We start from the raw sequence: 57,671 nt of genomic DNA, 5'->3' as shown, positions 1-57,671 counted from the left end.
ACAGGCTCATGGCGAAGGTGGAGAATATTCATGAATATAAGCTGCGGGAGCTTGATAGTGCTGTGTCAGCTGGTGAACCGCTAAATCGCGAAGTAATAGATACATTTAAAAAGCACTTTAATGTGAATGTGCGTGATGGCTATGGCCAAACGGAAAACACCCTGTTGGTCGGCATCACGAAAGATATGGAGCTCAAAGCAGGCTCTATGGGTAAACCGACTCCAGGCAACAGGGTTGAAATTATCAATGAAGACGGAGAAATTTGCGAGGTGGGCGAAGTTGGCGATATTGCCGTTCATGTTGAAACTCCTGCGTTATTTAAGAACTACTATAAGGACCCTGAAAGAACGGCAATGCAATTCCGCGGTGATTTCTATATTACGGGCGATAAAGCCAAAAAAGATGAAGATGGCTATTTTTGGTTTGAAGGACGCAGCGATGATATCATCATCAGTTCCGGCTATACGATTGGGCCATTTGAAGTTGAAGACGCCCTTGTAAAGCACCCTTATGTAGCTGAATGTGCTGTTGTCGGAAGCCCGGATGAGGTTCGCGGAAGTATTGTCAAAGCTTTTGTTATATTAAGGGAAGGTGTTGACCAGAGCGATCCAAACCTCGTTTTTGACCTGCAGGAGCATGTGAAAAAACTTACAGCACCCTATAAATATCCGCGCAAAATTGAATTTCTATCTGAGCTTCCAAAAACGACATCAGGTAAAATCATGCGTGTGGAATTAAGAAAGAAAGAAGCAACAGCTTCAGCTCAAAACTAAATTGCCATAAAGAATGCAGGCGGGAATTCCGCCTGTATTTTTGTTACTATATAGGAAAGTAAAATATTTTAACTTTGATAACTGTCTAGCTCCATGAGGAAAACTTCGTCAGCATAAGCATCGCACGTCTAAAAGCGTTAGCTTTTGGGAGGATGCGGGTCATGCAGACGTTGCCACAGGACGTGGCGCTTTTAGTCTGCGTTCCTTGAATGGGCAGTCGCCTCCACATTTCGGGCAAGCCGCCCAAAAAGGCAAAGGACGCCTTTCCGAGAGGCTCGTCTTGTGCTTGTCGGGGGTGGACAAGGCGCACTGCGCTTTTCTAATATTTTAGGATGGTAAAGGAGAAAAGATTTATGGGAACGCTATGGTACGGGGGAAGGATTTATACCCTTCAGCATGAAAATCATCAGGCAGAAGCTGTCTTAACAAAGGGAAACAAAATAATTGAAATTGGCTGCAGCCAATATTTAAAAAAGAAGTATAAAAATGAAATCCAGCAAAAAATAGATTTGGAGGGCAGAACAATGCTTCCTGGTTTTGTTGATAGCCATATGCATTTGATCGGCCACGGAGAAAGGCTGATACGGCTCGACTTATCAAAATACACATCAAAGCAGGAGGTTCTCTTAGCTGTAAAGCGTTTTGCAGAAACAGTTGAAGAAGGGGACTGGGTAATTGGAGAAGGATGGAATGAGAACTTATGGGATCTGCCTGAACCGATATATGCCCATGAGCTTGATCAATATGTTCCTAATCACCCTGTGATGCTCAAACGTGTGTGCAGGCACGCATTGGCAGTCAACTCTCTTGGGTTAATAAAGGCCAATATTTCCGAAAATACTGAGTGTCCTCCTGGGGGAGTGATCGATAAGGATAAACAGGGGAAACTTAATGGCCTATTAAAGGACCAGGCACAGGAGCTTCTGTTCAATGTGCTTCCCGCTGTTTCGGACAATTACCTTAAGAAGGCTCTTCGTGCAGCGATAAAAGACGCCTATAAGCTCGGGCTGACAGGAGGTCATACCGAGGATCTCAATTATTATGGAGGTTTCGGACATACTTATCAGGCTTTCAAACAAGTAATTGAGGAAGAAGATATGCTGTTTCGTGCACACCTTCTTGTTCATCATGAGGTCATTGAGGATATGGCTGAGGCAGGTGGAAGCTTTTTGGGCGGAGGTGAATATATAGAGTTTGGGGCCATGAAGATTTTTGCCGATGGAGCTCTTGGGGGAAGAACCGCATTATTAAGCCACCCTTACGCAGACGATCCAACCACATCGGGAGTTGCTATTTACTCACAGGAACAGCTTGATGGCCTTGTGGAAAAAGCTCGTCAGCATGATATGCCAGTAGCCGTTCATACCATAGGAGATCAGGCTTTTGAAATGGCATTGAATGCAATCGAAAAGCATCCTTTGAAAGGTGTGGGAAGAGACAGGCTGATCCATGCCCAAATCTTAAGAAAGGATCTTATCGGCAGAGCGAAGCAATTGCCTTTGATCCTGGATATCCAGCCAAGGTTCACAGCTTCTGATTTTCCTTGGGTGATTGATCGCATTGGTGAAGAGAACATGGAGTATTGCTACGCATGGAAAACTCTTTTAGAGGAAGGAGTGCCATGTGCAGGCGGTTCAGATGCCCCGATTGAACCGGCCAATCCTTTTCTTGGCATTCATGCAGCAGTGACAAGAACCAATATTGATGATCCGAACAAGACCGTTTATTATCCAAGTGAAGCGCTATCGGTATATGAAGCTGTCAGTTTATTTACAAAAGGAAGCGCCTATGCGGCATCCCATGAAAATGATAGGGGCGTTATTAAAGAAGGATATTACGCAGACTTCACCATACTAAAAGACGATATCTTCTCCATGCCAAAGCAGCAGATTGCGGGCATAACAGTAGACAAAACCGTCATCAGCGGCAAACTCGTATACGAAGCAGCAAATTAATTAAGGGCCAGGTACCTATGCCTTTTGATCCAATTGGCACAGGTGCCTGGCACCTCTTTTGGAAAAAATTAATTGCCAACATTTTTCTGTTCATCTTATAATATAAATATTTCGATACTAGAAAGAATTGAGGCAATGACAATGAAAAAGAATGAAGTGCAAATGGGAGCTCTATATGCAGGGGTTGCTTATTTTTTGTGGGGAATTCTGCCGATTTACTGGAAGTATTTGAGTCCTGTCAGTGCAGATGAAATTTTGGCGAACCGGGTTTTCTGGTCTTTTTTCTTTATGCTGTTCATTTTGATGGCCACAAGGAAGTGGAACTCTTTTGTGACGATTCTAAAAGGGTTCAGAACAAATAGGAAGCAGCTATATGCCCTTATTATAGCATCTCTGCTCATTAGCACGAACTGGTTTTTATACATTTGGGCGGTTAATACGGATCAAATGATTGAGGCAAGCCTTGGCTATTATATTAACCCGCTTGTAAGCGTCCTGTTGGGCATGATGGTCTTTAATGAAAAGCTTTCACCGGCACAATACGCATCCTTTGGATTGGCGTTTGTCGGGGTGATGATCTTAACGATTAGCTACGGCCGCTTTCCGTGGATTGCTATTGTCCTGGCTCTGTCCTTTGGCCTTTATGGGTTAGCCAAAAAGCTCATTAAAGTGGATTCTGCCATTGGCCTTACGCTGGAAACTCTTATGGTAACACCGATCGCATTTATTTACATGGTTATTCTCTTTGTTAGAGAAAAGCAGGCCTTCCTGCATGTTTCAGCAAGCATCGATTTCCTTCTTATAGGAGCTGGTGCGGCTACCGCCATACCGCTCTTGTACTTTGCGAAAGGAGCCCAAAAGATACCGATGTCCATGCTCGGATTTTTGCAGTATATTGCCCCGACTTTAACGTTAATTCTGGGTGTGTTTGTATACAGTGAGCATTTTACAAAGCTTCACTTGCTTTCATTTATGTTCATTTGGCTGGCTTTGACTATCTACTCCATTTCAAGGACAAAGCTTTTCGTCCATTGGGAAGCAAAGTGGAAGCGCTCAAGGGGCATCGGGATATAAAAAAAGGAGTTTCGAGTGAGTGCGAAACTCCTTTTCATGATTTAGAGAAATGTTCTTCTAACTTTTTCCCAGAAAGAGTTGTCCTTCAGCTTAACCGTTTTGATTATTTTCTCGCTAAGCCTTACATCAATCTTTTCTACATGCTGGATGCTTAAGGCTTCATTGTCCATCCCCATAGTAGGATGGTCATTTCCATCCTGCACGACTTTTAAGGTCAGCTTCCGGCTGCCGCTTAGGATAAAGGAAGAGCCCAGCGTGCGGTAGCGGTTATTATTGAGGGACGCCAGCTCGCTCACCTGCATGCATGGAAGCATGGGGTCAACAACGGATCCGTTAACAGACTTGTTATAGGCAGTGCTTCCGGTAGGAGTGGCCACAATCATTCCGTCCCCCCTGAAGGTTTCGAATTGAAGGTCATCTATTAAGACATCGATCACAAAGGTTTTGATAATGGCAGAGCGGATGCTGAACTCATTCAAGCACTGAAAGGATGTCTGGTCATCAATGGTTACCTCAATAGTTGGATATCGTCTGACTTCGACTTGCTCATACGTCATTGCTTCCACCATTTTTGCCGTGTCATCCAAATGGAAATCACAGTAAAGGCTAAGGCTGCCTGTCGTTGAGATTCCGGCATATAGGCAATCATCCCTAAAGCCTGTTTTGCGGACTGCCTGCAAAAAGGTTCCATCTCCTCCAACACTTACAATGATATTTGCTTTCCTATAGTCAGTAACGATATTAAAGTCATGCTCTTTAGCGAGATTGTACAGAGGACTGACCTTTTCCATCATTTCTTCGTCTCTTTTATGGTAAAAATAAATGTTGCGGCGTGTAGGCATATTCATTCCTCCAAACAATAGGTATGATAAAAATGGATTATCTTTCCTAAATAATTCATATTTTGCTATGATTATGGTTGTTGAATTCAGTTTACCTTTTTTTGAAACATTTTTAAAGTTTATACGTATGAAGAATATGTGACTGTATGGCTCAAAATCCATCCCAGAGATCAAAAGTGTTTCTGTCGGGGGCTATCACGAAAAGGAGGATTTGCAATGAATGGAAAACGGTGGGCTGCACTCGGCATAGCAGCCGGATTATTTGTCTTTTCAGTCGTGCTGAATTTTGTTACGGCATTTGCTTTTACGGATATCGAAAGTTCGGTAACCGATTTATTTGCCGTTGATGAGACCTTTGTGGAAGAGGTAATTGAAGAAGGAAATGCAATGGAGAAAATAGCTGTACTGGATGTTAATGGGGTAATCCAAGACACAGGAGATGCAGTATCCTTGTTTGCGAGTCCGGGATATAACCATAAAGGTTTCATGGAAAATCTCGATTATGTGAAAGATGACGATGCAGTAAAGGCAATTGTCATCCGGGTTAACTCACCCGGCGGAGGGGTAGTAGAAAGCGCTGAAATTCATGATAAGATTGTCGAAATACAAAAAGAAACGAAAAAACCAATCTACATATCAATGGGTTCCATGGCTGCTTCAGGAGGCTATTATATTTCCGCACCCGCCGATAAAATATTTGCCAGTCCGGAAACATTGACAGGTTCACTGGGCGTTATTATGCAAGGCTATAATTATACAGGGCTTGCTGAAAAATATGGTGTAGAATTTGTTACCATAAAGAGCGGGCCTTACAAAGATATCATGAGCCCGACAAGGGATATGACGGATGAAGAAAGAAAAATCCTTCAATCCATGATCGACAATTCATATGAGGGATTTGTCAAAGTGATCTCTGAAGGGAGGGGCTTATCTGAACAAGAAGTGAAAGAAATTGCTGATGGGCGAATCTATGATGGACGCCAGGCAAAAGACCTAAATTTGATTGATGGCTTCGGCTATGATGATGATGTGATTGAACAAGTAAAGAAGGATCATAAGTTAAAGGGTGCGCAGGTTGTTAAATATACAGAAAACCTTGGATTTGGTTCCATGTTCAGCATGGGTGCCCGCAAGATCATGGGCGAGGATCTTGAAATGGCAGGTTTAATGAAAATGCTGTCCCAGCCAAATTCACCGCGATTAATGTATCTTTATGCTGAATAGGGGGTGCGAATAAATGACTTCGAATGACCGGAATGATAATGAGCTTATACAGCCAGAACTGCTGCAGAAGGGTGAAGAAGCAGATAGATCTGCGGGTCAATATGAAGAAACCCCGGCAGGTTCCCTTGATGGTGCCGAGGTAAGCCCTGCCCCTGAGCTGAAAGTAGCGGAATCCATCAAATATGCCGGATTCTGGATGAGGTTTTGGGCTTATCTATTCGATTTAGTTGTGATCGGCAGCGTAGATAGGATATTGATTAATCCGCTTTTCCGTGCTATGGATATTCCTTTGCATGAAAGCAGCATATTTGCACCGGTTACGATTGCAACAGCCCTAACCTTTTATACTTATTTTGTGCTAATGACAAAATTCTTTGGCCAGACGCTTGGCAAAATGGTGTTTGGATTAAAGGTGGTCGGTCTTGAAGGTAAAAAGCTTACATGGGGGACCATTCTATTTCGTGAATGGATTGGCCGTTTCATTTCAGTGACTGTTTTTATCGGCTATGTGATCGTGGCCTTCCTCCCCAAAAAACAAGGCCTTCATGATCTTTTCGCAGATACTTCCGTAGTACATGAAAATAAATAAAAAACAGATAACCTATCATTTCCCATGAAACCTGTCACCCTTTGGTGGCGGGTTTATTTTTTGCCATTTGGGCATAATACATGGCTGAAAGGGTGTGATAAAAGTGAAGTGGCTGCTTATCGCCGTAATTGCCCTCATTCTTTTTTTTATTCTCATTATGGCTACGAAACTGAAGGTTTTATTCTCTTTCTATCACGGAAATGATAATGACCATTTAAAAATTCAATTCAAAGCCTGGTTTGGTCTGATCCGGTACAAAATCGAAGTTCCGCTTATAAAAGTGGATGATAACTCACCAACACTTGTTGTTAAAGAAAAGACTGCAGCAGGGCCGCAGGAGGACACTGCCAATAAGGATACTAAACAATTCTCCGCGAAAGATCTGATCAATAGCATGCATGATACAAAAGAAGTATTCAATCATATTGTTTCTCTTCATAAGATTATTCGTAACTTCCTAAGCCATGTGACTATCAGGAAACTTGAATGGCATACCTTCGCTGGAATCGGAGATGCAGCACATACAGGGATGCTGACCGGTGCTCTTTGGGCAGTAAAGGGCAGCATTATTGGACTAGTCAGCCATTATATGAAGCTAAAAGCTCCACCAAGTATCACAATCACCCCACATTTTCAATTTGCTGTATCACAAACAGCTATTTCATGTATGATTCATTTTCGTGTCGGGCATGCTATGTTAGCAGGAATTAAACTGATTAAATTCTGGAAAGGCGGGCGGCCTGATTTTAAATCTAAGCCGCTTTCTGCCTTATCTGATGATGGCACACAATCTGTTTAAAAAAGGAGGAGCAGTTTATGCCTGACCATCCAATTCAAGGGCTAATGACTACTGCCATGGAAAATCTGAAAGAAATGATTGACGTAAACACTATTATTGGAGATCCTGTTGAAACTCCTGATGGCAGTGTGATATTGACGGTTTCAAAGGTAGGCTTTGGATTTGCAGCTGGAGGAAGCGAGTTCATGCTTGATGGACCATCTGGCGAGCAGCAGGGGCATCCATTCGGGGGAGGAAGCGGTGGCGGTGTTTCCATTACCCCAATCGCATTTTTAATTGTCAACTCCCATGGCGTTAAGATGGTTCATCTTGACGAAAGCACTCATTTATATGAGAAAATTCTTGATCTGGCTCCCCAGGCTGTTGATAAAATCCAGCAAATGTTCAATAAGAATAGCGATAACAGCAGTGGAAACCAGCAAAGCCAAAATCAAAATCAAAATGGCCAGGACTATAATGGCCCTAAAAAAGATCTTGATCTTTAACAGAAGGAAGTTAACTTTCCTAGCGGGAGTTAACTTTTTTCTTAGATTTCACCCATAATAATTGCAAAAAAGACTCTGAAAAGATATGATTTACACTGTACATAAGTGATTAAGGAGGATGATTCATATGGCATCTATTACATTTAAAGGTAATCCGGTAACTTTGCTTGGAAACGAAATAAAAGTGGGAGACAAAGCCCCTGATTTCAAGGTGTTGGCGAACGATCTATCAGAAGTAACACTTGCTGATTCCAAAGGCCAGGTGCGTTTAATCAGTGTGGTTCCTTCCATCGACACAGGGGTTTGTGATGCACAAACACGCCGTTTTAACGAAGAAGCTGCTAAGCTAGACAACGTTAAGATTCTTACAGTAAGTGTAGACCTTCCGTTTGCTCAAAAGCGCTGGTGTGCAGCTGCTGGCATCGAAAACGTACAGACTGTATCCGATCACCGAGACCTTTCATTCGGAGAAGCATACGGAGTTGCAATCCAGGAACTTCGCCTGCTGGCCCGTGCTGTTTTTGTGGTTGACTCAAATGATGCGGTTACTTATGTAGAATATGTGAGCGAAGCAACAGATCATCCGAACTATGAAGCAGCAGTAGAAGCTGCAAAACAAGCGAAATAACAAAGTGACAAAGCCCCGGGATTTAAGATTCCGGGGTTTTTATTTTTGGGTTCCATCAGGAAAAGTGGGGGATTCCCGAATGAAAATGACCGTATAGCGGTAATATTTTATCGCTCGCAGATAGATCTGAATTTTCGCGGGTATAGATAAGATTTATCACGGATAAAATGATTTTTTCAGGGATAACTAGAGGCTGATCTCAGCAACAAACTTGTGAATGGCACAAAAGCCCGTTAAAATAGGAAAATAGAATAAGGACGGGAGGAATCTCTTTGAAAATAACTCCGGTTGAGGATTTATTTACAATTTTTAATGAAACGGCAACCATCATGCAGGAAGAACTGCAGTGTACATACCTGGAAGCACTTGCTGAAACAGGGGAAAATCTTTTCCATGTGAGCATTCTCCAGGAGGAGCTCAGCGAATTAACTGTAAAAAGGCTTAGAAAGAGCTATGAATCCATTAACTTAAGCAGCTTTACTAAAGAGGAAGTCAGAAAGTCTTTTCAGCTTGCCATTTTAAAAGGGATGAAAGAAAATGTACAGCCTAATCATCAAATGACTCCTGATGCTGTGGGCATGCTGGTAGGATACCTGGTTGATAAGTTTATTCTGGATAAAAATTTCCGCCTTCTCGATCCTGCGGTGGGAACAGGAAATTTACTGACAACCGTAATAAACCACCAGAAAGATAAGAGCGTTGAGGCAACAGGTATTGAGGTGGATGATCTTTTAATTAAGCTGGCTTATATCAATGCCAATTTGCAGGAGCACCCAATCCAGTTTTTTAATCAGGACAGCCTAGAGCCGCTGTTTATCGAAGCTGCGGATGCAGTCGTAAGCGATTTGCCTATTGGCTATTATCCTAATGATGTAAGGGCCGCCGAATATAAGCTTAAAGCAGATGAAGGACATTCCTATTCCCATCACCTGTTTATTGAGCAAAGCATGAACCATATTAAGGCTGGCGGCTATTTATTCCTCATTATTCCCAATGGCATGTTTGAAAGCGACCAGGCGCCAAAGCTTCATGAATTTATAAAGGAACATGCTTATATCCAAGGGTTAATGCAGCTACCGCTGACCATGTTCAAAAATGAAAAAGCAGCAAAAAGCATATTCATTCTTCAAAAGAAAGGGGAGGGGATTACTCCTCCCAAACAGGCTCTCCTGGTTAATTTACCCAGCCTGTCAAAAACACCAGAAGTAGAAAAAATCCTTAAAAAAATTGATGTGTGGTATAAAGAAAGCAAATAATCTAAGTGAAAAGAAGCCGTTTTCTCAAACGGCTTCTTTTATGATATCAGCATTTATCCAGAATATATCCCTTTGAACTTAGAGAACTTTTTAACACAAGCAGTCTGCCCCTCGGTCACAAGCTTATCTTGTTATTATGTTTAAATTTAGAGAAGTATCAGAAAGTCAGAAAATATTTAATTTAACATGAAAACGATACCATTGCAAGGTATTTCTTGAAATGTGCGGCTTACAATGTTTAAATGGGGAATTGAGAGATATTAATGATGTCCGATGAACAAAATAAGATTGTACGATTTTGACATTTCATCGATATAGAAGATGTTAGATAAAAGTATGTTCAAAGTTGGGAAAACCGGACACTATGGACATTTTGAAGGAGCGGTTACTTTATGGCAAAAATTATAGCAATTAATGCCGGCAGTTCTTCGTTAAAATTTCAGCTTTTTGAAATGCCGAGCGAAGAGGTTATCACCAAAGGTTTAATTGAGCGTATTGGATTGGATCATGCAGTTTTTAACATTTCCGTAAATGGCGAAAAAATCAAGGAAGTCATAGATATTCCTGATCATGGAGTAGCTGTAAAGATTTTACTTGGTAAATTAACAAATCTAGGAATCATTCAGTCGTTGGATGAAATTGAAGGCATTGGCCACCGTGTCGTACACGGAGGAGAAGCTTTTAATGACTCTGTTGTCATAACGGATGAAGTCCTAGCAAAAATCGATGAACTTTCGGAGCTTGCTCCTCTTCATAATCCGGCCAACATAACAGGAATAAAAGCTTTCCAGCAAGTACTTCCAAATGTTCCGGCTGTTGCAGTGTTTGATACGGCATTCCATCAAACCATGCCTGAAAGCTCATTCTTATATAGCTTGCCATATGAGTATTATGAGAAATACGGTATTCGTAAATATGGATTCCATGGAACATCACATAAATATGTATCAGAACGTGCTGCCGAAATGCTTGGCCGCCCGCTTGAGCAGCTTCGCCTCATCTCCTGCCACTTGGGAAATGGAGCAAGTATTACAGCTATTGAAGGCGGAAAGTCAATTGATACTTCAATGGGATTCACTCCTCTTGCAGGTGTAACAATGGGAACGCGTTCCGGTAATATTGACCCTGCCCTTATTCCATTCATAATGGAAAAGACAGGAAAAAACGCAGATGAAGTTCTTGACGTACTTAATAAAAAGAGTGGTATGCTTGGCGTTTCTGGATTTTCTAGTGATCTTCGCGATATTGAAATCAAGGCGGTTGAAGGAAATGAAAGAGCAGAATTGGCTCTTGAAGTATTCGCAAACAGAATCCACAAATATATCGGTTCTTATGCATCACGCATGTATGGTGTTGATGCCATAATCTTCACGGCAGGAATCGGCGAAAACAGTGATGTTATCCGTGAGCGTGTCCTTCAAGGTCTTGAGTTCATGGGCGTCTACTGGGATCCGGCGTTGAACAAGGTACGCGGTGAAGAAGCGTTCATCAACTATCCTCATTCGCCAGTAAAAGTCATGATCATCCCAACAAATGAGGAAGTCATGATTGCACGAGATGTTATTAGATTATCTAAATAATCAACCAAGGCAGGGGCTGAATGCTCTTGCTTTTTTTGTATAAAAAAATGCAATCTATAAAAAAATGCAATCAGGCGCAAGGAGAATTTACCATCATACTTATGCTATACTGAGATCAATAATACGTTTGGGAGGAACTGCGATGCCATTAAGCGAACGGGAAAATAGTGTTTTGGCCGGGATTCGTGATTGGGAAAGTATATTGTACAGCTATGAGCCCAATGATTTGGAAAAGGTATATGACAAGGCATTGGAAAGGTCGTTTTCAATGCTGCCTGAAGAGGTGCAGCTGCAGGTTTTTTCATCGCTTGACAGCTGGCTGTTTCACCTCCATGCACTGATCCAGGGATCACAGCTGCAAATGGATGCAAAAGAACGTATTTTGACCGCAGGCAGAATCTTTCATTCCGACATTGAGTCAATCGAAGATCTTAAAACATTAAACATTGATCAGCTTCAATACATAGCGCAGCAGCAGATTGCCCGCCATCGGCTTTATTCATTTGCACAGGGAGGCATTGCCGGTACAGGAAGTTCATTAATGCTTGGTGCGGATATTCCTGCGATGGCTGTTATTAACCTCCGTGCGGTACAGCTGATTGCCATGACTTATGGATTTGAAGTGAATACTCCATATGAAATGATGAGCTCCCTAAAAGTCTTCCATGCAGCCACCCTTCCGCCGCGCATGCGAGGCAGTGCCTGGGAAGAGCTGATGCTTGAACTCCGGGATCAGAAAGAGTTTTATTTTTATGAAGGAAAAGAAGAATTGACCGATGTTACTTGGATTGAGCAGCCAATGAAGCAATTATTCAAGGCAATGGCCATTTTCTTCTTTCGAAAAAAATCAATCCAGGGGATTCCATTTATCAGCATGGCAATCGGAGCAGGAGCCAATTACCAGCTGACGCGAAATGTCACAGATTTTGCCCATAAGTATTATCAAATGAGGTATCTGCACAAAAAGGAATAGAATGCCAAGAATTATTTTTAGTTTAAATACAAGAATGACAATCAAAGGTGATGCTAAGTGAGTACATTGGAGCATAAAAAAGAAGCGCCAAAAGAAATAAGATGCAAAGTGGTGACAGTCAGCGACACCAGAGATAAAGAAACGGATAAGAGCGGCAAGCAGATGATTCAGCTATTGGAAGAAGCAGGACACAGGATTGCCGATTACGTAATTGTGAAAGATGAAGCTGGCCCGATCCGCGAAGCAGTTAAAAAAGGCTGTGAAGATCCTACTATCGATGCTGTCCTTACCAATGGAGGTACTGGAATTGCTTTGCGGGATGTTACGATCGAAACGGTGAGAGAATTATTTGATAAAGAAATGGACGGTTTCGGTGAATTATTCCGGATGCTCAGCTACAGGGAGGATATCGGTTCTGCCGCCATCCTGTCAAGAGCAGCTGCTGGTGCTGCCAATCATACAGCCATTTTCTCCACACCTGGGTCCTCCGGTGCAGTCCGGCTCGCCATGAATAAACTGATTCTTCCTGAACTTGGACATGTCGTCAGAGAGTTGAAGAAAGACTTATAATAAAGAAAATCCTTTCCGGCTGGAAAGGAATTTTTTACTGTTTAGGAAATACAAAATGGGCAAAGTGTTGATAACTTGTTAAATAGTTTATCTGCGTCTAGCGCAGCAGCCCTGCCCCCTCGAGATCACAAGCCCTGTCTAGCTAACCGTCCTCCGAAAAAGGGTGGGCGTTTTTTCCTTCTGAAAGGGATTGGCTAGTCCTTCAACCCTAAAAGCCACGTCCCTTTTCCTTTCATGCTGTTTACTTTCATAATTTTTCTGACTGGCAGTTCCTGCTCGAGGAGGATGGGCTGTCTGACAATCCGCATTCCTAAGAATGCATTTTTCCTGTAATATCCTGATTTGTTCTATACCAAAGCCATAAATCATTAATAATGGATGCTAAATCAGATATTTCATTATTCAATTTGCACGATCTTTCGAAATTTCCTTCATCAGATAGCTCAGCCTGTTTCCTGTTGATATCTGCCTCAAGCTCAGAAATCCGATCTGGAATTCTGCCCCGAATATTTTCCCATTGAAACAAAATCATCTGCTGCGTTTTCTGTGAAAATTCATCCCATTCGCGGTCGAAATCTGGAATAGGGATGCCAAGCCGGTTATCTTGTAAAAAATGCTCCTCCATTTTTAAGCCCCCAAAGAATAATCTTGCCTTTATTTTACTATAAAGATAGCGATGCTTCTATGAATTAGTATAAATGCCCGCATATCAAACGCCTATATCTTAGGAAATGGTTCATTTTTTTACTGATTTTTATACAATTTTAAGAATAACTATTGATTTTTTAAAAAAAGGTTGGTAAAGTAAGAGAATAATAAATGAATAAAAATATAATTTGATTGTATATTTATACAAATAAATATGAGGAGGAAATATAAATGTTACAAAATAAAGTTGTTCTTGCTTATTCAGGCGGTTTGGATACATCAGTTGCTGTTAAATGGCTTCAGGATCAAGGCTATGCAGTCGTTGCCTGCTGCCTGGATGTGGGGGAAGGTAAAGACCTGAACTTTATCCAGAAAAAAGCTTTATCTGTCGGAGCGGTACAGTCTTATGTAATCGATGCGAAAGAAGAATTTGCTAATGAATATGCATTAATTGCCCTTCAGGCTCATGCGCTTTATGAAAATAAATATCCTTTAATCTCTGCTCTTTCACGTCCGCTGATCGCCAAAAAGCTTGTTGAAGTAGCAGAAAAAGAAGGGGCAACGGCAGTAGCACATGGCTGTACGGGAAAAGGAAACGACCAAGTTCGTTTCGAAGTAGCCATTCAGTCATTAAATCCTGAGCTCCAGGTCTTAGCTCCTGTTCGTGAGTGGAGCTGGTCACGTGAAGAAGAAATCGAATATGCTAAACAAAATGATATTCCAATTCCAATCAACCTTGATTCTCCATACAGCATTGACCAAAATTTATGGGGAAGAAGCAATGAATGCGGAGTGCTTGAAGATCCATGGGCAGCTCCTCCGGAAGATGCTTACGATCTAACCGTTTCACTTGAAAAAGCTCCTAATACATCTGATACGGTGGAAATCGGCTTTGAAAAAGGCGTTCCTGTCAGCTTGAATGGGAAAGCAATGAAGCTTTCAGAGCTTATTGCCGAATTGAATGAGCTTGGAGGCAAACATGGTGTTGGACGTATTGACCATGTGGAAAACCGCCTTGTCGGCATTAAATCACGTGAGGTCTATGAATGTCCGGGTGCAATGACATTATTAAAAGCCCATAAAGAGCTTGAAGACTTAACACTTGTAAAAGAAGTGGCACATTTTAAACCGGTTATTGAGAAAAAGATTGCTGAACTGATCTATGAAGGATTATGGTTTTCTCAGCTTAATAATGCATTGGCCGCATTCCTTAAGGAAACACAGAGCTTTGTTACAGGTACCGTAAGAGTCAAGCTGTTTAAAGGGCATGCAATCGTAGAAGGCAGAAAATCTCCGTATTCATTATATGATGAAAAACTGGCTACTTATACGTCAGAGGATGAATTTGACCATAACGCAGCAGTTGGTTTTATCAAGTTATGGGGCTTGCCGACTAAAGTTCAAAGCATCGTTCAAAACAACAAGAAGGTGACAGTGTGAAAAAATTATGGGGAGGCAGATTTACAAAATCTGCTGAGGAATGGGTAGATGAATTTGGAGCGTCGATTTCATTCGACCAGGAGTTAGTTATGGAAGATCTGGAGGGAAGCATGGCCCATGTTGCTATGCTTTCCAAAACTGGCATTATAACAGAGGAAGAAGCAGCAAAGATTAAAACCGGTCTTCAGCAGCTGAAGGAGAAAGCTTCCAAAGATAAACTTTCTTACTCTGTGAAGCTGGAAGATATCCATTTAAATCTTGAAAGCTATCTGACTGAATTGGCCGGCCCTGTGGGAGGAAAACTTCATACTGCAAGAAGCCGCAATGATCAGGTGGCAACAGATATGCATTTATACTTGCGCAAACAGGTTAAGCTGATGATTGATTTAATTCATGAGATGCAAGAAGAATTGGTAGGACAGGCTGAAAAAAATGTGGAAACCGTTATGCCAGGTTATACACATTTGCAAAGAGCACAGCCGATTTCTTTTGCACATCATTTGATGGCTTACTTCTGGATGCTTGAGCGAGATAAAGAGCGTTTCATTGAAAGCTTGAAGAGAATCAACCTTTCTCCCCTGGGGGCAGGAGCTCTGGCAGGGACCACGTTCCCAATTGACCGACAGTATTCAGCTGGCCTGCTCGGATTTGAAGGTATTTATGAAAACAGCCTTGATGCTGTCAGTGACCGGGATTTTATTCTTGAGTTCTTATCTTCAAGCTCTATCCTGATGATGCATCTTTCCCGCTTAAGCGAAGAGTTCATTCTTTGGTCAAGCCAGGAATTCCAGTTCATTGAGCTGGATGACAGCTTTGCAACTGGCAGCAGCATTATGCCACAGAAGAAGAACCCTGATATGGCAGAGCTCATCCGCGGCAAAACAGGCCGTGTTTACGGGAATTTAATGGGCTTGCTTACTGTCTTAAAGGGGCTTCCGCTTGCCTATAATAAGGATATGCAGGAAGACAAGGAAGGAATGTTTGACACGGTAAAAACCGTTACAGGTTCACTGAAAATTTTTGCGGGTATGATCCGTACGATGAAGGTGAAAACACAGCAAATGAAAGAAGCAACTAAGAATGATTTTTCCAATGCCACTGAACTGGCAGATTACCTATCTGACAAAGGAATTCCATTCAGGGAAGCCCACGAGATTGTGGGAAAACTTGTGCTAGAATGTGTTCAAAAAGGATGCTTTCTTGCAGAATTGCCGCTTGATGAATATAAGAAGGCCCATTCGTCATTTGAAGAAGATATCTATGAAGTCCTGGATCCTTATACGGCTGTAAAAAGAAGAAACAGTGCAGGGGGAACAGGTTTTAAACAAGTAAATATTGCGATTGAAAAAGCCAAAAAATCTCTTGAGGCAAAAGAGCAGGTTATGAATTAAAACAGGTTATTAGTGAAGGATAGCTGCTTATTAATTGCTAATAAATCTAATCAAATGGCAGCACTTATAAGCAAACAACATTAGAAATGAGCTAATTAAGAGCATGTTCAAAAAGGGCGCTGTAAACAAAACAGCGCCCTTTATTTATATTGCTACTCATCTGCTTTATCTGTTCTTACAACGAGGACATCACAACGGGCATAGCGGGTTATGTGTTCAGATACACTGCCAATTAAGAATCGTTCAACTGCATTCATGCCTGTAGCACCGCAAATGATTAAGTCCACATTATGTTTCCAAGCAATATCTTTTGGAATCTTCACTTTTGGAGAACCGTAATCGACTTCATACTTAACATTCGCAATGCCTGCATCCATTGCGGTTCTTTTGTATTTTCCCAATAATTCGGTTGCAAAGCGGTCGGCTCTTTCTGCAATTGTGCGGTCATAAGCTTCTACAGTGGCAAAAGTCCTGGTATCGATAATATGTGCCAATACCATATTTGAATGATTCCTTTTAGCTATTTCAATTGCTTTTTTAAACGCCCATTCCGCTTCAGTTGAACCATCTACAGCGACTAAGATGTTCTTATACTTCATGCCCATTTTCATCTCCTCCTTTACCTATATTATACAGCTTCAAAATTTGAATATCTGTAACAAAAAATCGAACAATAATAAAGCTGATAAAAATTTTAAAAAGGAGCAGATGATGATGGAAAAGAGAGAACCGAAAGCACAAGCCGCATATTTCTTTGATGAACAGGGTGCAAATGAAGTAAGTGCCCAAATTATGAATGCTTATAACAGCGGTGTCATAGACCAGTCAAATGCACAGTTTGACATGGAAGCCCAGGAGCGTACTGAAAGAATGCAATAAAAAGTATTCAAAAAAGCTGTCAATGCGATGCCAGCTCTTTTCAGATTAAGATAGCATAAACATCCAACGACTAAAAGCGGAAGCTTTTGGGAGGATGGGGGTCATGCAGTTGTTGCCACAGGACGCGGCGGCCTTAGTCTGCGTTCCTTTGTGGTCAAGGCGCTGTGTGCTGTTCTTAATAACCTGTTAAATGTCTTCCAGTCTTAAAGCGGGAGTCAATTGCTTTGGTTTTGAATTTATACAAATAGGTAAACCATTATATAAAGAACTAAATGGACAACCTTCCCAATGGTGATAGATGGCATAGGATACTGTAGATTAAATCATATCGCTCCGAGGGTCATTAACGGGAATGGGTTTGATGCTGAACGGGTATAAGATTGAAAAAATAACCGAATAATTATATAACAAATTTTATTTATTAAAGGAGATATGCTGAATGCGCATCGGTGTACCTAAAGAAGTAAAAAACAATGAAAATAGAGTAGCCATGACGCCGGCTGGTCTAGCAAATCTAATTCAATTTGGTCATGAAGTATACATTGAAGCCGGAGCAGGCGCAGGATCAGGATTTCTTGATGAAGATTATGTAAATGCTGGTGGAAAAATTGTTCAAACTGCAGAGGAAGCATGGTCAATGGAAATGGTCATGAAGGTAAAAGAGCCGCTCCCAAGTGAATATGTGTATTTCCGAGAAGGTTTAATTCTGTTTACATATTTACATTTGGCAGCAGAACCTGAACTGACCAGGGCTTTGATCGAGAAAAAAGTGGCAGGCATTGCGTATGAAACTGTACAGCTTCCAAACCGCAGCCTGCCATTGCTGACACCAATGAGTGAAGTGGCAGGCAGGATGGCTGCCCAAGTGGGAGCCCAATTTTTAGAAAAGGTATATGGAGGAAAGGGTATTCTTCTATCCGGGGTGCCGGGTGTCCATCGCGGGAAAGTGACGATTATTGGTGGCGGGGTAGCGGGAACCAATGCCGCTAAAATGGCCATAGGCCTTGGCGCTAAAGTTACAATCATTGACTTGAACCCTGAACGCCTTCGCCAGCTTGATGATATATTCGGAAAAGAAGCGGCAACATTAATGTCCAATCCTTACAATATTGCAGAAGCTGTAAAGGAGTCTGACCTGGTGATTGGTGCCGTCCTCATTCCGGGGGCAAAAGCACCGAAGCTTGTAACAGAGGAAATGATCAAAACGATGAGCTCAGGCTCTGTTGTTGTCGATATTGCCATTGATCAAGGAGGAATCTTTGAGACAACTGACAGAATTACGACACATGCTAATCCGACTTATGAAAAACATGGTGTCGTACATTATGCAGTTGCCAATATGCCTGGGGCTGTTCCGCGGACGTCTACTCTCGCATTAACCAATGTAACAGTCCCGTATGCGATCCAAATTGCCAATAAAGGCTATAAAAAAGCATGCTTTGAAAATGAAGCTCTGATGAAGGGCATCAATACATTGAATGGCTATGTGACATATCAAGCTGTAGCCGAAGCGCATCATCTTGATTATTCAGATACCAGGACATTGCTTGAACAGCAATAAAACATGCTGAAAACCAGAGGGGATAGATATATTCATCATGATAACGCTGAAATGCTGATAGAGGAGAAAGTGACCGATATAATGAGAAAGTGACCGATAAAATGAAAATCTGACCGATAAATGCAGCGAAGTATTCGATAAAATGAAAATTGGCCGATAAAATGAATGAGCATCGACCGATAATTATAGCCAGAAAGCGCAAAAAGTCCAAAACCCTACCCTAAATATAGTCAATAGACCTTTACACCTTATAAAATCCAAATAAAAAATCCGGAGTCCTAAAACTCCGGATTTTTATATAGGTTTCTCTGGACGGCCTGAGCAGTAATCACAATCCCGATCGCTGCATGCACTTTCTTTCCATTCATTGCATGCAGGGCAAAAAACGGCGTCATAGTGATCCGAATACACGAGCGGCCCTTTGCATGCGGGGCATCCCGATGGTCCTGTAATATCCCCATCGTATGGTTTGCCTTCTACAAAAAGAATCCCTTTTTCAAATTTGAATTTGATTTTTTTCATTACTTAATGATTTGAAGTTCTTTAGGGAACTTGGTTAGGATTTCAACTCCATCTGCTGTAACGGCAAGATCGTCCTCAATCCTTACTCCGGCTGCGCCGGGAACATAGATGCCCGGTTCAATGGTGAAAACCATCCCTTCTTCAAGCAGCAGTGAATTGGTTTCGGTCAATGAAGGGTATTCATGGACGCTGACGCCAAGTCCGTGTCCCAATCGGTGCGGAAAATATCCGCCATAACCGGCATCTGCAATCAGATTTCTAGCTGTCAGATCTATTTCAGAGCAAGGTACTCCCGGTTTGCTTTTTTCTACAGCAGCCAGCTGGGCTTTTAGTACTGTGTCATAGATTTCCTTTTGTTTATCGTTAATATCACCGTAGGCAACGGTTCTGGTAATATCTGAGCAGTAGCCGTTCCAGACCACACCCAGGTCAAAAAGAACCAAGTCCCCTTTTTGAATTTTTGTCATTCCAGGCGTTCCGTGCGGGGAAGCCCCGTTTGATCCTGTAAGCACCATCGTGGAAAACGACATTTCGTTAACGCCCTTTTTCTTTAAGGCATACTCAACAGCTGCCAAAACATCCAGCTCTGTTTTACCTTCCTGGATTTCTGCACAGCCTGTTTGAATGGCAAAATCCGCCAGTTCACACGCTTCGCGAAGGATCTCCAATTCTTTTTCATCTTTGACCATCCGAAGCTTCCTCAGCTTTTCTTCTGCGGAAACAAATTCAGCTCCGTTGAAAAGTTTCATGATGGCTTCATACCGTTCCACATTCATATGTTCTTTTTCAATCGCAGCTTTTCCAATTTTCCCTATTCTGTTATGTATGGACTTTTCAATGAATTCCCATGGATTTTGGATATCGCTGTATCCGATGATTTCATGGACCCAGCCGGCATTTTTTGCATCTTCCTTTTCCATTGCCGGGCATACAAGGAACGGCTCTTCGTCCTGAAATACGGCAAGTCCAAGCAAGCGCTCATGAGGATCGCTAAAGAAACCGCTTAGATAAAATACATTTTCAGTCGATGTCACAAAGCTGACTTGTATATCATGGTCCTTCATCCACTGTGACAGTTTTTGCAATCTATTATTCATAATTATCCTCCTTATATGCTGTTACCATGAGCGTAGCAATTAAATTAGGAAAAGTAAACTTTTTAAAGATTAAAAATCTGGGTAAATAGTAAAAAGGAAGGCAGGAAAAAACTGTTTTTCGTTGAAGTAAATTACATAGCATGTTTATTGAAAGGAGCTAAAAAATTGAAAGTATCTTATCACGGCCATTCGGTTGTAAAAATTGAGTCACAGGAGAAAACCATCTTAATTGATCCATTTATTACCGGTAATGGCTTGACGGACTTAAATGCAGACGAACAGACCCCTGATGTTATTATTGTGACACATGGACATGGAGACCACCTGGGAGACACGATTGAATTGGCAAAGCGAAATGACTCACTTGTCATTGCTAATTTTGAACTTGCCACTTATTTGGGCTGGCAGGGAGTGAATGCCCATGGTATGTCCATTGGCGGAGGATATGATTTTGATTTTGGGCGAGTTAAACTGACGCCAGCCTTCCATGGAACAGGTCTGGAAACTGAAAATAAAGAGATAATCTACTTGGGAATGCCAGCAGGCGTGCTTATTACTTTAGAGGGGAAAACACTTTTCCATGCAGGAGATACTGGACTTTTCTCCGATATGAAGCTGATCGGTGACCGCCATCCCATTGATTTGGCATTTTTGCCTATCGGAGATAACTTTACAATGGGTCCGGAGGATGCGGTCTATGCGGCACGGCTGCTTGGAGCGAAGAAAGTAGTGCCGGTTCACTTCAATACTTTCCCTCCTATCAAGCAGGACCCGCATAAATTCACAAGTATGCTGGATAATGGTGTTGGCCAAGTGCTGGAAGTCGGAGAATCCATCGAATTATGATTTTGAACGCAGCTTCGGAATAGGGAGCTGCGTTTTTAGTTGATTGGATATTCATTTATCAATAAAAAAAGAAGATATAAATTAAACTTCCGATTATATCAACGAAAAATTTTATATATCAACATAAAGTCCACAAGAATCAACGATTGAAAGATTCCGGCAAAATGGCAGCCCATAACCTGCAGTTCTATAAAAACAACTCATTTTCCTGGCCTGTCCGCATACATTTTAGAGAGGATGCAATAAAGGAGGAAGCTGTAAAATGAACAAAAATCGATATTTGCTTTGTCTACTGCTATGCGGGTTCATGCTTTATTATGCAGCACCAAGGCTTGGAGTTTTTAATGGGGGTACGGAAGGGATTTTTGCAATCAGCTGGCTGGCCTGTGCTCTGTTTGTCATTGCGGGGAATTTGACTGCATTGCTTTATACACCGAAAAGGGCAGCGGCTGAACAAAAGCGCACTCGCCAAATGATTGCTAAAAAGAGAGTTCGCTCGTTCGGCAGATAAGCGGAGCCGGCTCCCCCAGTGGATACTGATAACGCGGCAAGTTTGCCAAAGCCAATTGTATCAAGGCCTTTTTACCCTTATAATGAAAATATAGGAATAATTTGTAGAGGGTGAAAGTCTTGGCTACTAAGCATGAGCAGATTTTACAATACATTGATGAATTGCCGGTAGGGGAAAAGATATCAGTCAGACAGATTGCCAAGGCGCTTGCAGTCAGTGAGGGAACTGCTTACAGGGCGATTAAGGATGCTGAAAATAAAGGCTATGTCAGCACGATTGAACGTGTTGGCACAATCAGGATTGAACGGAAAAAGAAAGAAAATATTGAGAAGCTGACTTTTGCGGAGGTTGTTAATATCGTTGATGGCCAAGTGCTCGGCGGAAGAGCCGGCCTCCATAAAACTCTGAACAAGTTTGTGATTGGGGCGATGAAGCTAGAGGCAATGATGCGATACACCGATGCAGGAAATCTGCTGATTGTCGGAAACAGAACGCAGGCACATGAGCTGGCATTGAAGGCAGGAGCGGCGGTGTTAATAACAGGCGGCTTTGATACGGAGGAGCAGGTTAAAAAGCTGGCTGATGATCTGCAGCTGCCAGTCATCTCGAGCAGCTATGATACATTCACGGTTGCAACAATGATTAACCGTGCTATTTATGATCAATTAATCAAAAAAGAGATTGTGCTTGTAGAGGATATTTTGACATCCCTGGAGGACTCGATCTTCTTGAAAACAACCGACACGATTGCTGATTGGCTCAATTACAACCGTAAAACCAACCATAGCCGTTTTCCGGTTGTCGATCATAACCTGAAGGTGCAGGGAGTAGTTACATCCAAGGATATTATGGGCCATGATCCAAAAACGCCTATTGATAAGGTCATGACTAAAAATCCTATGAAAGTTGGCGGCAAAACAAGTGTAGCCTCTTCTTCCCATATGATGGTCTGGGAAGGCATTGAACTGCTCCCTGTCGTCGATGATTCGAATAAGCTTCAAGGAATCGTAAGCAGGCAGGATGTGCTGAAAGCCCTGCAGATGATTCAGCGTCAGCCGCAAGTGGGTGAAACCATTGATGATATTGTTACAAACCAGCTCGTGCTGACAAGAGGCAAGACCAAAGGCGAGGATGTCTACCGCTGTGAAGTGACTCCGCAGATGACCAACCACCTTGGAACAATGTCTTACGGTGTATTTACGACGATAGTCTCAGAAGCTGCTAACAGAGTGTTAAGGAGCTATAAAAAAGGTGACCTTGTAGTGGAAAATATGACAATCTACTTTATAAAGCCTGTGCAAATAGACAGTATGCTGGAAATCTATCCAAAGGTGCTGGAAGTTGGGCGGAAGTTCGGGAAAGTGGATGTGGAAGTCTTTAATGAAGGGGTTCTTGTAGGAAAAGCCATGATGATGTGCCAGCTGATCGACAGGCACTAATTAATGAATATAAGAGTGTTAAGCCGGTCCCTAATGGAAACGGCTTTTTTTATATAGTTTTGTTAGGCAGGAGCATCTAGTTTTTCCTTGCTTCTTCGGCTTCTTTAACTGCATGAGGTATGTGAAATTTGTAAGCTTTTATTCCGCCCCAAATACTTAATCCCCCAACCAGGATGAAAAGGATGCCGATAATAAGTGAAGCGGTTGTATCATATAAGAAGAGCTGATTTAATCCGAAAAATGCAACGAACGCACCGAGAGCTGTTCTGGACTTGGCTGATATCCATTGTCTTTCAGCAGGCTGCTTGCTTCTGAAGAACTTTACTTTATAGAAAATGTAAAAGGAAAAAGAGAGAACAATCAGGATAACAAGGATAGGCATTTCATTTACCTCCAAATTTCGACAATCTCTTATTATTCTACCTGCAATATTGAAAAAATGCTATAAGCGGACTGTGTTTTCTTTTTCTTTTTCCTCCCTAATGTGGTAAAAATAAAGTGAAACTTCAATCAGAGGGGGGCATTATCCCCGCTGATTGTTAGTTGAACCAATCGGGCCTTTACGGGCAGTTGGGCTCCTGATAATACTCCCAATGATTTTTCTGAGTCTCGAAGTGGGAGTCTTACTGCCCGTTAGACAGCGATAAAGTATTCCGAATAAAAAGGAGCGCGCCATGAAACAAAAGATACTTGATGAAATCAAAGAATATGAAACAATTATTATCCATAGGCATGTACGTCCCGATCCGGATGCATACGGGTCCCAGGGAGGGCTGGCTGAAATCCTGAAAGCTTCCTTTCCTGAGAAGAATATCTATACGGTTGGAAAAGAAGAAGAAACGCTGCATTATATGAGACGGCTTGATGAAATATCTGATGATACATACACTGGGGCATTGGTGATAGTCTGTGATACGGCAAATGCTGAGCGGATATGTGACAGCAGGTACAGCAGGGGGAATAAGCTAATAAAAATTGACCATCATCCAAATACAGATCCATATGGGGATATGAGGTGGGTCGATACAGATGCAAGCTCAACCAGCGAAATGATCTATGAGTTTTATTTGTTCGGAAAGAAGCAGGGCTTAAAGTTGAATGATGAGGCTGCAAGATTATTGTTTGCAGGGATTGTAGGGGATACAGGCCGGTTTCTTTATCCAAGCACTACGGAAAAGACGTTTGCATATGCTGGCGAGTTGATTCATTATGATTTCTCAAGGCCCGAACTTTTTAATAAGATGTACGAATTAAAAGCCAATATTGTAAAGCTAAAGGGGTATCTCCTGCAAAATTTTGAAATGAAAAGGCATGGGGCCGCAATAATGATTCTAAAAAAAGAGCTTCTTGAAGAGTTTCAGGCAGTACCATCCGAAGCTTCCCTTCTTGTCAGCACGCTTGGAGATGTGCAGGGAATTAAAGCGTGGGTTTTCTTCATTGAAGAAAGTGATCAAATCCGAGTCCGTTTCCGTTCCAAAGGACCAATTATCAATGAAATTGCGAGAAAATACAAAGGCGGGGGACATCCTCTTGCAGCCGGGGCATCCATCTATTCCTGGGATGACGTGGATTCGGTCATAAGAGACTTGGAGGAAGCCTGCAAAGAGCATTGATTGTATGCCGGGCTTAGGCCCGGGCATCAATCCAGCATAATAGTCAGTTCAATTGAAACCGTTGTATAAATAACCAACTCTTTTACTTCAACCCGATATCTTTTTTCATTCACTCGGTAGGTTTTATTCTCTATTATCTTTTTTATTAGTTCTCTGCTTTTATAAACTGTATCAATATCCTTGGCACGCATCATGTTGATATCCTCTTTAATTTCATCTTCCAGCTGAAATACGCTAAAGGAATCCAGCTTATATTTGTCGCTGTTTACGATTTTGATGGTTATATCCTGTACAGTCAGCTTTTTCTGGTTTTCCTTATTCAGCTTCTTGAATTCCTCCTGCCAAATTTCTTTATCCTTAACCAATTCATCGATGGTGTCCTTTTGCAGCTTGATTTCCTTGCTGTACTTTTCCTGCCACTCACCAAAAATATACAAAAATAGAAACCAGCTGATAATGCCTCCTATGGCCATGCCCGCAAAAAAGCGCTGCCAGGAAGGAAGGCGGTAGTATGGCGGGATTCTCATGAAATATGCTCCTGAGTCAGCCAGTTAATAAGCATAGCACCAGTTTGGGCCCCGCCAAGAGCAGCTAGAATCAGCATGAATTGCTTAAAAATATCTTTTGTCTGCCCATCCAATACGCCCTTTTCAAAACTGTAAACAGTATCGAATGTGCCGCCGATTGCAGCAATGATTGCCCAAATGCGAATCATGTTCGAAATTTGGAATATTTCATTCAAAGGGGGCTTGCCCGTTAGAAAAGCAGCCAATCCGCCGATGATCGAACCTCCTACTAAAACACCAAGAGCAATGAAGTAACTCTCAATCAATGTAGAAAAAAAAGGCTGGGTATTCATATCATCCATCCTAACTGCAGGAGAAGTCCTGCTGATTTTATCGCAGTCTAACGGGCAGTTAGACCCCCAATTCAAGACTCAGTGTAATCAAAGGAGGATAAGTGGGGGGCAAACTGCCCGTAAAGACCGGAAAGAATAACAAAGACTAAAACTTCACGTCCTCCCAAAAGCTGCCGCTTTTGATCGTGCGATGACTATCCTCAAAAAAAGCTACCGCTTTTTTCTTCTTGCCAAAAGATTTGCTGACGAAGCCTTTCTTGTCCTGTGGGCCTCAACTAACAATTAATGGGGATAATGTCCCCCTCTGATTGAAGTTTCACTTTATCTTGATACTTCATCATATGGACAAACTTTTAAAAATATGTTTTGGCTGCCGCGATATAAAAAGAGAACATATTTTCTTTTTGGAAATGAGCGTTCTATAATAATAAGTAGCAGAGAATTTAAGGGTGTGAGAATCGTGTCATTTATTCACCTGCATGTATATAGCGCCTATAGCCTGCTGTCCAGTACAGCAAGAATAGAGCAGCTTGTTTCAGCGGCCAGAGAAAAAGGTTTTCCTGCTCTGGCGTTGACAGATAAAAATGTGATGTACGGTACTGTCGCTTTCTATAAAGAGTGCTTAAAGCAATCCATCAAACCGATTATCGGTTTAACTGTGGATGTACTAAGTGAGCTGGATGAAGGGGGAGCCTTTCCGCTTGTCCTTTTAGCAAAGAACCAGCAAGGATTTCAGAATCTATTAAAAATCTCAAGCACTGTGCAGACAAAATCACCGGAAGGAATGCCAGTAAAGTGGCTGAAGCATTATGCAGGTGGGCTTGTTGCCTTGACTCCTGGCATGGCTGGCGAGATAGAGGGATATTTGGCTGCGGATGAATATGATAAGGCCAAAAGTGCATCAGAATTATTCAGTGGGATATTTGAACAAAACTCGTTTTTTCTTTCCCTTCAAGACCATGGTTTGCCAAAAGAGAAAAAGCTGCAGGAAGAGCTTGTCAGGCTTTCAAAAGAAATGGGAGTTGGACTGGCGGCGGCCAATAGCGTCTGCTATCTCAAAAAGGAAGACGCTTTTTCACATGAATGCCTTCTGGCCATAAAAAATGGTGAGAAGCTCCAGGATCAAGATAGGGAACGCCTTGGCAGTGATGAATATTACTTAAAAACATCTAAAGAAATGGCAGACTTGCTGTCGGGGTACCCTGAAGCATTAGAGAATACGATTTTGATTGCTGATCAATGCAATGTCATGCTTGAGCTGAACAAACAGAATCTTCCGAAATATCCTGCAGGCGAAAGTGCAGATGCCCTCTTGGATGAAGTTTGCTGGCAGGGCTTTGCCAAAAGGTATCCTAATGCAGGAGAAGAGCATAGGGAGCGTTTAAAGTACGAATTAAAAGTCATAAACCAAATGAGATTTAGCGATTATTTCCTGATTGTCTGGGATTTTATGAAATTCGCAAGAAATGATGGGATATTAACAGGCCCAGGGCGTGGATCCGCTGCTGGTTCTATGGTTGCATATGTTTTGTATATAACTGATGTTGATCCGATTGAACACAATCTGCTGTTTGAACGTTTCCTTAATCCGGAACGTGTATCCATGCCCGATATTGATATCGATTTTCCTGATCACAGAAGGGATGAGGTAATCCAATATGTATCGCAAAAATATGGAGAACTTCATGTAGCCCAGATCCTTACATTTGGAACGCTGGCGGCCAAAGCGGCACTGCGGGATGTCGGCCGGGCGTTTGGATTAAATCCCAAAGAGTTAGACATTCTCTCAAGGAAAGTCCCTTCTAAATTGGGCATCAACTTGAAAGAAGCATACAAAGAATCCGAACCGCTTAGAAGGTTTGCCCAGGAATCGGATTTAAACAGAAGGCTCTTTGAAACTGCTCTAAAGCTGGAGGGACTGCCAAGGCATACCTCTACACATGCTGCAGGTGTCGTCATCAGCGAGCACCCCCTTGTTGAGGCAATTCCTATCCAAAAAGGACATGAAAATGTTTATTTGACCCAGTACTCAATGGAGCATCTGGAGGATGTCGGTTTATTAAAAATGGATTTTCTTGGACTCAGGAACTTATCTTTGATAGAAAATATCTTAAGCTCCATCCAGCGAAGAACAGGGAAGAGGATCGATATTAAAAAGATTCCTTTAGATGATGATGCGGTGTTCAGAATTCTTGGAAAGGGTGAAACGACTGGCATTTTCCAGCTTGAATCCGAAGGAATGAGAAATGTCCTGACAAGGCTCGAACCAACCAGGTTTGAGGATATTGTAGCTGTCAATGCCCTTTACCGTCCAGGCCCAATGGAGAATATCCCTCTTTTTATAGACAGAAAGCACGGGAGAGAGGCTGTATCCTATCCGCATCCTGACCTGAAGCCAATCCTCGAAAATACTTATGGAGTCATTGTTTATCAGGAACAGATTATGCAAATCGCTGCAAAAATGGCAGGCTTCTCGCTTGGTGAGGCTGACTTGCTCAGGAGAGCAGTCAGCAAAAAACAAAAAGAAGTGCTTGACCGTGAGCGCAGCCATTTCGTTGGCGGGGCATTGAATAAGGGGTATAACGAACAAACCGCCCATGATATTTATGATTTGATTGTCCGCTTTGCGAACTATGGATTTAACAGGAGCCATGCAGTTGCCTACAGCTTTATAGCTTATCAGCTTGCCTATTTGAAAGCTCACTATCCGCTTCACTTCATGGCTTCCCTGCTCACATCATCCATTGGAAATGAAGGGAAAATTGCTCAGTATATCAGGGAAATCAAACAAATGGGATTATCTATTCTACCGCCTTCCATCAATCATAGCGGCTATTCATTCCTAGTGGAAAAAGACTCGGTCAGATACAGTTTAGCTGCTATTAAAGGGGTTGGGGCAGCTGCGTTAAAAGATATTTTTCAATCAAGGAAAAGCAAGCGATTTGATGATTTGTTCGATTTTTGCCTAAGAGTATCAGCCAAGGCTGTTAATCGTAAAGTTTTGGAAGGACTGATCCATTCAGGAAGTTTCGACGAGTTTGGGGAAGACAGAGCCGTATTGCTTGCCAGCATTGATGTTGCTGTGGAACATGCACAGCTGGTTAAGCCGGAAGATGATCAGGCCGATTTTTTCGAAGACGACGAGTTCTTTCCAAAGCCAAAATATACCCAAGTGGATCCCCTGCAGCCTGAGGATAAGCTAAGGTTTGAAAAGGAGGTCCTTGGCCTGTATCTATCGGACCATCCCGTATCGGTTCACGAACCTCATCTTGCCTTGCTCGGTGCGGTTTTGCTATTGGAGCTTGAGCATTCAGCGAAAATGGCAAGAGCAGTTGCATATATTTCTGAAGTAAAGAAGATCCGTACTAAAAAAGGAGAGCTAATGGCTTTTCTTACACTGAGTGATCAGTCCGGAGATATGGAGGCCGTTGTGTTTCCAAAGGTTTTTAATCGTTTTTTGATCTTTTGTACTCAAGGAAATATTGTGTATATGGAAGGAAAGGTAGAAGAACGGGAAGGAAAAAGGCAGCTGATCGTGCAGCACCTGGATGATGCGAAGGAAGCTATTGAAAAGATGCAAAATAAAGACCCGGTTTTATACCTAAGGATTACCAGGGATAAGGAAACAGCAGAAAACCTTAGGCTGCTAAAGGAAACATTTAAGAAGAATGAAGGGAATATACAAGTTGTTCTATATTATGAAAGCACACAAAAAAGCATACGCCTTGGGGAAGAGGACTTGATTCAGCCATCAGAGGATCTCACGAATCAGCTAATTAGTTTACTTGGGAAGAATAATGTCATTTTAAAGTAATTCCCTTTACAACAAAAGCAAATGTGGTATATTTGTAAGAAGAAATTAAACTGGTCTGACCACTGTGGGCTGATATTTGCCAAAAAAGGCCTGGACTCTGCTGCACAGCCATTAAATATTGTTCGTAAAGTTATGTTAAAATATACAAATTCCTGTCCTGCTGCGGATAAATGAGGAGTGAATAAGTTGACCCTGCGTGAAGAAGCACTGCATATGCACAGAGTTAATCAAGGAAAATTGGAATCCAAATCAAAAGTCCAGGTGCGCAATGCAAGAGACTTGAGCCTTGCCTACTCTCCTGGTGTCGCTGAACCTTGCAAGGAAATTTATGATAAGCCTGAAACAGTTTATGAATATACAATGAAAGGCAATATGGTCGCGGTTGTTTCTGATGGAACAGCAGTACTTGGTTTGGGGAATATTGGTCCTGAAGCTGCGTTGCCGGTAATGGAAGGAAAGGCTGTTTTATTTAAGAGCTTTGCGGGAGTGGATGCCTTTCCAATCTGTCTGAATACAACTGACGTGGACAAAATTGTAGAGACGGTCAAACTGATGGAGCCTACTTTTGGTGGCGTGAATTTAGAGGATATCGCCGCTCCTCATTGTTTTTATGTAGAAGAACGTTTGAAGAAAGAAACGAATATCCCTGTATTCCATGATGACCAGCATGGGACTGCCATTGTAACGGTTGCTGGCCTTGTCAATGCATTAAAGCTTTCCGGCAAAAAAATGAATGAAATTAAGGTTGTTGCCAACGGTGCAGGAGCTGCTGGAATTGCAATCATTAAGCTTTTGTACAGCTATGGCGTACGGGACATCATTATGTGCGATACAAAAGGCGCAATTTATGAAGGCCGCCCTCAGGGCATGAATGATATTAAACATGAAGTATCAAAATATACGAATCGTGATAATGAAAAGGGAAGCCTTGCTGATGTGATCAAAGGGGCAGATGTGTTCATCGGTGTATCAGTAGCCGGTGCATTAACGGCAGAAATGATCAGCATGATGAATCAGGATCCGATAATTTTTGCAATGGCAAACCCAACGCCTGAGATCATGCCTGAAGAAGCCAAAGCAGCTGGTGCAATGGTTGTCGGCACGGGAAGATCTGATTTTCCGAACCAGGTGAACAATGTACTTGCATTCCCTGGAATTTTCCGAGGAGCGCTGGATGTGCGTGCTACTCATATTAACGAGAAAATGAAGGTAGCTGCAGTAGAAGCCATTGCAGGCTTAATTAAAGAGGACGAGCTTAATGCTGATTACGTCATTCCTGGTCCATTCGATCCCCGTGTCGCACCCGAAGTTGCAGCAGCAGTAGCCAAAGCGGCAATGGAAACAGGAGTTGCCAGAATTAAGGTGAATCCTGATGAAGTAAAGGAAAAGACGAAGAGTCTTGCCGTGATTGGAAAAGGTGAGTGATTCCACACGTGAATTCACCTCAAAATAATACGAAGGTATATGTCGAAATCGTAAAGCAGCTCAGGTTCATGATCGAACATAATGGACTTAATCCCGGAGATCGATTGCCTTCCGAACGGGAGCTTTCAGAGCGCCTGGGTGTCGGGCGCTCTTCGGTTCGGGAAGCTTTAAGGGCCATTGAACTTCTTGGTTTGATAGAAACAAGAAGAGGCGAGGGGACATTTATCAGGGATTTTAGAGGAAATCAGCTTGTTCAGCTGCTCAGCACATTTATTCTTCAGGACAAAAAATCCATTCGGGATGTAAAAGAGACGAAATTTCTAATTGAATTGGATTGTTTATGGCTCATCGTCCAGAAGGCTGAAAAAGATCAGCTTCTGACGTTCAAAAAATGGGCGTTGGAAGCGGACTATACAGATGATGATTATTTCCTGGAAGTTGTTACACTTGCCGATAATCATCTTTTTTTGCGGATATGGATGATTTTAAAAGATTATTTTAATTCCTTGGATTTGAAGATAATCAAGGTGTCTAAATCAGAGTATGCCGAGCTGATTGATGCGCTAATTTCCAAGAATGAATCTGAAGTTATTCGTGTATATAGAAATCTAAGAAAGTTGTCGAAGAGTTAACGACAATTTTTTGCAGATTTTATAGTTGCTTTCCCCTATATTTAAAGAATCAGACAAGCAGTAGAGGAAGTCTAAGATTTAGGCATTCATTTTTAAATCAGTGGTCTGACCACTGAGAGAATTTATGGAAAATGATTCAGCGATAATCAGGGAGGTTTCATCTTGCTTAAAGATATTTTTACAAAGACAAAGAAAAAGAAATATGCAACGATTCCATCGGAAACGGCGAAGCAGGATGTGCCGGAAGGAATCATGACCAAGTGTCCAAATTGCAAAAAGATCATGTATACAAAGGAGCTTGTTAAGAATCTAAAGGTTTGCTTAAATTGCCATTATCATCACTCCATGAATTCAAAAGAGCGTTTGGCAAGCTTTTTAGATTCCAATAGCTTTGAAGAAATTAATGCCAATATGATTTCTGAGAACCCTTTGAATTTTCCGGACTATATTGAAAAGCTGGAAAAGGATCGTGAAAAGACCGAAATAAATGAAGCGGTTGTTACTGGGACAGGCACTGTAAATGGCCAAACCATTACAGTGGCAGTAATGGATTCTACCTTCAGGATGGGAAGTATGGGGTCTGTAGTCGGAGAAAAAATAACCCGTGCCATTGAAAAAGCGGATGAATTGGGAGTGCCATTTGTTATATTTACAGCTTCAGGCGGTGCGAGGATGCAGGAAGGGGTTCTCAGCTTGATGCAAATGGCCAAAACAAGTGTAGCCCTGAAAAGGTTCAGTGATAATGGCGGACTGATTATTTCCATTATGACTCATCCAACAACTGGAGGAGTTTCAGCTAGCTTTGCTTCACTGGGGGATTATAACTTGGCTGAACCAGGGGCTTTGATTGGCTTTGCCGGACGCCGCATCATTGAGCAGACAATCCGCGAAGAATTGCCCGAGGATTTCCAGACAGCAGAATTTCTATTGAAACATGGCCAATTAGATGCCGTAATACCAAGAACAGAATTAAAAGATAAAATATCAGTGATTCTTTCCATACATGAACCAGGAGGTGACTACCAATGGCAGGAGAACTAGAATTTGAACGCCCGGTAACGGAACTGAAAAAAAAGATTGCAGAACTGAAGGAGTTTACCAAGACGGCTGATGTAGATCTGTCATCAGAAATTGAAAAACTGGAAGCACGCTTGGAAAAATTAGAAACGGATATTTATGAAAATATGAAACCCTGGGATCGAGTCCAAATTGCCCGGCATCCAGCTAGGCCAACTACGCTTGATTATATTTCATACTTGTTTGAAGACTTTTTCGAATGCCATGGGGACCGAGCTTTTGGAGATGATGAAGCGATTGTCGGCGGCATTGCGAAGTTTAAAGGCTTGCCGGTAACAGTCATTGGACACCAGCGAGGGAAAGATACGAAAGAGAATATTCGCAGAAACTTTGGAATGCCTCATCCGGAAGGATACCGTAAGGCCTTAAGGCTTATGAAGCAGGCGGATAAATTCCGAAGGCCAATCATTTGTTTTATTGATACAAAAGGCGCATATCCTGGCAAGGCGGCCGAGGAACGCGGACAGAGTGAAGCGATCGCAAAGAATTTATTTGAAATGGCCAGTTTAAAGGTGCCAGTCGTTTGCATTGTCATCGGTGAAGGCGGAAGTGGTGGAGCTCTTGCTCTGGGAGTTGGCAATCATATTCATATGCTTGAAAACTCTACTTATTCAGTCATCTCGCCGGAAGGTGCTGCTGCAATTCTTTGGAAAGATGCCTCCCAGGCTAAAAAAGCAGCAGAATCCATGAGGATTACAGCACCGGACTTAAAAGAACTGGGTGTTGTGGATGTGATTATTGAAGAGGTAAAAGGAGGCGCCCATAAAGATGTAAAGGCCCAGGCTGCCCAAATTGATGCAGTCCTTTATAAATCGCTGAAAGAATTAGTGAATCTTTCTGAAGAACAGCTCGTCAATCACAGGTACAACAAATTCAAATCGATTGGTGAATATTCGTTTCTAAAGGAATTTATTGGGGTAAAATAAAAACGTGCTTTCTGGCGCGTTTTTATTTTTTGTTTAATATTATTTTCTTTGTAAAGTGACGAAAAATCACAGGGTTTTCACTATAAAACGCTTTCAGTTCACCGACAATTCTGTCTTTGTTTTAAATTGCCTGATTAAGTTGAGATGCGCCCTTCTTCATGGTATTTTAGAAATATTCCCAAGCGTTTTGTTCATAATAAGATAAGCATCTATAGCATGCTTTACATAAAATCATACCATTACATACAAATGTGTGAGGTTTCGATTACTCATGAATGCAGCACTATTAACAACACGCTTTTCATGTTTAGATAAAAAAATTATTCTGGGGTGAAGATGATGAAAAAAATCGGAGTGTTAACAAGCGGAGGAGATTCGCCTGGCATGAATGCTGCCGTTCGTGCGGTGGTGCGTAAAGCCATTTATCATAATATTGAAGTTTATGGCGTATATGGCGGTTATTCAGGGCTAATGTCTGGAAATATTAAAAAGCTGGACCTTGGTTCTGTTGGCGATATTATCCATCGTGGAGGTACGGTCCTGCATTCTGCAAGAAGCGAAGAATTCAAGACAAAAGAAGGTCAGCAGAAGGGCATTGAACAAATGAAGAAGTTTGGCATTGATGGACTTGTTGTCATTGGCGGAGATGGTTCATATCGCGGAGCAAAAGCATTGACTGAACAGGGGTTCCCATGTGTCGGTGTGCCTGGGACAATAGATAATGATATTCCTGGAACTCAATACACAATCGGCTTTGATACCGCCTTAAATACAGTAATTGATGCAATCGATAAAATACGTGATACAGCGACTTCTCATGAAAGAACGTTTATAATTGAAGTGATGGGAAGAGATGCTGGTGATATTGCTCTATGGGCAGGCTTAGCGGGCGGAGCTGAAACAATCCTCATTCCTGAAGAAGGCTATGATATGGGGGAAATAGCAGACCGTCTTAAAAAGGGGCATGACCGCGGTAAAAAGCACAGTATCATCGTGGTGGCAGAAGGAGTTTGCAGCGGAGTGGATTTTGCCAAGCAAATCAAGGAAACAACAGACTATGATACACGTGTATCTGTACTAGGACATATGCAGCGCGGAGGGTCTCCAACCGCCTTTGACCGTGTCCTCGCAAGCCGTCTTGGAGCACATGCTGTTGAGGTTCTGATTGAAGGAAGAGGGGGGCGTGCAGTCGGAATCGAAAATAACAAGCTTGTTGATCATGATATCATTGAAATCTTGGATAGAGAACATTCACTTGATTTAGATCTTTATAAACTGTCAAAGGAACTATCCATTTAAGCGAGCTTAATAGGTGAAAATCAGCCAGTTATGCTTTTAAATGCTGACTTTGAGCTGCTAATCAAGCTTCATTTATTTCAGGAGGTAAAATAATATGCGTAAAACGAAAATCGTTTGTACAATTGGCCCTGCCAGTGAAAGTGTGGAACAGCTAACACAGCTAATTGAAGCAGGCATGAATGTTGCACGTTTGAATTTTTCCCATGGGGATTTTCAGGAACATGGACAGCGAATTCAGAACATCCGTGAAGCCGCAGAAAAGACTGGAAAAACTGTTGCAATTCTATTGGATACTAAAGGACCGGAAATTCGTACAAACAATATGCGTGAAGGTGCAATCGAATTAAAAGCGGGAGAGGACATCATTCTTTCAATGAACGAAGTTGAAGGAACACCTGAGAAATTTTCCGTTACATATCCTGGCCTTATTGATGATGTACACACTGGAAGCAAGATCTTGCTTGATGACGGCTTGATTGGTCTCGAAGTTACGAAAATCGATAAAGCAAACAGTGAAATTTACACCAAAATATTAAACAGCGGAACGCTGAAAAATAAAAAAGGTGTGAATGTTCCAGGTGTAGCGGTCAATCTTCCCGGAATTACCGAGAAGGATGCTCAGGACATCCTGTTTGGAATCGAGCAGGGAGTTGACTTTATAGCTGCATCATTTGTCCGCAGAGCTTCTGATGTATTAGAGATCAGGCAGCTTCTTGAGGAGCATAATGCATCATACATCAACATCATTCCTAAGATCGAAAATCAGGAAGGCGTTGATAATATTGACGAAATTCTTGAAATTTCTGATGGCTTAATGGTTGCGCGCGGCGATCTAGGGGTTGAAATTCCTGCTGAAGAAGTTCCTTTAGTCCAAAAGAAATTGATTAAAAAGTGCAATGCCCAAGGCAAACCTGTCATCACTGCCACACAAATGCTTGACTCCATGCAGCGGAATCCCCGTCCTACCCGTGCAGAAGCGAGTGACGTAGCCAATGCCATTTTTGATGGTACGGATGCCATCATGCTTTCAGGTGAAACAGCTGCTGGTTCTTATCCATTTGAGGCTGTTCAAACTATGCACAACATTGCAGCAAGGGCTGAAACTGCTTTAGATCACAAAGAAATTCTTTCAAACCGAAGCAAAGATAATGAGCACAATATTACAGATGCCATTGGACAATCGGTTGCGCATACAGCCTTGAACCTGGATGTAAATGCGATTATTACCCCAACTGAGAGCGGACATACAGCAAGAATGATCTCCAAGTATCGCCCAAAAGCTCCAATTGTGGCTGTAACATCAAATGACTATGTATCACGCCGTCTGTCACTAACATGGGGCGTATATCCGCAAATTGGCCAAAGAGCGACTACTACTGACGATATGCTGGATATTGCAGTTGAGGAAAGCTTGAACAGCGGGATTGTTGCATCAGGAGATTTAGTAGTCATTACAGCTGGTGTTCCTGTTGGAGAAGCAGGCACGACAAACTTAATGAAAATTCATGTTGTTGGTGATATCCTGGCAAAGGCACAAGGCATTGGACGCAAATCTGCATTCGGTAAAGTGGTTGTTGCGAGAAATGCCGAAGAAGCACTTGCGAAGGTAACAGTAGGTTCCATTCTCGTCACGATTGGTTCAGACCGTGAAATGGTGCCGGCGATTGAAAAATGCAGCGCTCTCATTACGGAAGAAGGCGGCCTTACTAGCCATGCTGCAGTAGTGGGACTTAACATTGGGATCCCAGTAATTGTTGGAGTAGAAAGAGCAACAACGCTGTTTAAAGATGGACAGGAAGTAACTGTCGACTCTCAGCGTGGTGTCATCTACAACGGGCATGCGAGTGTATTATAAAATACTGTGAAAGGAAGGGGATTCTCCCTTCCTTTTGTTTGTTAAGTAAGAACCTCCTCAGGGGTGTCCAAGGCGCCCCGCGCTTTTCTAAGAATGTTTCATTCCGGGCTTGAATACAATGAAAAAGTGTATAGACAAATTATAGGTGCAATTCATTTGTTTGTTATAATAAAAGAAAGTCTTAAAATAAAAAGAGGTGGCTACATGCGCTACATTCTCCTGCTCCTGATAATCGTGCCTGCTGCTGAAATAGGTGTTTTGCTGCTCTCAGGCAATACAATTGGTTTATGGCCGACGTTGGCAATCATCATATTCACAGGTATTCTAGGTGCATATCTTACCAAAAAACAAGGTCTGGAAACGGTCAGAAAAGTGCAGGACCAGCTCCGTTATGGACAAATGCCCGGAGACGCGATTCTTGATGGAGCATGTATTCTTGTCGGCGGTACCTTGCTATTAACACCTGGGTTTATCACAGATGGTATTGGCTTTACTCTGCTGGCTCCGCCTACTAGGAATTTTTATAAGAAAATTCTCCTTGCTGTCCTTAGAAGATGGGTGGATAAGGGCACAATCACTATAATTAGATAAATAAAATAAACATATAAAAAGCCGCTCCTTCAGCCTGGAGCGGCTTTGCTCATTCTTCTTCACCATTTCCTTTAATAAACATCCATATATCTCTAAAAACACCTGCTTTATGCAGGGTGGTGATGATTACAAGTGTAACTGGACCTACAATTAACCCAAGGAAGCCGATCAATTTAAAGCCCACAAATAATGCGATAAGAGTAGCTAAAGGGTCAAGCCCGATGCTCGACGATAGGATTTTAGGCTCCATAATTTGTCTCTGGACCAAGACGATTACATATAGAATCCCAAGCCCGATAGCTTTGCTCATCTCACCTCCAATCGCTTCGTAGATAATCCAAGGAACAAAAATCAGCCCTGTGCCAAGATAAGGGATAATGTCCACAAGTCCAGTGACTAGTGCAATGGTAATGGCATAATCAACACGCATAACAAGCAGGCCGGCCAATATAATGACTGTAGTGATTGACACTAAGGTAGCTTGTGCTTTTATAAAGCCAAAGAGTGCTTTTTGCAAATCTGTAAAAACCGTTCTGCCGCTTGTTTTTGCCCTGCTGGGAATCATCCGGCTGAATAAATTTGATAGTCTTTGCCAGTCTTTACTGATAAAAAAGGTGGCCAGAAGCGAGAAAATAATTACCGATGCTGCATTCGGAAACCAGGAAAGGATATTTGGGATCTTTTCAAAAAATCCTTGAATAAAATCTCCCAGTGTAGAGCCAATTTGTTTACCGGCATTTTCTATATTTGATAATATGGTCTCCTGCTGTCCGGTTCCGAGGTTATTAAATAGGCTATTAAGCTGGTTGTATAGCGGAATAATCTGCCCGGCAAAGAACTGTTCGATAAACCCGATTAATGTTTCCAGATGTGTTGGAACAACCCTTGCCAAATAGTCCGCTCCAGACACAATTTCAGCCACAAGCAGTGTGATTAAGCCGGCAAAAATGGCAAAGATAAGGATTAATGCAATGAGTACGGCAAGGACCCGCGGCATTTTCCATCTTGCCTCAAGATAATTTACGAAGGGGTTAATGAGGAAAGCGATGGCCAATCCGAATAAAAAAGGATAGGTAACTTTTGATAAGTAGAAAAGGGCATAGAAGCTTAAAATCACAAATCCTACAACGAAAAAAAAACGTACAGTTCGATATATGTATGCCGAGTTCAATCAATTGCCTCCTTGTCCAAATAGGATAAGCTTTCATATATTCCATTTTTATGCAGTGATATTTGATAATATCATACACTATTTTCATCATTGCTTAAAATGAAAATAGATAGATTCTTCTAAATGAGATAAGGGACAATTTGCCTCAAAATAATCATGATGCTGATTTGATAAAATCAGAGAAAAACTAGAAATTATTAAAATTTAAGAAATTATGTTAAGATAACATAGAGAGCTGCAGGTGGATAAGCGAATGTTTTCTCAATCACTCATATTTCTGTTTCTAATATTGGCTATTGGCATTTTGGCTAAAAATCAATCATTAATGATTGCTGTCTTCGTTTTATTCGTTCTAAAAGCTGCCGGTCTGGACTCTAAATCATTTTCCTTCCTGCAATCAAAGGGAATTAACTGGGGAGTTACCGTGATTACCATTGCTGTCCTGGCACCGATTGCAAGCGGTGAAATTGGGTTCCGTGATTTGACCGGTGCCTTTAAATCACCATTTGCTTGGATTGCCCTGATTTCCGGTATGGCTGTTGCGCTTATCGCCAAAGCTGGTATTGTTCTGCTTGCTGAAGATCCCCACATAACAACCGTGCTTGTCTTGGGAACGGTTCTTGCGGTATCTTTGTTTAAAGGGGTTGCTGTAGGGCCGCTGATTGGTGCAGGGATTGCTTACATGGCTATGAAAGTCTTTGATTTATTTAGGTAGATTTCTAAAAGCCAGAGATTATAGGGGAAAATAGGCATGACTGTCCCGGCTATTTCGCATTTTTTTACACTAATGAGTATAAACTTTTGTTGAAAAATAATATTTTTCAACAATTTGAGCGCTTTCCGTTCACAAAAGTCAGATAATTGTTTATAATAGGACGGGTAAGCGTAACCTAGTTCGCGGTACCTATTATATTCAGTTAAGCTTTATTGAAATAGTATTAATATACTTAAGTACAGAAAAAATGTAATCATTTTCTTTTTTTTTGCAGCGTAACCGAGCAACCGCTCGATTGAAAGAATGCCAAAAGAAAGTTTGATCCTTTAGAATAGCAGGGAGTGGCCTCTCAATAATTGAAAGTTTCACCTTTCATGACTTTGGTCTGTGGATCGGCTAACCCGAGCCGACTTGCAAAGGCCTGTATAAAAGTGTGTTCAAATGGAACGGTTCATCCGGAAGATTTGAACATGTAAAGGAAGCTTTTCTGAAAAGTTTAAAAAACAGGTTCGGCTTACTTAAGACATGTACAGTCAAAAATGGGTATGGGGAAATTTTATTATGTAAAGGAGAGATTCGGTATGACAGTAACACGTGGTCTTGAAGGGGTAGTAGCTACTACTTCGTCTATAAGTTCCATCATAGACGATACATTAACTTATGCAGGATATAATATTGATGATTTGGCTGAAAATGCAAGCTTTGAAGAGGTTATTTACCTTTTATGGCACAGAAAGCTTCCTACTCAACCGCAATTGGATGAATTAAAAAGTCAGCTTGCTGAAAGCTATTCTCTTCCTGAGGAAGTATTAAACCATTTTAAAACCTATCCAATTGACAAAGTGCATCCAATGGCTGCTCTTCGTTCAGCCGTGTCTTTATTAGGATTGTACGATGAAGAAGCTGATCAAATGGGTGAGGAAGCCAACTATAAAAAAGCTATCCGCCTTCAAGCAAAAATGCCTGCTATTGTAACGGCATTTGCAAGGGTAAGAAAAGGGCTGGAACCTGTTGCTCCTCGAACAGATCTTGGATTTGCAGCCAACTTCCTATACATGCTGACAGGCAAGGAGCCAGAGGCGATTGCTGTTGAAGCATTCAATAAAGCTTTAGTGCTTCATGCGGACCATGAACTAAATGCTTCAACATTTACTGCACGTGTTTGTGTAGCAACTTTATCCGACATCTATTCTGGTGTAACAGCTGCAATCGGCGCTCTAAAGGGCCCTCTGCATGGCGGTGCCAATGAAGCAGTAATGAAAATGCTTACTGAAATCGGCACACTGGAAAATGTAGAACCTTTTATTCGTGAAAAGCTTAACAATAAAGAAAAAATCATGGGCTTTGGCCATCGTGTATATCGTCAGGGCGACCCGCGCGCCAAGCACCTTAGAGAAATGTCCAAGAAGCTTACTGAGCTTACCGGAGAACCTCATTGGTACCAGATGTCCACTCAAATTGAATCAATCGTTACAGGGGAGAAGAACCTTCCTCCAAATGTGGACTTCTACTCGGCGTCTGTTTACCACAGCCTGGGAATCGACCATGACCTGTTCACGCCGATCTTTGCAGTAAGCCGTGTGTCAGGATGGCTTGCACACATTCTTGAGCAATATGAAAACAATCGTTTAATCCGTCCTCGAGCAGATTACACTGGCCCAGGAATGCAAAAATATGTGCCTGTTGAGCAAAGAGGCAAATAACCGGTTTTTAAACGGACTCACAAAAAGCTAATTAAAGCTACTTAGTTGAAAAATTGACACTAAAGTTTAGAGAGTAACCAAAAAATTTAATACTCAGCATTTTACTTTTTATTAAAAAATTGCTGTAATAGAGAGAGCAGGAAAAGGTTAGAAGCATTTGCCTTCTAACCTTTGATTCTGATAGACTGCTGCTGCATCGTGCCGCAAACTATATACATAAAGGCTGATGCACGCATTTTTCAAAATGGAGGGTATAAACATGCAAGGTGAAAAAATCACAGTTACTAATGGCGTATTAAACGTACCAAACAACCCGATCGTGCCTTTTATCGAGGGCGACGGAACAGGTCCTGACATTTGGGCTTCAGCTTCCAGAGTTTTAGATGCCGCTGTTGAAAAGGCATATAAAGGCGAGCGCAAGCTTGTTTGGAAAGAAGTTTTAGCAGGAGAAAAAGCCTTCAACCAAACCGGTGAGTGGCTTCCATCTGAAACATTAGATGTCATCAATGAATATCTCATCGCTATTAAAGGACCTTTGACAACTCCTATCGGAGGCGGAATTCGTTCTCTGAACGTTGCACTGCGTCAGGAACTTGATCTATTTGTATGCTTGCGTCCTGTTCGCTGGTTTGAAGGTGTTCCTTCTCCAGTTAAGCGCCCTCAGGATACTGATATGGTTATTTTCCGCGAAAATACTGAAGATATCTATGCTGGCATCGAGTATGCAAAAGGTTCTGACGAAGTGAAGAAATTAATTTCTTTCCTTCAAGATGAAATGGGTGTTAACAAAATCCGTTTCCCTGAAACTTCTGGCATCGGCATCAAGCCTGTTTCTGAGGAAGGTACTATCCGTCTTGTGCGTGCTGCTATTGAGTACGCAATTAAAGAAGGACGCAAATCTTTAACACTAGTACATAAAGGCAATATTATGAAGTTCACTGAAGGCGCCTTTAAAAACTGGGGATATGAGCTTGCTGAAAGAGAATACGGCGATAAAGTGTTTACTTGGGATCAATATGACCGCATTAAAGATGAGCAAGGTGTTGAAGCAGCTAACAGTGCTCAAGAAGACGCTGAAGCAGCTGGAAAAATTATCGTTAAAGATGCCATTGCTGATATCTTCCTTCAGCAAATTCTTACTCGGCCTAAAGAGTTCGATGTTGTTGCAACAATGAACCTGAATGGCGACTATATTTCTGATGCGCTTGCAGCACAGGTTGGCGGAATTGGCATCGCTCCTGGAGCAAATATCAACTATGAAACTGGTCATGCGATCTTCGAAGCAACTCATGGTACAGCTCCGAAGTATGCGGGACAAGATAAGGTTAACCCTTCTTCTCTCATCCTTTCCGGTGTCCTTATGCTAGAACACTTAGGATGGAATGAAGCAGCCAGCATGATCGTGAAGTCCATGGAAAAATCCATTGCGTCCAAAGTTGTAACATATGACTTTGCCCGCTTGATGGATGGAGCAACTGAAGTTAAATGCTCTGAATTCGGTGAAGAACTAATCAAGAACATGGAATAATTTAAAGCTAAAGCGCCTTGTTAGAGGCGCTTTAGCTAAATTTTTATCAAGTTTAAAATCATATGGATCAATTATATGTGTAAAAGTAGGCTGTTCCTTGGAACGGCCTCTTGCAATAAATTACGCAAAATCCTGAAACTTTAATTCCTAAAGGGGGAACGATTCATGTCATTGAAACGCAAAAAGATTTCTGTGATTGGTGGAGGATTTACTGGTGCAACAACTGCATTCCTGCTTGCCCAGAAAGAACTTGGAGATGTTGTGCTAGTTGATATCCCGCAAATGGAAGACCCAACAAAAGGGAAAGCCCTCGATATGCTTGAAGCAAGCCCTGTACAAGGCTTCGATGCAAACATTACAGGGACTTCAAATTACGAGGATACAAAGGACTCTGACATCGTTGTCATCACTGCAGGGATTGCCCGAAAACCTGGGATGAGCCGTGATGATCTTGTTCAAACAAACCAAAAAATCATGAAGAGTGTAGCCCAGGAGATAGCCAAATATTCTCCAAACAGTTATATCGTCGTATTGACTAACCCCGTTGATGCCATGACATATACAGTGTTTAAAGAATCAGGATTTCCTAAAAACCGCGTAATTGGCCAATCCGGAGTACTTGATACAGCTCGTTTCCGTACTTTCGTGGCACAGGAGCTTAACTTGTCTGTTAAAGATATTACCGGTTTCGTACTTGGAGGGCATGGGGATGATATGGTTCCTTTAGTGCGTTATTCCTATGCTGGCGGAATTCCATTAGAAACTTTAATTCCAAAAGATCGCCTTGATGCAATTGTTGAACGTACACGTAAGGGTGGAGGCGAAATCGTTAACCTGCTTGGTAATGGAAGTGCCTATTATGCACCGGCTGCTTCCCTGGCTGAAATGTGTGAAGCCATCCTTAAAGATCAGCGCCGAGTTCTTCCTTCCATCGCGTACCTGGAAGGGGAATATGGCTATGAGGGAATCTACCTTGGTGTACCAACAATCCTTGGAGCAAATGGAATTGAAAAAGTTATAGAGCTTGAATTAACAAGTGAAGAAAAAGCTGCATTGGATAAATCAGCTGAAGCAGTCCGCAATGTAATGAAAGTTTTGGCATAAGGATCAAGAAAATTCGGGGTCCATTCCCCGAATTTTTTTAAATGAAGCTCTTTTGGGCAATAGTATAAAATGATATGATATAATAAAAAGACTGAATAATAGAAATTATTTTTCAGTCTATTTTTATTATCACAGGCTTAAGGGCAGTAAAATACCCATAATGGGAAAGGCATTTTAAGAGAAAAGGCCTATGCAGGGATCAACTGTCCGGCGATTGGGATACTTTCAATTAGTGAGGATGAGGAAAACCTGCTATTGAAGTTCACTATACCAGCAAAATTGTAAACGGTTACACTATTTGGAGGTGCAGAGAAATGTTGCTTGGAAAAAAAAGGAAATTAGGAAGAAATATTGAGGAAATATCAGTAGGCGAGAAATTGACGCTTACCGAAAAGATAGAAGATAAGGATTTGCTGCTGTATTTGGGTCTGACCAACGATGCCAACCCTCTTTATATCCAACATGATTATGCATCGCAGACGCCTTATAAAAAGCCGATTGTTCCAAGTGTTATGCTTAATGGAATCATAAACTCAGCAGTCTCAAAATACTTGCCAGGTCCGGGAAGCCATGTCTTAAAACAGGACCTTGAATATGTTAAGCCAGTCTATCATTATGGAACGGTTCAGTTCTTATTTGAGGTAACGGAAGTAAATACAAGCAGCCATACTATACAAATCAAGGTGCAGGGAACAAATGAAGAGGATGAAACTGTCATCAATGGCCAGCTGATTGTATGTCCTCCTTACAAACTTCAGCCTATGGACGGAAATGCCCTTGAAAACTTTTAGTAAAAAAAGATGTGCAGTCATTCTGTACATCTTTTTTTATGTCTTATTGCTCATTAGCTTTCAGTTGCTTATTATACTTTTATGTATATTATAATAGAGATATGGCAAATAGGGGTTTAATAGGCAGGAGGATAGCCTACTTTCCTATAAATAAAGCTGGGTTCATAGATAGTGTTTTTTAAGGGGTAATTCATTCAATCGGGGGATATTATGGACAAAAAAATTCTAGTTGTAGATGACGAACAATCAATCGTAACTTTACTGCAGTATAACCTGCAGCAGGCGGGATATGAGGTTATCACAGCAATGGATGGACAGGAAGGCAAGGATCGGGCAGTTTTGGAAAAGCCGGATCTTATTGTATTGGATCTTATGCTTCCGAAGCTTGATGGAATTGAAGTTTGCAAGCAGCTCAGGCAGCAGAAGGTTGCGACACCTATTTTGATGCTGACAGCGAAAGATGACGAATTTGATAAAGTGCTTGGCCTTGAACTGGGGGCAGATGATTATATGACAAAACCGTTCAGCCCGCGTGAAGTTGTTGCGAGAGTGAAAGCCATTTTGCGAAGGACTCAATTAATGCCTGAACCTTCTGAGGATAAAGCGGAAGAAGGAAGCGATTCATTCCGCATCGGCGGTTTGAGAATCTTCCCTGAGCATTATGAGGCTTATTTTGACGATGAGATCCTTGAATTGACTCCGAAAGAGTTTGAATTGCTTCTCTATCTTGCTAAAAATAAAGGGCGTGTTCTCACAAGAGACCAGCTTCTAAGCGCCGTCTGGAATTATGATTTTGCTGGAGACACAAGGATTGTGGACGTACATATAAGCCATCTAAGAGAGAAAATTGAGCAGAACACGAAGAAACCGGTTTATATTAAGACAATCCGCGGGTTAGGCTATAAATTGGAGGAGCCTAAAGGAGAATGACCAGATTTCGGACTCGGCTACTCTTTGCATTGCTTACATTAATTTTTGCTGTATTAATTGGAGTGGGGCTTCTTTTGGGGCAGCTTTTTAAAAGCTATTACCTAAAAGCCTTTGATGAACGCCTAAAAAAAGAGTCAGAAATGATTTCAAGTTATATAGAAGATAATGGCGGTATCCGTTCCCTGAATCAAGATAAAGTTAATGAATTCAGTGATATTCTTGATGTGCGTGTAACGGTCTCAGATAGCCGCGGCAGGATTTTAATAGATAGCAGCAATAAAGGTGCAACCACACAAAGCAGGCATCAGGAGATTATTTTAGAGATTTTACGTAAAGAAGCAAATGACGATCAAACAGGATGGGAGGTTGCTGGCGGGTATAACCTGTATTATTATTGGCAGCCAGTATTTGCCCATGGAGAAAAGGACGGCTACCTATTTTTAAGTACTAAGATGACAGAAACTCAGCAAGCCTATCAGCAAATTTGGTGGATATTGACCATCAGCCTGGGGCTTTCTCTGTTTGTCATCATTATGCTTGGAACAAGGATTACAGCACGCTATACGAAACCGATTGAGTCTGCCACCAAGGTTGCTATCGAACTTGCTAAAGGCAATTACCGGGCAAGGACCTATGAAGATCAGGCAGACGAAACAGGTATGCTCAGCACATCTATCAATGTATTGGCCAGGAACCTGCAGGAAATGGTGAAAGCCCAGGAAATGCAGCAGGACCGTCTGGGAGCACTTATTGAGAATATGGGCAGCAGCCTGATTCTCATTGACAGCCGGGGATATATCAATTTAATCAACCGTCCATACAAAGAAGTATTTAATGTAAACCCTTCCGAGTATTTATATAAGCTCTATTATGAAGTGATTGAGCATAAAGGCATTACTGATATGATTGAAGAAATTTTCATGACTGAGCAAAAAGCGAAAAAACAGTTGATCATACCAGTAAAAATAGAAAGGCGCTATTTTGAAGTATATGGTGTGCCTATAATCGGAATGAATGATGAATGGAAGGGAATATTGCTTGTTTTCCATGATATAACGGAGCTGAAAAAACTTGAGCAGATGAGGAAGGATTTTGTAGCGAATGTATCCCATGAACTGAAAACACCCATTACCTCGATCAAAGGGTTTTCGGAAACTCTTTTGGACGGCGCTATGGAAGACAAACAGGCTTTGAATGATTTCCTATCTATCATATTAAAAGAAAGCGATCGTTTGCAGTCACTTATTCAAGATCTGCTTGATCTATCAAAAATTGAACAGCAAGGATTCAGCCTATCCATCCAGCCAATGAACTTGACGGTAGCCATTGAAGAGGTATTAGCTATCATGAAAGGCAAAGCTCTTGAGAAGGATATTGTTATAGAGTACAGGAAAGAAGAAACGCCAGTTTATATTGAAGGAGATGTTCATCGGCTTAAGCAAGTCTTTATTAATATCATTTCTAATGCGATTTCTTATACCCCTAATCAAGGGATCATTTATATATCACTCGAAGAAACTGAAAAGGCAGTTTTGGCTGAGGTAAGGGATACAGGCATTGGAATTGAAGCAAGTGAGATTCCCCGCATCTTTGAACGCTTTTATCGGATAGACAAAGCAAGGAGCCGAAATTCCGGAGGCACAGGGTTGGGTCTTGCTATTGTAAAGCACCTAGTGGAAGCCCATAAAGGTACCATAACGGTAAAAAGTGAAGTTGGCAAAGGAACATCTTTTAAAATTGGGCTTCCTAAAAAGTTCCTTGATATTAATAAAGAAAATGGATGAAGCGGAAAGGGTTAACTTTACAATATTTTAACAACTGGTTTATGTTCGCTTTACATTCAGCTGTTAAAATCTTAATTGTTAAACCCCTTCATCCAAGGAGCCATAGAGAAAGGCGAAAGCTAACCCCGCTTTCGCCTTTCTTATTTTTTGTCATATTTCTGAAACCTTTCTGTAATTACAGCGTATGTACAGATATAGAAATAAGAGTAAGGGAAAGGGGAGAGAAAATGGTCAGCCTAAAGAGAGTTTACACCATTGCCGTGCTTGTTCTTGCGATTGTTCTTTTAAGCATCGTCGCTTTTACTACATGGTACACGGTTGATGAATCCGATCAAGCAGTTATTCTAACTTTTGGTAAAGTTGAAGAAGGCATTACAGAACCCGGGCTTCATTTTAAATTGCCGTGGCCAATTCAAAGCGTGGAAAAGCTTTCGAAAGAAACATTTTCCCTGCAGTTTGGCTATGAAGAAAAGGATGGGGAGATAAAGGATTTTCCAGAAGAGACGAAAATGATTACTGGCGATGAAAATATTGTCCTTGCCGATTTGGTTGTACAATGGAAAATTACTGATCCGGAAAAATACCTTTATAACGCTGAGGATCCTGAAGAAATTCTATATGATTCTACCTCAGCATCTTTGAGAAGCATCATAGGCAGCTCTAAAATTGATGATGCCTTAACTTCAGGAAAAGCAGAAATAGAGGCAGAAGTCAGAGAGCTATTAACTGCTTTAATCAGTAAATATGATATTGGAATTTCTGTTCTTGCTGTAAAGCTTCAGGATGTGGAGCTTCCAAATGAAGATGTAAGAAAAGCATTCACAGATGTTACAGATGCAAGGGAAACAGCCAATACAAAACTTAATGAGGCAGAGAAGTATAAAAATCAGAGAATGAACGAAGCAGAAGGCGAAAAGGATGCCCTTATTTCCAAAGCGGAAGGGGAGAAGGCAGCACGTCTGGAAAGGGCACGTGGAGATGTAGCAGTTTTTAATAAACTGTATGGTGAATATAAAAATAATCCTGATATTACGAGAGAGCGTCTTGTGCTTGAAACGCTTGAACAAGTCCTTCCAACTGCAGAGATTTATATCATGAATGACGATGGCAATACAATGAAATACTTCCCGATTAGGCCACTTGAGAAAGAGCAGGCTAAACCGAAAGAGGAAGCTGGTGAAGACAATGAGTGATCAAAATGTTGTGAATATGAATGAACGCAGCGGAAATTTTCAGTGGAAAAACTATACAAAACTAGGATTGATCCTAGTGATTATCATTGCCGCATTAGTAATTCTATTTAGCAACCTCTTTATCGTGAAAGAAGGGGAGTTTAAGGTTATCCGCCAATTTGGTGAGGTAGTCAGAATTGAGAGCGAACCAGGGCTTTCTTATAAAATCCCATTTATTCAAAGTGTGTCGACGCTTCCCAAATATCAAATGACTTATGATGTGTCTGAAGCTGAAATTAACACAAGGGACAAAAAGGTTATGATTATTGATAACTACGCTGTATGGAAAATAGAAGACCCAAAGAAGATGATCTCGAATGCAAGAACACTTGAGGGAGCTGAAGCGAGAATGGAAGAATTTATTTATTCTGTTACACGCTCCGAATTGGGCCAGCTGAATTATGATGAGATTATTAACGATGAAAAATCTTCGCGCGGTTCTTTGAATGACCAGATTACAGCCAAAGTGAACGAACTGCTTTTTAAAGACAATTACGGCATTACTGTAACGGATGTTCGAATCAAACGAACGGATTTACCGTCTGAGAATGAGCAATCCGTATTTACAAGGATGATTTCTGAACGCCAATCAACAGCACAGGAATATCTCTCAAAAGGAGATGCACAAAAGAATATCATCATTGCACAAACTGACAGGAATGTCAGGGAAATCCTTGCTAAGGCCCAAGCAGATGCTGAAGTCATCCGGGCTGAAGGAGAAGCAGGGGCTGCGAAAGTATATAATGAATCTTTCTCCAAAGACCCTGGATTTTACTCTTTATATCGCACTCTGGAATCTTACAAAAAGACAATCAATGGGGAGACTGTCATTGTTCTTCCATCTGATTCACCGTATGCTCGTTTGCTGATGGGCTATACTGATTAAAAAGTGCTGTAAACTCCAAAGCCGTTATTTTTCTTTCTCTATCTGCTCATGATAGAATATAGGAAAATAACGGCTTTTTTAATGGTGAATAAAGCTGGATGCTTTTTAGCTTGATCGCCTTTTATTCAGGGTATCTAACTGATAGATTGGGTTTCTGAGGAGGAGAATTTATTGGGTGAAAAAAAACTGGTTCTGATAGATGGCAACAGCATCGCGTATCGAGCATTCTTTGCTTTGCCGCTTTTAAACAATGATAAAGGAATACATACAAATGCAGTTTACGGGTTTACCATGATGCTGCAGAGAATCCTTGAAGATGAAAAACCTACACATCTCCTTGTCGCATTCGATGCCGGAAAAACGACTTTCCGTCATAAAACGTTCAGTGAATATAAAGGAGGAAGGCAGAAAACGCCTCCTGAGCTTTCAGAGCAGTTTCCTTATATCCGGGAGCTCCTTGATGCTTACAGGATTTCAAGGTATGAACTGGAAAATTATGAAGCGGACGATATTATCGGAACGCTATCGCTTCAAGCTGAAAAAGACGGGTATGAAGTAAAAGTAATCTCTGGGGACAAGGATTTAACACAGTTAAGTTCGGATGCCGTGACTGTCAGCATCACTAGAAAGGGCATCACGGATATTGAGGAATATACACCTGCCCATATTGAAGAGAAATACGGGATAACTGCCGATCGTATTATTGATATGAAAGGCCTTATGGGGGATAGTTCAGATAATATTCCTGGGGTGCCTGGAGTTGGGGAGAAAACCGCGCTTAAATTACTGAAGGAATTTGGCACACTTGAAAAGCTAATGGAGTCCATTGATCAGGTCAGCGGGAAAAAGCTAAAAGAAAAGCTGGAAGAGTTCAAGGATCAAGCGTTGATGAGCAAGGAGCTTGCGACCATCACAAGAGAGGCCCCGGTAGAAATAAAGGTTGAAGAGATTAAGTATGAAGGATACGAGAAAGAAAAAGTAGTAGGCATTTTTAAAGAGCTTGGCTTCAATTCTCTGCTTGAAAAGCTGGGGGCAGATATAGAAGCAACAGAAGAGAATCTGGAAGAGATCGAATTTACAATTGCGGAAGAAATTACAGGTGAAATGTTCTCAGATGAGAATGCATTTTATGTGGAAGTGCTCGATGATAATTACCATTATGCGGATATCATCGGTTTTTCAATTGCCAGTGTAGAGGGGAATTATTTTCTTCCTAAAGATAAGGCCCTTGAGTCGGACGTGTTTAAAAAATGGGCTGAAGATGAAACGAAAAAGAAAACAGTTTATGATGCAAAGCGATCTGAAGTTTCGCTCCGGCATCATGGAATTCATTTAAAAGGCGCTGATTTTGACCTTTATATTGCTTCCTACTTAATTAATCCTTCTCAAACCATAGAAGATATTGCTTCGGTTGCAAAAAATCATGGTTATCATGCAGTACAATCAGATGAATCATTCTATGGGAAGGGCGCGAAGAGAAGAATACCGGAAGAAAAGGAGCTTGCTGGGCATTTAGCTAGAAAAGCCGCTGCACTGCTGACGCTCAAGGATAAGCTGGATGGCGAGCTTAAAGAAAACCAGCAATCAGAACTTTTTTATGATCTGGAAATGCCTTTATCCCTAATTTTGGCTGATATGGAATCCACAGGGATCAAAGTCAATCTGGAGCGGCTGAAAACAATGGGCCAGGAACTTCTCTCTAAATTGGACGAAATTGAAAAACGAATCCATGAGCTGGCAGGGGAAGCCTTTAACATTAATTCTCCTAAGCAGCTGGGCGTGGTTCTTTTCGAAAAACTGGGCTTGCCAGTAATAAAAAAGACAAAAACAGGTTACTCAACTTCTGCAGATGTCCTTGAGAAGCTCGAAAGCGAACATGAAATAATCCGTGATATCCTGCATTACCGCCAGCTTGGAAAGCTGCAATCCACTTATATCGAGGGCCTGCTGAAGGTTGTTAATAATGAAACTGGCAAAGTTCATACCAGGTTTAATCAAGCACTTACACAAACGGGGAGATTAAGCTCGACAGACCCGAACCTGCAAAATATACCGATTCGTTTAGAGGAAGGGAGAAAGATTAGGCAGGCATTTGTCCCTTCAGAAAAAGGCTGGGTCATGTTTGCGGCAGATTATTCCCAAATTGAACTGCGTGTGCTGGCTCATATTGCGGACGACGAAAAGCTTATCGAAGCATTTAATGAAGATATGGACATTCATACCAAAACCGCTATGGAGGTGTTCCATGTCAGGGCAGATGAAGTCACTTCCAACATGCGCCGGCATGCAAAGGCTGTTAACTTTGGAATTGTTTACGGAATTAGTGACTACGGCCTTTCTCAAAGCCTTGGCATAACGCGAAAGGAAGCAGGGAAATTTATTGACCGCTATCTTGAAAGCTATCAAGGGGTTAAGCAATATATGGATGAGATCATTCTTGAAGCCAAGCAAAAGGGCTATGTATCCACCCTTCTTCATCGGAGGAGGTATTTGCCTGAAATAACAAGCCGAAATTTTAACCTCCGGAGTTTTGCAGAGCGTACAGCGATGAACACGCCTATTCAGGGAAGTGCCGCGGATATTATTAAAAAAGCCATGATTGATATGGCTGACCGGCTGCGAGAAGAGGGAGTAAAAGCCCGCTTATTGCTGCAGGTGCACGATGAACTGATCTTTGAAGCTCCTGAAGAAGAAGTTGAGACGCTGAAAAAAATCGTGCCTGATGTAATGGAGAATACAGTTGAATTAAAGGTCCCATTGAAAGTGGATTATTCTTATGGACCGACATGGTTTGATGCGAAGTAATTAGTGGTAGGCTTGTACGGTTAAAGAGGGCTTCATGGCGCTCTAAGTCACCGTATATCGGGGAGAAAAGGTCGCCATGGAGCGTTTATGAAGCCTGAAATCATAAGGAATGGTGGAAAAAGTCCGTTATGAAGCACGAATGATGCCCTTAGTAACCAGGAGGCACTTTAAAAACGGCTTCAAGAATGTTACTGCAACTATCAAAAGGCAATTTATCAGATTTTCTATTTTTGCACTGCACTGACAAAGGAGGGACTTTATATGCCAGAGCTTCCTGAGGTTGAAACAGTCAGAAGAACCTTGCAGGAACTGGTTGTTAGCAAAACAATAGCGCATGTTTCTGTCTTTTGGCCCAAAATGGTTAAACATCCGGACGAAGCTGCACAATTCCAGGACGCTTTAGCCGGACAGACATTTCGGGAAATTGGCAGGAGGGGCAAGTTTTTGATTCTTTATACAGATGATTACGCCCTTGTATCGCACCTGAGGATGGAAGGAAGGTATGGACTATTCTCAAATGCTGAACCGGCTGATAAACATACGCATGTTATATTTCATTTTTCGGATGGGACCGAGCTAAGATATAAAGACGTCCGCAAATTTGGAACCATGCATTTATATGCAAAAGGGGATGAATTTAACACCCTGCCGCTTTCCCATCTGGGGCCAGAGCCATTTACTGAAGAATTTACAGTGGACGAGCTTGCTGCCAAACTTAGAAGAACTACCCGAAACATTAAGACAGCACTCCTGGACCAGAAAACGATCGTTGGGCTAGGAAATATTTATGTCGATGAGGCGCTGTTCCGATCACGTATCCATCCGGAAAGACCTGCAAACAGCTTGTCGAGGAGAGAATTGGAAACGCTCCATAAGGAAATTTCCGATACTCTTAAGGAAGCGGTAGAAAAAGGAGGGAGCACAATTCGCTCCTATGTAAATTCCCAAGGGCAAATTGGCATGTTCCAGCTTGAGCTTTATGTTTATGGGCGAAAAGGGGAAGGGTGCAAAATCTGCGGCAATACACTTGAAAGGATTGTCACCGGTGGGCGGGGAACTGTCTATTGCCCGTCATGCCAGAAGTTAGATTAGCCACAGGTGACGAGTGACTCGTCTTTTTGTGCTTGAATACAGAGGGCAAGGAAAGCTTCGTCAGCTTTTTCATTGCACGAACGAAAGCTGCAGCCTTTGGGGAGTGTGGCGCTCTTAATCTGCGTCCCTTCGTTAACCAGGCGCTTCCGCTTTTCTAATAACATTGGATGGGCTTCTTCCATATACTATCGTAGCGATTGACAGGAAGGAGCTCTAATCTATGGCCCATGCGTTCTCCCTTTTGATACTTGCTTTTGCTGTCAGTCTTGACAGTTTTAGTGTCGGTTTGACATATGGTTTAAGAAAAATGTTTATACCATTTAAATCGATTAGCATAATCGCCTGCTGTTCAGCCATTACTTTAATGGCCGCGTTGTCAATTGGCCATCTCATAGAGGCCTTTTTATCGCCGGCTCTTGCAGAAAGTCTGGGAGGTATAATTCTCGTTTTGCTTGGAGCCTGGGTTCTTTACCAATTCTTCCGGCCTGAAAAGGCGAAAGATGCCTTGCCTCATGAAAAAACAATTGTAAACTTCGAAATTAAATCACTGGGGCTCGTTATTAATATCCTGAAAAAGCCAATGTCTGCAGACTTTGATAAATCAGGAACGATTACTGGTGTGGAAGCGATTATGCTTGGAATCGCCTTATCATTGGATGCCTTTGGAGCAGGGATTGGTGCCGCGATGCTGGGGTATTCACCCTATTATCTGGCTTTGACAGTTGCCATAATGAGTTCTTTGTTTGTGTTTATGGGAATGCAGGTGGGATCCATTTTTTCAAAAAGCGGATGGGTCCATAAATGCTCTTTTATCCCCGGAATTATTTTAATCATAATAGGCCTGTGGAAAATTTAAACAGGCCGCGAAAGGAACAAGCCATGTCATTGACTGTTGGATTGACAGGTGGCATCGCAAGCGGAAAAAGCACCGTTTCAGCCATCTTAATGAAAAGAGGAATCAGTATAATTGATGCAGATGTGGAAGCGAGATTAGCAGTTGAACAAGGTGAAGATGCCTACCGTGAGATTGTGCATCATTTTGGGGAACATATTCTGCTCGTGGATGGCTCCATCGACCGTGCAAAACTGGGATCAATCATCTTTCATGATGAAAAAGAACGTCTTAAGCTAAATAGTATTGTCCATCCCGCGGTCCGAAAAAGAATGATTGCCAAAAAAGAAAAAACTATTGAAAATGGTGAAAAGCTGGTCATCCTTGATATCCCGCTATTATTTGAAAGCAAGCTGACCTATATGGCTGATAAGACATTATTAGTTTATGCAGATGAAGATACACAGCTGAAGAGGCTCATGGCAAGAAACCAGCTTTCAAGCGATGAAGCCATTGCGAGAATCCGATCGCAAATGCCTTTAAAGGATAAAAGGCCGCTGGCTGATGCAGTTATTGATAATAATGGAAGCTTGGAAGAAACCGAGAGGCAATTATGGGATATTTTAAAACAATGGAATGCTATTTAAAGGCCTAATATAGGCTCTTTTTTTAATATCAGAATTTATATCCCTTTGAACTTAGAGAACTGTCTAGCGCAAGGCGCCTACCCCCCTAGAGGTCACAAGCTTGTCTAGTTACGGCTCCTAGGGACTCGGGGTCATAACCCAATCTTGCGCTTTTCTTAGTTTTTATTAAGCCTAATTAGTATGTCAAAATAAAAGCGTTAACATGCTTTTGGTTGATTAGATATAGGCATTTATAAACCTTTTTTAGTTAATAATATTTCTGAATTGTTAAACATTATAAAATCCGCAATTTAATCATCACAAATAAAGATTAATATGTTATACTAATTACATATTAACGGAATAAAAGTATAACATTAATGCGGGAGGGGCCGTAATATGAATGCAAGAATAGCGATTAACGGTTTTGGAAGAATTGGACGAATGGTTTTTAGAAAAGCCATCCTAGAAGATAATCTTGAGATAGTTGCCATTAATGCAAGTTATCCTGCTGAAACTTTGGCACACTTAATCAAATATGATACAAACCATGGACAATTCGAAGGAAGCGTAATTCCGGAAGACAATGCGATTGTTGTGAATGGAAAGAGAGTTCAGCTTGTCAGTAACCGCAATCCAGAGCAGCTTCCTTGGAAAGAAATGAATATCGATATCGTTATTGAAGCAACTGGTAAATTCAATTCACGCGATAAAGCGGGTCTTCACCTCGAAGCAGGAGCTAGAAAGGTTATTCTTACTGCACCTGGAAAGAATGAAGATGTTACGATTGTTATGGGCGTAAATGAAAGCGCATTAAATATTGATGAACATGATGTCATTTCAAATGCTTCTTGTACAACGAACTGCCTGGCACCAGTTGCAAAAGTTCTTGATGATCAATTTGGCATTGAGAATGGTCTTATGACAACAGTGCATGCCTATACAAATGACCAAAAAAATATCGATAACCCGCACAAGGATCTTCGCCGTGCACGTGCTTGCGGACAATCAATCATCCCTACTTCAACAGGAGCTGCCAAAGCTTTGTCGCTTGTGCTGCCTCAATTAAAAGGCAAATTGCATGGCATGGCTTTGCGTGTACCAACTCCGAACGTTTCATTGGTTGACTTAGTTGTAGACCTGAAGCGCGAAGTTACAATAGAAGAGATTAACGCTGCATTTGAAACTGCTTCACAAGGTTCTTTTAATGGAATTCTGGACATCACAGATGAACCACTGGTTTCAGTTGATTTCAACACAAATGAGCATTCAGCTATAATAGATGGTCTTTCCACAATGGTTATTGGTGAAAACAAAGTGAAAGTATTAGCTTGGTATGATAATGAGTGGGGCTATTCATGCCGCGTAGTAGATTTGACAAAATATGTAGCCCAGGAACTTTTCCAATCGTCAGCTGTAAAAGTTGGATAAAATCTAGCAATCTCTCGAAAATAAAACTACCCATACCCTTTAGCCTGCCATTCCCCGGCAGGCTTTTCCTGTGTGAAAACATCAATAAACCACACACCCCCAGCGGACAAACTCATATAATAAATTTGATAAAAAAATGTAGAACAATGTGTTGCAAAAAGAAAACAAACGAAGTATACTAATCCTCGTGAACTTCTCCGAGTTTTGGTACGGTAGCTACTTAAAGGGTTAGGACCTCTTTGGACTAACTTTCCCCCGTGGTAGTTATAGACCAGTATAAATCTGGAATTTCATTAATTAATAGCTTCAAAAAAGTTTAAAGGGGGAAATTTGAATATGGAAACTATGGGTCGTCACGTAATCTCAGAACTTTGGGGATGCGATTTTGAAAAGTTGAATAATATGGATTTTATTGAGCAGACATTCGTAAATGCAGCATTAAAGTCAGGTGCTGAAATTCGCGAGGTTGCCTTTCATAAGTTTGCGCCACAGGGTGTAAGCGGAGTGGTTATTATCTCTGAATCTCATTTAACTATTCACAGCTTCCCGGAGCATGGCTATGCCAGCATTGATGTATATACGTGTGGAGATCTTGACCCTAACATCGCTGCGGACTTCATTGCAGAATCGTTAGGCGCTCAAACGCGTGAGAATATCGAGCTTCCTCGCGGTATGGGTCCAGTTCAAGTTAAACAAGCTCAAGTACTTTAATAAATGAATGATAATCGGCAATTTCAGAGGTGTATTGACTACACCTCTTTTTATTTTGCATAAAACTCTTCCGCATTAGGGTTTCCCTGCAAAAAAAATAGTACAATAAGGATACACAAAATTAATGGAGGAAAGAGGATGTCTATTTTTCGGCAGATTTCCAACCGATATAATAAACAGTGTGAAACTAGCGAAAATCATTTTGATCCTGAATTGGCAACAAAATACTATAGAACGAACACTGCCCAAATGATGCAATCTATTGAAGAGATGTTTAATGCGGACCGGAATGTGCCGATCATAAGTACCTCGAAGGAGTATGGAGAGATTGCAGCAGAGATAAAAAGAGACAAAACATTTTTCGCGATTGTAACCGCTGTTACTGTAAAGCCATTTGAAACAGCTGTGGAAATCAGTATCTCGACTGAGCAAACAACTCTAGCTGGTGTAAACCCTTTACTTAAAAAAGAAGTGTTCGCCCTTTATAAAAAGCTCAATCAAAAACATGATTTTCTTGGTTCGGCAAGAAATGCAGACAGATAGTTCTGCTTGTACTGTCCCCCCCTTTTTTATAAGATAAGGGTATCAAAGAAATTTCGGAGAAGATCTTAATTAATTCAAGTAAAGCCATAAAAACAGGCGATTTACATAGACATCTTTAAGATAAAAAAGAATTCGGAGCTGATTGTATGAGATGCCCTTCGTGCCAAAATAATAATACCCGCGTTCTCGATTCCCGCCCTGTTGATGACAGCAGGTCAATCCGCCGCAGAAGGGAATGCGAAAAGTGCGGATATCGGTTTACGACTTTTGAAAAAGTGGAGGAAATTCCTTTAATCGTTGTCAAAAAGGAAGGAACAAGAGAAGAGTTCAGCCGTGAAAAAATTCTGCGCGGCCTTATTAAAGCTTGTGAGAAAAGACCGGTTGCCCTCAAGAACCTGGAAGAAATAACCTTTGAAGTAGAAAAAGAGCTGCGAAGCAACGGTGTGTCCGAAATCAAAAGCGATGAAATCGGCGAAATGGTCATGGACAGGCTCGCAAAAGTTGATGATGTGGCATACGTGCGTTTCGCCTCTGTCTACAGACAATTTAAGGATATTAATGTTTTTATTGATGAACTAAAGGAATTAATAAAGAAAGAACAATCATAAATTGAA

The 57,671-nt window shown here is 41.6% G+C and carries 54 protein-coding genes (1 of these 54 only partly in view); 45 read left to right on the top strand and 9 right to left on the bottom strand.

Annotated features, from left to right (window positions below):
• From mbcS to rarD, 3 genes are all read left to right on the top strand, one after another.
• A protein-coding gene (mbcS, locus tag NCCP133_RS03245) for an acyl-CoA synthetase MbcS (RefSeq protein ID WP_264803518.1) crosses the window boundary here: on the top strand, positions 1-773 show its 3' portion. 814 nt of this gene lie to the left of the window's left edge; 773 of the gene's 1,587 nt are visible here — the last part of the coding sequence; its start codon lies beyond the left edge, outside the window; its stop codon occupies positions 771-773.
• Between the two features lie 353 nt (positions 774-1,126).
• Positions 1,127-2,728 (top strand): amidohydrolase, encoded by a 1,602-nt coding sequence (locus tag NCCP133_RS03240; protein WP_264803517.1) that lies wholly within the window; start codon positions 1,127-1,129, stop codon positions 2,726-2,728.
• Between the two features lie 141 nt (positions 2,729-2,869).
• Positions 2,870-3,802, top strand: coding sequence for an EamA family transporter RarD (rarD, locus tag NCCP133_RS03235; protein WP_264803516.1), 933 nt, complete (start codon positions 2,870-2,872; stop codon positions 3,800-3,802).
• A gap of 41 nt (positions 3,803-3,843) precedes the next feature.
• On the opposite strand, the gene NCCP133_RS03230 is transcribed toward rarD, so the two are convergent.
• Complete coding sequence (locus tag NCCP133_RS03230) at positions 3,844-4,644, bottom strand: NAD kinase (protein WP_264803515.1); 801 nt, start codon at positions 4,642-4,644, stop codon at positions 3,844-3,846.
• Between the two features lie 216 nt (positions 4,645-4,860).
• On the opposite strand from NCCP133_RS03230, the gene sppA reads away from it, so the two are divergent.
• The 9 genes from sppA (at position 4,861) to NCCP133_RS03185 (ending at position 12,748) form a co-directional block, all read left to right on the top strand.
• Complete coding sequence (sppA, locus tag NCCP133_RS03225) at positions 4,861-5,868, top strand: signal peptide peptidase SppA (protein WP_264803514.1); 1,008 nt, start codon at positions 4,861-4,863, stop codon at positions 5,866-5,868.
• A gap of 13 nt (positions 5,869-5,881) precedes the next feature.
• Positions 5,882-6,457 (top strand): RDD family protein, encoded by a 576-nt coding sequence (locus NCCP133_RS03220; RefSeq protein WP_264803513.1) that lies wholly within the window; start codon positions 5,882-5,884, stop codon positions 6,455-6,457.
• Positions 6,458-6,560: 103 nt separating this feature from the next.
• Positions 6,561-7,256 carry a DUF2953 domain-containing protein gene (locus tag NCCP133_RS03215; protein WP_264803512.1) on the top strand — a complete coding sequence of 232 codons (696 nt, stop codon included), beginning with the start codon at positions 6,561-6,563 and terminating at the stop codon, positions 7,254-7,256.
• A 17-nt stretch (positions 7,257-7,273) separates the two neighbouring features.
• A complete protein-coding gene (ytfJ, locus tag NCCP133_RS03210) occupies positions 7,274-7,741 on the top strand; it encodes a GerW family sporulation protein (RefSeq protein WP_264803511.1) in 468 nt (155 codons plus the stop codon).
• 127 nt (positions 7,742-7,868) lie between these two features.
• Positions 7,869-8,369: a thiol peroxidase gene (gene tpx / locus NCCP133_RS03205; protein ID WP_264803510.1), complete on the top strand. Its 501-nt coding sequence runs from the start codon at positions 7,869-7,871 to the stop codon at positions 8,367-8,369.
• A 272-nt stretch (positions 8,370-8,641) separates the two neighbouring features.
• Entirely contained in the window at positions 8,642-9,625 is a 984-nt protein-coding gene (locus NCCP133_RS03200) for a class I SAM-dependent methyltransferase (protein WP_264803509.1), read from the top strand.
• A gap of 392 nt (positions 9,626-10,017) precedes the next feature.
• The gene (locus NCCP133_RS03195) at positions 10,018-11,205 is read left to right on the top strand and encodes an acetate kinase (protein ID WP_264803508.1); all 1,188 of its coding nucleotides are present in this window, start codon (positions 10,018-10,020) and stop codon (positions 11,203-11,205) included.
• Positions 11,206-11,347: 142 nt separating this feature from the next.
• Entirely contained in the window at positions 11,348-12,178 is an 831-nt protein-coding gene (locus tag NCCP133_RS03190; protein WP_264803507.1) for an EcsC family protein, read from the top strand.
• 57 nt (positions 12,179-12,235) lie between these two features.
• The gene (locus NCCP133_RS03185; protein ID WP_264803506.1) at positions 12,236-12,748 is read left to right on the top strand and encodes a MogA/MoaB family molybdenum cofactor biosynthesis protein; all 513 of its coding nucleotides are present in this window, start codon (positions 12,236-12,238) and stop codon (positions 12,746-12,748) included.
• A gap of 310 nt (positions 12,749-13,058) precedes the next feature.
• Here the strand turns inward: NCCP133_RS03185 and NCCP133_RS03180 are convergent, their stop codons facing one another.
• Positions 13,059-13,373: a hypothetical protein gene (locus tag NCCP133_RS03180; protein WP_264803505.1), complete on the bottom strand. Its 315-nt coding sequence runs from the start codon at positions 13,371-13,373 to the stop codon at positions 13,059-13,061.
• A gap of 254 nt (positions 13,374-13,627) precedes the next feature.
• Here NCCP133_RS03180 and NCCP133_RS03175 point away from each other — a divergent pair, with 254 nt between their 5' ends.
• On the top strand, positions 13,628-14,836 hold the full coding sequence (locus tag NCCP133_RS03175) for an argininosuccinate synthase (RefSeq protein WP_264803504.1): 1,209 nt from the start codon (positions 13,628-13,630) through the stop codon (positions 14,834-14,836).
• Positions 14,833-16,227, top strand: a complete 1,395-nt coding sequence (argH, locus tag NCCP133_RS03170) for an argininosuccinate lyase (protein WP_264803503.1) — start codon at positions 14,833-14,835, stop codon at positions 16,225-16,227. The genes NCCP133_RS03175 and argH overlap by 4 nt, the downstream gene beginning before the upstream one ends.
• A gap of 152 nt (positions 16,228-16,379) precedes the next feature.
• Here argH and NCCP133_RS03165 read toward each other — a convergent pair whose 3' ends face one another.
• A complete protein-coding gene (locus NCCP133_RS03165; protein ID WP_264803502.1) occupies positions 16,380-16,832 on the bottom strand; it encodes a universal stress protein in 453 nt (150 codons plus the stop codon).
• 109 nt (positions 16,833-16,941) lie between these two features.
• Between NCCP133_RS03165 and NCCP133_RS03160 the strand changes: the two genes are divergently transcribed.
• Together NCCP133_RS03160 and ald are read left to right on the top strand one after the other, a co-directional pair.
• Entirely contained in the window at positions 16,942-17,106 is a 165-nt protein-coding gene (locus NCCP133_RS03160) for a hypothetical protein (RefSeq protein ID WP_264803501.1), read from the top strand.
• A gap of 439 nt (positions 17,107-17,545) precedes the next feature.
• Positions 17,546-18,667 carry an alanine dehydrogenase gene (gene ald / locus NCCP133_RS03155; RefSeq protein WP_264803500.1) on the top strand — a complete coding sequence of 374 codons (1,122 nt, stop codon included), beginning with the start codon at positions 17,546-17,548 and terminating at the stop codon, positions 18,665-18,667.
• 278 nt (positions 18,668-18,945) lie between these two features.
• On the opposite strand, the gene NCCP133_RS03150 is transcribed toward ald, so the two are convergent.
• Positions 18,946-19,128 carry a hypothetical protein gene (locus NCCP133_RS03150; RefSeq protein ID WP_264803499.1) on the bottom strand — a complete coding sequence of 61 codons (183 nt, stop codon included), beginning with the start codon at positions 19,126-19,128 and terminating at the stop codon, positions 18,946-18,948.
• Between the two features lie 60 nt (positions 19,129-19,188).
• Complete coding sequence (locus NCCP133_RS03145) at positions 19,189-20,286, bottom strand: M24 family metallopeptidase (RefSeq protein ID WP_264803498.1); 1,098 nt, start codon at positions 20,284-20,286, stop codon at positions 19,189-19,191.
• Positions 20,287-20,451: 165 nt separating this feature from the next.
• Between NCCP133_RS03145 and NCCP133_RS03140 the strand changes: the two genes are divergently transcribed.
• From NCCP133_RS03140 to NCCP133_RS03130, 3 genes are all read left to right on the top strand, one after another.
• Positions 20,452-21,132, top strand: coding sequence for a metal-dependent hydrolase (locus NCCP133_RS03140; RefSeq protein WP_264803497.1), 681 nt, complete (start codon positions 20,452-20,454; stop codon positions 21,130-21,132).
• Positions 21,133-21,394: 262 nt separating this feature from the next.
• The gene (locus tag NCCP133_RS03135) at positions 21,395-21,643 is read left to right on the top strand and encodes a hypothetical protein (RefSeq protein WP_264803496.1); all 249 of its coding nucleotides are present in this window, start codon (positions 21,395-21,397) and stop codon (positions 21,641-21,643) included.
• A 119-nt stretch (positions 21,644-21,762) separates the two neighbouring features.
• Positions 21,763-23,082, top strand: coding sequence for a CBS domain-containing protein (locus tag NCCP133_RS03130; protein ID WP_264803495.1), 1,320 nt, complete (start codon positions 21,763-21,765; stop codon positions 23,080-23,082).
• Positions 23,083-23,158: 76 nt separating this feature from the next.
• Here the strand turns inward: NCCP133_RS03130 and NCCP133_RS03125 are convergent, their stop codons facing one another.
• A complete protein-coding gene (locus NCCP133_RS03125) occupies positions 23,159-23,464 on the bottom strand; it encodes a YtpI family protein (RefSeq protein ID WP_264803494.1) in 306 nt (101 codons plus the stop codon).
• A gap of 292 nt (positions 23,465-23,756) precedes the next feature.
• Here NCCP133_RS03125 and NCCP133_RS03120 point away from each other — a divergent pair, with 292 nt between their 5' ends.
• Positions 23,757-24,695, top strand: coding sequence for a DHH family phosphoesterase (locus NCCP133_RS03120; protein ID WP_264803493.1), 939 nt, complete (start codon positions 23,757-23,759; stop codon positions 24,693-24,695).
• 26 nt (positions 24,696-24,721) lie between these two features.
• Here NCCP133_RS03120 and ytrI read toward each other — a convergent pair whose 3' ends face one another.
• Together ytrI and NCCP133_RS03110 are read right to left on the bottom strand one after the other, a co-directional pair.
• Positions 24,722-25,222 carry a sporulation membrane protein YtrI gene (ytrI, locus tag NCCP133_RS03115; RefSeq protein ID WP_264803492.1) on the bottom strand — a complete coding sequence of 167 codons (501 nt, stop codon included), beginning with the start codon at positions 25,220-25,222 and terminating at the stop codon, positions 24,722-24,724.
• Positions 25,219-25,554 carry a YtrH family sporulation protein gene (locus NCCP133_RS03110; protein WP_264803491.1) on the bottom strand — a complete coding sequence of 112 codons (336 nt, stop codon included), beginning with the start codon at positions 25,552-25,554 and terminating at the stop codon, positions 25,219-25,221. The genes ytrI and NCCP133_RS03110 overlap by 4 nt, the downstream gene beginning before the upstream one ends.
• A gap of 460 nt (positions 25,555-26,014) precedes the next feature.
• On the opposite strand from NCCP133_RS03110, the gene dnaE reads away from it, so the two are divergent.
• The 8 genes from dnaE (at position 26,015) to NCCP133_RS03070 (ending at position 37,173) form a co-directional block, all read left to right on the top strand.
• Complete coding sequence (dnaE, locus tag NCCP133_RS03105) at positions 26,015-29,368, top strand: DNA polymerase III subunit alpha (RefSeq protein ID WP_264803490.1); 3,354 nt, start codon at positions 26,015-26,017, stop codon at positions 29,366-29,368.
• A gap of 186 nt (positions 29,369-29,554) precedes the next feature.
• Entirely contained in the window at positions 29,555-30,793 is a 1,239-nt protein-coding gene (locus tag NCCP133_RS03100) for an NAD(P)-dependent malic enzyme (protein WP_264803489.1), read from the top strand.
• An 8-nt stretch (positions 30,794-30,801) separates the two neighbouring features.
• Positions 30,802-31,425: a FadR/GntR family transcriptional regulator gene (locus tag NCCP133_RS03095; RefSeq protein WP_442874229.1), complete on the top strand. Its 624-nt coding sequence runs from the start codon at positions 30,802-30,804 to the stop codon at positions 31,423-31,425.
• A 162-nt stretch (positions 31,426-31,587) separates the two neighbouring features.
• Complete coding sequence (gene accD, locus NCCP133_RS03090; protein WP_264803488.1) at positions 31,588-32,466, top strand: acetyl-CoA carboxylase, carboxyltransferase subunit beta; 879 nt, start codon at positions 31,588-31,590, stop codon at positions 32,464-32,466.
• Positions 32,451-33,428 (top strand): acetyl-CoA carboxylase carboxyl transferase subunit alpha, encoded by a 978-nt coding sequence (gene accA, locus NCCP133_RS03085; RefSeq protein WP_264803487.1) that lies wholly within the window; start codon positions 32,451-32,453, stop codon positions 33,426-33,428. The genes accD and accA overlap by 16 nt, the downstream gene beginning before the upstream one ends.
• A 339-nt stretch (positions 33,429-33,767) precedes the next feature.
• Positions 33,768-34,727 (top strand): 6-phosphofructokinase, encoded by a 960-nt coding sequence (gene pfkA, locus NCCP133_RS03080; protein WP_264803486.1) that lies wholly within the window; start codon positions 33,768-33,770, stop codon positions 34,725-34,727.
• A gap of 94 nt (positions 34,728-34,821) precedes the next feature.
• Positions 34,822-36,582, top strand: a complete 1,761-nt coding sequence (gene pyk / locus NCCP133_RS03075) for a pyruvate kinase (RefSeq protein ID WP_264803485.1) — start codon at positions 34,822-34,824, stop codon at positions 36,580-36,582.
• Between the two features lie 204 nt (positions 36,583-36,786).
• Positions 36,787-37,173, top strand: a complete 387-nt coding sequence (locus tag NCCP133_RS03070) for an FxsA family protein (RefSeq protein WP_264803484.1) — start codon at positions 36,787-36,789, stop codon at positions 37,171-37,173.
• A gap of 49 nt (positions 37,174-37,222) precedes the next feature.
• Here the strand turns inward: NCCP133_RS03070 and ytvI are convergent, their stop codons facing one another.
• Positions 37,223-38,344 carry a sporulation integral membrane protein YtvI gene (gene ytvI / locus NCCP133_RS03065; RefSeq protein ID WP_264803483.1) on the bottom strand — a complete coding sequence of 374 codons (1,122 nt, stop codon included), beginning with the start codon at positions 38,342-38,344 and terminating at the stop codon, positions 37,223-37,225.
• 253 nt (positions 38,345-38,597) lie between these two features.
• Between ytvI and NCCP133_RS03060 the strand changes: the two genes are divergently transcribed.
• The 17 genes from NCCP133_RS03060 to nrdR all read left to right on the top strand — a co-directional run bounded on the left by NCCP133_RS03060 (position 38,598) and on the right by nrdR (position 57,665).
• A complete protein-coding gene (locus NCCP133_RS03060; RefSeq protein WP_264803482.1) occupies positions 38,598-39,059 on the top strand; it encodes a DUF441 domain-containing protein in 462 nt (153 codons plus the stop codon).
• A 581-nt stretch (positions 39,060-39,640) separates the two neighbouring features.
• On the top strand, positions 39,641-40,762 hold the full coding sequence (citZ, locus tag NCCP133_RS03055) for a citrate synthase (protein ID WP_264803481.1): 1,122 nt from the start codon (positions 39,641-39,643) through the stop codon (positions 40,760-40,762).
• 259 nt (positions 40,763-41,021) lie between these two features.
• Positions 41,022-42,290 (top strand): NADP-dependent isocitrate dehydrogenase, encoded by a 1,269-nt coding sequence (gene icd, locus NCCP133_RS03050; protein WP_264803480.1) that lies wholly within the window; start codon positions 41,022-41,024, stop codon positions 42,288-42,290.
• 165 nt (positions 42,291-42,455) lie between these two features.
• Positions 42,456-43,394 carry a malate dehydrogenase gene (gene mdh / locus NCCP133_RS03045; protein WP_264803479.1) on the top strand — a complete coding sequence of 313 codons (939 nt, stop codon included), beginning with the start codon at positions 42,456-42,458 and terminating at the stop codon, positions 43,392-43,394.
• A 314-nt stretch (positions 43,395-43,708) separates the two neighbouring features.
• Complete coding sequence (locus NCCP133_RS03040; protein WP_264803478.1) at positions 43,709-44,185, top strand: MaoC/PaaZ C-terminal domain-containing protein; 477 nt, start codon at positions 43,709-43,711, stop codon at positions 44,183-44,185.
• 210 nt (positions 44,186-44,395) lie between these two features.
• Complete coding sequence (locus tag NCCP133_RS03035) at positions 44,396-45,115, top strand: response regulator transcription factor (RefSeq protein WP_264803477.1); 720 nt, start codon at positions 44,396-44,398, stop codon at positions 45,113-45,115.
• Positions 45,112-46,899 carry a two-component system histidine kinase PnpS gene (gene pnpS / locus NCCP133_RS03030; RefSeq protein ID WP_264803476.1) on the top strand — a complete coding sequence of 596 codons (1,788 nt, stop codon included), beginning with the start codon at positions 45,112-45,114 and terminating at the stop codon, positions 46,897-46,899. The genes NCCP133_RS03035 and pnpS overlap by 4 nt, the downstream gene beginning before the upstream one ends.
• Positions 46,900-47,126: 227 nt before the next feature.
• Positions 47,127-48,092 carry an FtsH protease activity modulator HflK gene (gene hflK, locus NCCP133_RS03025; RefSeq protein ID WP_264803475.1) on the top strand — a complete coding sequence of 322 codons (966 nt, stop codon included), beginning with the start codon at positions 47,127-47,129 and terminating at the stop codon, positions 48,090-48,092.
• On the top strand, positions 48,085-49,017 hold the full coding sequence (hflC, locus tag NCCP133_RS03020; RefSeq protein ID WP_264803651.1) for a protease modulator HflC: 933 nt from the start codon (positions 48,085-48,087) through the stop codon (positions 49,015-49,017). The genes hflK and hflC overlap by 8 nt, the downstream gene beginning before the upstream one ends.
• Before the next feature lie 171 nt (positions 49,018-49,188).
• Positions 49,189-51,822 (top strand): DNA polymerase I, encoded by a 2,634-nt coding sequence (gene polA / locus NCCP133_RS03015; protein WP_264803474.1) that lies wholly within the window; start codon positions 49,189-49,191, stop codon positions 51,820-51,822.
• Positions 51,823-52,083: 261 nt separating this feature from the next.
• Positions 52,084-52,914 carry a DNA-formamidopyrimidine glycosylase gene (gene mutM, locus NCCP133_RS03010; RefSeq protein ID WP_264803473.1) on the top strand — a complete coding sequence of 277 codons (831 nt, stop codon included), beginning with the start codon at positions 52,084-52,086 and terminating at the stop codon, positions 52,912-52,914.
• A 220-nt stretch (positions 52,915-53,134) separates the two neighbouring features.
• Positions 53,135-53,770 (top strand): sporulation membrane protein YtaF, encoded by a 636-nt coding sequence (ytaF, locus tag NCCP133_RS03005; protein WP_264803472.1) that lies wholly within the window; start codon positions 53,135-53,137, stop codon positions 53,768-53,770.
• Between the two features lie 23 nt (positions 53,771-53,793).
• Entirely contained in the window at positions 53,794-54,393 is a 600-nt protein-coding gene (coaE, locus tag NCCP133_RS03000; RefSeq protein ID WP_264803471.1) for a dephospho-CoA kinase, read from the top strand.
• Between the two features lie 378 nt (positions 54,394-54,771).
• Positions 54,772-55,803, top strand: a complete 1,032-nt coding sequence (locus tag NCCP133_RS02995; protein ID WP_264803470.1) for a glyceraldehyde-3-phosphate dehydrogenase — start codon at positions 54,772-54,774, stop codon at positions 55,801-55,803.
• A 336-nt stretch (positions 55,804-56,139) separates the two neighbouring features.
• Complete coding sequence (speD, locus tag NCCP133_RS02990; RefSeq protein ID WP_264803469.1) at positions 56,140-56,514, top strand: adenosylmethionine decarboxylase; 375 nt, start codon at positions 56,140-56,142, stop codon at positions 56,512-56,514.
• Positions 56,515-56,652: 138 nt separating this feature from the next.
• Positions 56,653-57,057 (top strand): hypothetical protein, encoded by a 405-nt coding sequence (locus tag NCCP133_RS02985; protein WP_264803468.1) that lies wholly within the window; start codon positions 56,653-56,655, stop codon positions 57,055-57,057.
• A gap of 146 nt (positions 57,058-57,203) precedes the next feature.
• Complete coding sequence (gene nrdR, locus NCCP133_RS02980) at positions 57,204-57,665, top strand: transcriptional regulator NrdR (RefSeq protein WP_264803467.1); 462 nt, start codon at positions 57,204-57,206, stop codon at positions 57,663-57,665.
• The last annotated feature ends 6 nt before the right edge of the window (positions 57,666-57,671 follow it).

Source organism: Cytobacillus sp. NCCP-133 (assembly GCF_026011715.1).
Classification (GTDB): Bacteria; Bacillota; Bacilli; order Bacillales; family Cytobacillaceae; genus Cytobacillus.
Note: the sequence above shows the minus strand (reverse complement) of the source record. Positions and strands in the feature narration are given on the sequence as shown.

Bases quoted from the DNA above. Each gene is read 5' to 3' on its own strand.
- NCCP133_RS03035 (WP_264803477.1), top strand. From the start codon at position 44,396: ATGGACAAAAAAATTCTAGTTGTAGATGACGAACAATCAATCGTAACT.
- NCCP133_RS03195 (WP_264803508.1), top strand. From the start codon at position 10,018: ATGGCAAAAATTATAGCAATTAATGCCGGCAGTTCTTCGTTAAAATTT.
- NCCP133_RS03160 (WP_264803501.1), top strand. From the start codon at position 16,942: ATGGAAAAGAGAGAACCGAAAGCACAAGCCGCATATTTCTTTGATGAA.
- pnpS (WP_264803476.1), top strand. From the start codon at position 45,112: ATGACCAGATTTCGGACTCGGCTACTCTTTGCATTGCTTACATTAATT.
- hflK (WP_264803475.1), top strand. From the start codon at position 47,127: ATGGTCAGCCTAAAGAGAGTTTACACCATTGCCGTGCTTGTTCTTGCG.
- NCCP133_RS03125 (WP_264803494.1), bottom strand. From the start codon at position 23,464: ATGCCTATCCTTGTTATCCTGATTGTTCTCTCTTTTTCCTTTTACATT.
- NCCP133_RS03145 (WP_264803498.1), bottom strand. From the start codon at position 20,286: ATGAATAATAGATTGCAAAAACTGTCACAGTGGATGAAGGACCATGAT.
- pfkA (WP_264803486.1), top strand. From the start codon at position 33,768: ATGAAAAAAATCGGAGTGTTAACAAGCGGAGGAGATTCGCCTGGCATG.
- ytaF (WP_264803472.1), top strand. From the start codon at position 53,135: ATGGCCCATGCGTTCTCCCTTTTGATACTTGCTTTTGCTGTCAGTCTT.
- NCCP133_RS03060 (WP_264803482.1), top strand. From the start codon at position 38,598: ATGTTTTCTCAATCACTCATATTTCTGTTTCTAATATTGGCTATTGGC.
- coaE (WP_264803471.1), top strand. From the start codon at position 53,794: ATGTCATTGACTGTTGGATTGACAGGTGGCATCGCAAGCGGAAAAAGC.
- NCCP133_RS03135 (WP_264803496.1), top strand. From the start codon at position 21,395: ATGAACAAAAATCGATATTTGCTTTGTCTACTGCTATGCGGGTTCATG.
- NCCP133_RS03220 (WP_264803513.1), top strand. From the start codon at position 5,882: ATGACTTCGAATGACCGGAATGATAATGAGCTTATACAGCCAGAACTG.
- NCCP133_RS02985 (WP_264803468.1), top strand. From the start codon at position 56,653: ATGTCTATTTTTCGGCAGATTTCCAACCGATATAATAAACAGTGTGAA.
- accA (WP_264803487.1), top strand. From the start codon at position 32,451: ATGGCAGGAGAACTAGAATTTGAACGCCCGGTAACGGAACTGAAAAAA.
- ald (WP_264803500.1), top strand. From the start codon at position 17,546: ATGCGCATCGGTGTACCTAAAGAAGTAAAAAACAATGAAAATAGAGTA.
- tpx (WP_264803510.1), top strand. From the start codon at position 7,869: ATGGCATCTATTACATTTAAAGGTAATCCGGTAACTTTGCTTGGAAAC.
- rarD (WP_264803516.1), top strand. From the start codon at position 2,870: ATGAAAAAGAATGAAGTGCAAATGGGAGCTCTATATGCAGGGGTTGCT.
- nrdR (WP_264803467.1), top strand. From the start codon at position 57,204: ATGAGATGCCCTTCGTGCCAAAATAATAATACCCGCGTTCTCGATTCC.
- ytrI (WP_264803492.1), bottom strand. From the start codon at position 25,222: ATGAGAATCCCGCCATACTACCGCCTTCCTTCCTGGCAGCGCTTTTTT.
- NCCP133_RS03070 (WP_264803484.1), top strand. From the start codon at position 36,787: ATGCGCTACATTCTCCTGCTCCTGATAATCGTGCCTGCTGCTGAAATA.
- NCCP133_RS03150 (WP_264803499.1), bottom strand. From the start codon at position 19,128: ATGGGGATATTACAGGACCATCGGGATGCCCCGCATGCAAAGGGCCGC.
- NCCP133_RS03165 (WP_264803502.1), bottom strand. From the start codon at position 16,832: ATGGGCATGAAGTATAAGAACATCTTAGTCGCTGTAGATGGTTCAACT.
- ytfJ (WP_264803511.1), top strand. From the start codon at position 7,274: ATGCCTGACCATCCAATTCAAGGGCTAATGACTACTGCCATGGAAAAT.
- citZ (WP_264803481.1), top strand. From the start codon at position 39,641: ATGACAGTAACACGTGGTCTTGAAGGGGTAGTAGCTACTACTTCGTCT.
- NCCP133_RS03240 (WP_264803517.1), top strand. From the start codon at position 1,127: ATGGGAACGCTATGGTACGGGGGAAGGATTTATACCCTTCAGCATGAA.
- pyk (WP_264803485.1), top strand. From the start codon at position 34,822: ATGCGTAAAACGAAAATCGTTTGTACAATTGGCCCTGCCAGTGAAAGT.
- NCCP133_RS03110 (WP_264803491.1), bottom strand. From the start codon at position 25,554: ATGAATACCCAGCCTTTTTTTTCTACATTGATTGAGAGTTACTTCATT.
- NCCP133_RS03180 (WP_264803505.1), bottom strand. From the start codon at position 13,373: ATGGAGGAGCATTTTTTACAAGATAACCGGCTTGGCATCCCTATTCCA.
- mutM (WP_264803473.1), top strand. From the start codon at position 52,084: ATGCCAGAGCTTCCTGAGGTTGAAACAGTCAGAAGAACCTTGCAGGAA.
- NCCP133_RS03190 (WP_264803507.1), top strand. From the start codon at position 11,348: ATGCCATTAAGCGAACGGGAAAATAGTGTTTTGGCCGGGATTCGTGAT.
- NCCP133_RS03175 (WP_264803504.1), top strand. From the start codon at position 13,628: ATGTTACAAAATAAAGTTGTTCTTGCTTATTCAGGCGGTTTGGATACA.
- speD (WP_264803469.1), top strand. From the start codon at position 56,140: ATGGAAACTATGGGTCGTCACGTAATCTCAGAACTTTGGGGATGCGAT.
- NCCP133_RS03040 (WP_264803478.1), top strand. From the start codon at position 43,709: ATGTTGCTTGGAAAAAAAAGGAAATTAGGAAGAAATATTGAGGAAATA.
- icd (WP_264803480.1), top strand. From the start codon at position 41,022: ATGCAAGGTGAAAAAATCACAGTTACTAATGGCGTATTAAACGTACCA.
- hflC (WP_264803651.1), top strand. From the start codon at position 48,085: ATGAGTGATCAAAATGTTGTGAATATGAATGAACGCAGCGGAAATTTT.
- NCCP133_RS03230 (WP_264803515.1), bottom strand. From the start codon at position 4,644: ATGCCTACACGCCGCAACATTTATTTTTACCATAAAAGAGACGAAGAA.
- mdh (WP_264803479.1), top strand. From the start codon at position 42,456: ATGTCATTGAAACGCAAAAAGATTTCTGTGATTGGTGGAGGATTTACT.
- NCCP133_RS02995 (WP_264803470.1), top strand. From the start codon at position 54,772: ATGAATGCAAGAATAGCGATTAACGGTTTTGGAAGAATTGGACGAATG.
- NCCP133_RS03120 (WP_264803493.1), top strand. From the start codon at position 23,757: ATGAAACAAAAGATACTTGATGAAATCAAAGAATATGAAACAATTATT.
- sppA (WP_264803514.1), top strand. From the start codon at position 4,861: ATGAATGGAAAACGGTGGGCTGCACTCGGCATAGCAGCCGGATTATTT.